We start from the raw sequence: 57,671 nt of genomic DNA, 5'->3' as shown, positions 1-57,671 counted from the left end.
GTGGCCGTGTCTACCATATCGGCAGTAACAGGTATTGATAAAGGGATTCAAATTATAAGTAATTTAAATGTTAGATTAGCAATTGTGTTAATGGCATTCATATTACTATTTGGGCCAGGTGGATTTATTATTGATTCGTTTGTTTCTTCGTTTGGATTTTATGTAAATGAGTTTATACCGATGAGCACATACCGTGGTGATACAAGTTGGTTAGGATCTTGGACAATCTTTTTCTGGGGATGGTTTATTGGATACGGACCAATGATGGCAATTTTAGTGAGTCGAATTTCAAGAGGGAGAACGATTCGAGAAATCATCGTTGCAATTGGAATTATCGCACCTATTATTACAACATTTTGGTTTACTATATTAGGTGGATCAGGCGTGTTTTATGAGTTGATGAATCCTGGGTCTATCTCGGACGCATTAAGTGAATCTGGTATGCCGGCAGCTATGATTGCAATTACAGGGCAATTGCCACTTTCTAATATTATTGGACCAGCATTTCTTTTATTAACAATTTTATTTGTAGTGACAACAGGAGATTCAATGGCGTATTCCATTTCAATGGCAGTGACTGGAGACGGAGATCCTAGAATTAGTTTGCGAATTTTTTGGTCGCTTATTATGGGCGCAGTTGCAGCAATTCTTTTATATATGGGTGAAGGAAGTATTAATGCGCTACAATCGTTTATCGTGGTGACGGCAGTTCCGGTATCAATTTTGTTATTCCCAATGCTATGGTTAGCGCCTAAAGTTGCGGGAGAATTAGCATTAAAACAAGGTATTGTAAAAGAAGAAGATAAAACTGCATTCTTATTTCAGAAGGCTAGTAAATCAAAATAAATAAAAACGTAAAAGAGGAAGCATCTTAAATGAGATGCTTCCTCTTTTACGTTTAATCTAATACTTTTCCCTTTGTTTCTGGTACACATAGTAGCATTGTAATTAACCCGATTGGGTAGATGATAAAAATCAAGGACAATGCTCCAAGTAGGTTGCCACCTGTAGCAAGTAAGCCAATAATAACAGGCCCAAATCCAGCTAACCCACGTCCTGTACCGAAAATAAAGTTTTCGGCGGTAGAGCGAGCTTCAGCAGGATAGTTTTCAGCTAAAATTGCTCCAAATCCTCCCATCATTCCATTTGCAAAGAATCCAAGCAATGCACTTCCCCATAATAATAATGTTGAATCTGTGAATAAGAAGAAGTAAATGAGACAGTATACTGTACCGCCAATATAATAGATTGCAAAAGTTTTACGGCGACCAATTTTATCAGCTAGAATACCAAAGATTGCAATTCCAATTAGCATACCGATGGTAGAAATGAACATCCAGCCACTTGCTTTTGCTAATGTATAGTTATATTTATTTGCTAAAATAGTGGGCATCCATGTGAAGATTCCGTAATATCCGAAGTTTTGGATGAACGACATAATAATAAGACCAATTGTTGTAATTGTTACTTTTTTATTGGCAAATAACTTTCGAAGTGGAAATTTTTTTATATGTTTTAGTTGTTCTGCTTCAGTAGTTGTTAATTTACCTGCAGCTTCTTTTTGCAATAGTTCCTTTTTGTAGCGTTGTTTTTGCTCCCATATTTTCGGTTCACTTAAACTTTTACGGACATAGACAGCTAGTAAAGCTGGAATTAATCCAAATAAGAAAACGGCTCTCCATCCAAAGTGTGGGACAATAAATGCTGGAAGGAGTGAAGCAATCAGTACACCAAATTGCCATCCAAGTGCAACAACAGATGTCGCTTTAGCGCGCATTTCTTTAGACCATGTTTCTGTTACGATGGCCATTCCGATTCCGAATTCACCACCAACTCCCATTCCAACTAAAAAGCGCAGAATTAATAATTGCCAGTAGTCTGTTGCGAAATAAATGAGTGCGGTTGCTAGTGAAAACAGTAAGATTGTGAAGGCCATTGTACGAATACGGCCAAATAAATCAGCAATAAATCCAAATAAATAAGAACCAATTAACATTCCTATTGTGGTAGCTAAAGTTAAGTTTCCACCTTCAACAGGACTTAAGTGAAACTCTTTTAAAATATAGACAAGTACGAAAGATAATAGCAACATATCTAAACCTTCTGCTGCATATCCTAGCGCAGAACCAAATAATGTTTTATATCTTTTCGCTTTTGTCTCCTCTGTTGTTTGTTGTACATCAGTAGTGACGTTCATTATTACTCCTCCTTATTTTCTACAGTCGCTATGGAAGAATAACAAAAGGCCTTCTCACCTGATATGATGAGAAGGCCAAAAAAGCATACGTATCCCCAAGAAAAGAACATACGTATATTGTATTCCGACTTCCTTCTCAACCTCACGGGGTTGGGTTAAAGGACTGTATTATATTACTTTATTTTTAGCACTCTTCTATATGTATTGTCAAATAAAGAGGAAGTTATTATGTGTAAAATATTTCAAAAAACATTTTGTTCTTCTTGACGCCGACTTCATTATTTTCCCATAATAAAACTAACTAAATAAAAAGGAATGAATCAAAGATGCTAAATTTAGTACTCATGATGATTGAACGAGTCGGACTTATAGTTATTTTAGGATTTTTACTCTCTCATATTAAAACTTTCAGACGCCTCCTTCATAAACAGGATGGCTATGTAGATAAGCTTAAGCTTATTTGTATTTTTTCGGTATTTACAATTGTAAGCAATTACACTGGGATTGAAATAGCAGGAAATACGATTATGAATGAAAATTGGTTACAAGGTGTTTCATCATCGAGTACCATTGCAAATACACGTATTATGGGTGTTGGAATTAGTGGATTGCTTGGTGGTCCTATCGTCGGAATTGGGGTAGGATCAATTGCTGGTATTCACCGTTATATGCTTGGAGGGACGACAGCTCTAAGTTGTGCAATCTCTTCAATTTTAGCAGGCGTTATAACTGGTTATATCGGATACATTTTTAAAAAATATAACCGTACAATTACCCCTAAGTTTTCAGCGATTTTAAGTGTTTTTATCGTTTCTTTAGAAATGATTATGATCCTATTAATTGTAGAGGATGGAATGAGCATTGTGAAAACAATTGCGATACCAATGATCCTTGTAAATAGTTTTGGAAGTTTTATTTTACTTTCTATGATACAAGCTATTTTGCGTCAGGAAGAGAACGCAAAGGCACTTCAGACTCATAAGGTATTACGTATTGCAGATAAAACGTTACCATATTTTCGCCAAGGCTTAACAGAAGAATCGTGTAAGCATGTGGCACAAATTATTCACCGCTTTACAGGAACAGATGCGGTATCCTTAACAGATACAGAGAAAATATTAGCTCATGTTGGATTAGCATCAGATCACCATATTCCGTCACATAGTTTAATAACTGGTTTGTCGAAAGAAGTGTTACACACAGGGAAAATAATGAAAGCAAAATCACGTGAGGTTATTAATTGTCAACATGAAGGCTGCCCTTTGCAAGCGGCGATTGTTATTCCACTAACTTCACATGGAAATACAATAGGGACATTAAAACTGTATTTCAAAAATCCTAACCAGTTAAGTCGTGTGGAAGAGGAATTAGCAGAAGGATTAGCAAAAATATTCTCTACACAACTTGAATTAGGTGAAGCTGAGTTGCAAAGTAAATTATTGCAAGATGCGGAAATAAAGGCATTACAAGCACAAATTAACCCGCATTTTTTATTTAATGCGATTAATACAGTATCAGCTTTATGCCGAACAGATGTAGAAAAAGCAAGGAAGTTATTATTACAGCTTAGCGTATATTTCCGATGTAATTTGCAAGGGGCACGTCAGTTATTGATTCCACTAGAACAAGAATTAAACCATGTACAGGCATATTTATCCTTAGAACAAGCAAGGTTCCCAAATAAGTATGAGGTAAAGATGTATATTGAGGACGAGCTAAAGACAACTTTAGTACCACCATTTGTTCTTCAGCTATTGGTTGAAAATGCATTGCGACACGCTTTTCCGAAGAAGCAACCAGTATGTGAAGTAGAAGTGCATGTTTTTGAAAAAGAGGGTATGGTTCATTTTGAAGTAAAAGATAATGGGCAGGGAATTGAGGAAGAACGTTTAGAACAATTAGGAAAGATGGTAGTTTCGTCAAAGAAAGGGACTGGAACAGCTTTATATAATATTAATGAACGTCTTATTGGATTATTTGGAAAAGAAACGATGCTTCATATCGAAAGTGAATTAAATGAGGGGACAGAGATTACTTTTGTTATTCCAAAAAAAGTAGGGGAGGAAGAGCAGATTGTTAAAAGTATTAGTAGTTGACGATGAAATGTTAGCACGTGATGAACTAAAGTATTTATTAGAGAGAACGAAAGAAGTTGAGATAATTGGTGAGGCTGATTGTGTGGAAGACGCATTAGAAGAACTAATGCAAAGTAGACCAGATATTGTGTTTTTAGATATTCAATTATCCGATGATAACGGATTTGAAATCGCCAATATATTAAAGAAGATGAAAAATCCACCTGCAATTGTATTTGCTACTGCCTATGATCAATATGCACTGCAAGCATTTGAAGTAGATGCGTTAGACTACATTTTAAAACCATTTGATGAAGAGCGTATTGTGCAGACATTAAAGAAGTATAAAAAACAAAAACAATCGCAAATAGAAACGAAGCACGAAATAAAGGGGACAGATGTAACAGTAGAGATGCATAAATTAGCATTACCAATTGAAGAATCAATCGTACTTGTTAATATTGAAGATATTGTATATGTAGGACTTGTGGACGGAAAAGTGACAGTAAAAACAATGAGGGAAACATATGTAACACACGATACACTTGTGATTTTGGAAAAGAAGTTGCCGCAAGTAAGTTTCATGCGCATCCATCGTAGTTTTATTGCGAATATTAATCATATTACTGAAATTCAGCCATGGTTCAATTCTACTTATAATTTAATCATGAAAGAAGGATCAAAAGTACCTGTTAGCCGTACATATGCAAAAGAACTCAAGAAGCTGCTTCGTATTTAAGGAGCAGCTTTTGTATTTCATCCTTTTATATTTGTAACTGATTCTGTATATTTGACGCTCTGTTATGTAAGCGCTTACTCGGGCGGTTATATCCTATACAATAAAGGTACCAAATCGAAAGAGGTGGCCAAAATGAGTACGAAAAAAGTATATAGTTTCTTATCACAAGCATTCATATTCTCAGCTATTATGTTAATTTCTAATATTATTGCAATACATTTACCAATTCCAATGCCTTCATCGGTAATCGGGTTAGTTATTTTATTTAGTCTATTATGTTTAAAAGTTATTAAATTGGAGCAAGTTGAATCACTCGGAACAGCTTTAACAGGTATTATTGGATTCTTATTCGTCCCATCAGGTATTTCAGTTATTAATTCTCTTGGTGTAATGGGACAATACTTTGTACAAATTTTAACTGTAATTGTTGTAGCAACAGTTATTTTACTCGCTGTAACAGGATTATTTGCACAATTTATTTTAGGAAAAGATGAAAAAGAAACAGAAGATACAAAAGAATTGAAAGTAGTAAATAAAGGACGCAAGCACGGAAAGGTTGCGTAACCATTGTATTTATATATTGTTGGGAGGTAATGAACATGGCAAGCACAATGACTCCATATTTCGGAATCGTCGTTTCATTAATCGCATACGGAATCGGAACATTATTATTCAAGCATTCAAAAGGGTTCTTCCTATTTACACCATTATTCGTGGCGATGGTATTAGGGATTGTATTTCTAAAGGTAGGTAACTTTACTTTTGAAGAATATAATACTGGCGGAAAAATGATTAGTTTCTTCTTAGAGCCAGCAACAATTGCATTCGCTATCCCACTATATAAACAAGTTGATAAGTTGAAAAAATATTGGTGGCAAATTTTATCAGCTATCGTGGTTGGATCTATTTGCTCAGTAATTGTCGTGTTCATTGTTGCAAAAGCAATCGGTTTAGATACAGCAGTAATGAATTCAATGCTACCACAAGCAGCAACAACAGCAATTGCGTTACCAATTTCAGAAAGTATTGGTGGTATTCCAGCAATTACATCGTTTGCAGTTATTTTCAACGCAGTTATCGTATACGCATTAGGAGCATTATTCTTAAAAACATTTAGAGTGAAAAATCCGATTGCAAAAGGTTTAGCACTTGGAACAGCGGGTCATGCATTAGGAGTTGCAGTAGGAATTGAAATGGGTGAGGTAGAGGCAGCGATGGCAAGTATTGCTGTAACGGTAGTTGGGGTTGTAACAGTAGTTGTCATCCCAATGTTCATGCCATTCATTGGATAGTAAAACTTACTTAAAAAATAAGAAAAGCAAGCTATTTGTAGGACAGATTTCTACTGATAGCTTGCTTTTTATGTTACAGTAGTGGTAAGACCTATTAAAAAATGTAAGTTTCCTTAAATCTTCATTAATACTATGTAGAATACGTTTTGAATTAGGTCATTGTATTGTAAAATAAGAAGTAGGCTACTATATACCTGGTAAGGTAGGCATATAATGAGTTTATAAAAATCTTAATATGAATGAATAATTAAAAGTAGAAAAGAGAGAGAAATCTACTTATTAACGTTTTAGTTTATAGGACAGGAGAGAGTATTCGTCGATTATGCAAATAAAAAACCTGTTTCAAAGCAAAGGATTCCAGAGGTTACTCGTATTAGTAATACTTGCTCTCGTGTTATACGGGCTGCAAAGTATGTTGAATTTAATATTAATTACGTTTATTCTCACGTATTTAATGGATCGATTCCAAAAGTTTATTTCACGCAAATTAGATCATTTCATGCCTATTAATCGAAAAATTATTATAGCGTTTCTATATGTAATGTTAATTGGTGGAATTGCTATTACGCTATTTAAATATTTACCAGTATTGACGATACAAATTTCACAACTGATTTACCAATTCAATGTATTTTTAAGAAACCCACCAGATAGTGAACTAATTAAGTATGCAGTTAATGCTGTCAATCATATGGAGCTTTCTAAATATGTAGGACAAGGCGTAGACATTTTGTATAAATCGATTACGAATGTTGGTAAATTTGGCCTTCAAGTTTTACTTTCTTTAATTTTGAGTTTGTTTTTCTTATTAGAAAAATCTCGTATTGTCGGTTTTACTGCAAAGTTTAAAGAAAGCAGGCTTGCAATTTTCTATACTGAAATTGAGTACTTCGGAAAGAAATTTGCACGTTCATTTGGAAAGGTAATCGAAGCGCAATTTTTAATTGCTGTTGTTAACTGTGTTCTTTCAGTTATCGCATTATGGATATTAGGATTCCCACAATTATTAGGTTTAGCGTTAATGATTTTCTTGCTTGGCTTAATTCCAGTAGCAGGGGTTATCATTTCGTTATTCCCACTTTGTATGATTGCTTACAATATTGGCGGTATCATGTACGTTGTTTATATTTTGGTTATCGTAACAGTGATTCATGCGCTTGAAAGTTACGTATTAAACCCGAAGTTTATGTCGCAAAAAACAAATTTACCGATTTTCTATACATTTATGGTATTAATCTTCTCAGAACACTTCTTAGGTGTATGGGGATTAATTATCGGTATTCCAATCTTCATCTTCTTATTAGATGTTTTAGACGTGACAAGTGATGAAATGGAGAAGGATGTTGGAAAAAATAAAGTGAAGTAAAGAAAAAGCATCGATGTTCGGTGCTTTTTCTTTTATAATATGATGTTTCTTATGCCATACTGTAAGCAGAACATAGAATAGGGGTGAAGTAATGGGTGTAAATGAAAAGGTAGAATTGGCTACATTTGCTGGAGGGTGCTTCTGGTGTATGGTTTCGCCATTTGAAGAGATGGAAGGGATTATAAAGGTTGTTTCTGGCTATACAGGTGGTCATAAAGAGAATCCAACGTATAAAGAAGTATGTTCAGAAACGACGGGACATTATGAGGCAGTACAAATTACATTTGATGCAAATAAAATGCCGTATGAGGAATTGTTAAATATATATTGGAGACAAATTGATCCGACCGATATTGGTGGACAATTCCACGACCGCGGACAGTCTTATGAAACGGTGATTTTTTATCATAATGAAGAACAACATAAAAAAGCAGAGACCTCAAAAGAAGAGCTTGAGCAGAGTGGACGCTTTTCAAAACCAATTGCGACAAAAATACTACCAGCAGCTACATTTTATCCAGCTGAAGAATATCACCAAGGATACCATAAGAAAAACACATTCCGCTATGAGTTATATCGTAAAGGCTCAGGACGAGATGCTTTTATTAAGCAACATTGGCCAAAGGATAATGCTCATTTAAAAGAAAAACTCAATGAGATGCAGTATTATGTAACACAGGAAAATGGTACAGAACCACCATTTCGAAATGAGTATTGGAACCATAAAGAGGAAGGTCTTTATGTAGACATCGTTTCAGGTGAGCCGTTGTTTACTTCTCTAGATAAATTTGATAGTGGATGTGGATGGCCTAGTTTTACAAAACCAGTGATGTCAGCAAGTGTGAAAGAAAAGATGGATGTGAGTCATAATATGACACGTACAGAAGTGAGAAGTAAAGAAGGAGATTCACATCTTGGGCACGTATTTCCAGATGGTCCAGGACCAAATGGCCTTCGTTACTGTATTAATTCCGCAGCTCTTCGATTTATTCCAAAAGAGGAATTAGAGAAAGAAGGCTATGGCGATTTCCTAATCTTGTTTGGAAATAAAAAATAACCTCGCAGTTAGCGAGGTTATTTTTTTGTTATTTTGTTTTTTTCTTTTTAAATTTGCTTAATACTTCATAAACGATTGGAACAATAAGAAGTGTTAATAACGTTGAACTTGTTAATCCACCAATTACCGTTACGCCAAGTCCTTTAGAAATTAAGCCACTACCTTCAAATCCTAATGCAAGCGGGATAAGAGCACCGATTGTTGCAATTGCAGTCATTAAAATTGGACGAAGGCGTGTTGCACCAGCTTCTAATAAAGCTTCACGTGTTGATAGTCCTTCATTTTCCTTATGAATAACGCGGTCGATAAGCACGATTGCGTTTGTTACAACGATACCGATTAACATAAGCGCACCAATCATTGCAGATACACTTAATGTTTCACCAGAGATTAATAAGGCAACAAGAGCCCCAATAATTGTAAATGGTAGCGAGAATAAAATTGCGAATGGTGCTAGGGCACCACCAAATGTAACGACAAGAACGAAGTATACAATGGCAATCGCAGCTAACATCGCTAGGCCAAGTTGCTTGAATGATTCTTGAATATCTTTAGTAACACCGCCCATAGAAACATCTACACCAGAAGGAAGATCCATTTTATCTACTTCTTTTTGTACTGCAGCAGATGCTTTTGAAACGTCATCAGATGTTAATTTGGCACTAACCTCTGCATAAACACGTCCATCTCGGTGTGTTACTGTATTCGATGTTTCACCTTCTTTTACAGTCATAACATCTTTCACAGCTACTTCATTACCAAGTGGTGTTGTAATTTTGCGATTTGTTAAGTCATCGATTGTTTCATAATTTTGTTTTTCAGCTTCTACATATACATTGATATCTTTACCGTCTTTTTTAATTGTTGTCAGAACAGGGCGATCATGTTGATTAGAAAGTCCCATTCCAATTTGAGCAGCCGTTAAGCCCATTTTACTCAGCTTTTCTTGATCTGCGACTAAAGTGTACTCTGCATATGTTTTTGCAATACTAGAATCTATATCTTTTAAGTCTTTATTTTTCTTCATGATATTTTGAATATCTTTTACGACAGGCTTAATGTCTTCTGAGCTATCTCCATAAACGTATAGTTTAATTTCGTTACTACCGCCACTTGCTCCGAAGTCTTGGTTTTTCCATTCGCCTTTGCCAGACATCTTCTGTAAATCTTTAACGACTTGTTCTTTCTCTTTTTCAAAGTTTTTCGTGTCGTTATCATATTGCACGAAGAACATTGCTTGGTTTGATTGACCAGGACTCATTGGATTCTCTCCACCTAATGAGAACTGAATTGTTTTGACGTCTTTATTATCTTGGAAGTGCTTCTCAGCTTTTGTTGCAATTTTTTCAACGTCTTCTAACGTTTGACCTGGTTCAGGATTATATGTTGCAATAATCATTTTTTCTTCTTCAGAAGGTAAGAAACTTACACCGATAACTGGTACAAGTGCAAGACTACCAACTAATAGAAGGACAGCGATACTTGATGTAATAATTTTGTGATTTAAAGCCCATGCCAGTATGCGTTTATACCCATTTGCTAATTTACTTGGTTTTTCTTCATGATGTACTTCTTTTTCCCTCATGCTCTCTTTCTTAAATAAGGAATGAGCTAGCATCGGTACGATTGTAACTGCTACTAGTAATGATGCTAATAAAGCGAAGACGATAGTTAAGGCGAATGGTAAGAACATTTCACCAATCATACCTTTTACTAGTCCAAGCGGTAAAAATACAGCAATTGTTACAATGGTGGAAGACATAATCGGGATAAACATTTCTTTCGTAGCTTCACGAATTAAATCTTTTCCACGTAATTTCTCTTCTGATAACGACATACGTCGGTAAATATTTTCAATAACAACAATTGAGTCATCGACAACGCGGCCTATAGCAACGGTCATTGCTCCAAGTGTCATAATGTTAAGCGTAATATCCATTTGCTTTATGACTAAAACAGCAATTAATAAAGAAAGTGGTATTGAAACGACAGAAATTAACGTTGTTCGAATATTTCGTAGGAACAGCATAATAATAACAATCGCAAAGATAGCACCGAAAATTGCTTTGCTCAGCATTGTTTCAACTGATTTTTCAATAGGTGCACCTTGGTCGAATGTTGAAATGATCTCTAAATCTTTATATTTTTTCTCAAGATCTTTTACTTTATCTTTTACTGCATTTACAACATCAACTGTATTTGTATCAGAGGCCTTCACAATTTGAATTCCAATTGCTTCTTTTCCATTTGTTCGAGAAATAGATTCTGCTTTCCCAACTTCTTTAATGTCAGCAATTTCGTCTAATGTAACTGTTGGAATCCCGTTCATAGCAGCTGGATTCATTTGCGGCGTTTGTGCACCAGCGCCAGCATTTTGACTACCTTGACCGTTAGGTGAGGAAGGTATAGCTGGGATTTTAAGTTCTTTTAACGCTTTAATCGTTGTAATATTGCCATCTACAACAACTGATTTTTCCGTGTCTTTAAATGTGTATAAGCCAAGTGGTAAAGATACATCCGATCCCTTAATCACATTTTTTACGGTATCTTCACTTAGTCCTAGTTCTTTCATTTTATCTTTCTTGAAGACAAGCTGTACTTCATCTACTTGTTGGCCAGCAATTTGAACAGATGCAACACCATCAAGTCCTTTTAATCCTGGTACAACATTTTTTTCTACATTTTCAGTTAAGGTAGCTAAAGATTCATTCTTACTTGCCACGCTTAACGAAATAACTGGAAAGGCATTGAAGTTTACTCGTGAAACTTTAGGATCTTTAACACCTTCTGGGAGTTTTACATGTGTGAGAGCTTCTTTAATTTCTGTTTCTGCTTTTTCCATATTTTTATCAAAATCGTATTCTACTTGAATAGAAGATGCGTTTTGAAAAGATGATGAACTCACAACGTTAACACCGCTTAAATTTTGTAGTTGTTCTTCCATCGGCTTTGAAACTTTATCAGCTACTTCTTCTGGTGTAGCACCAGGATAGACCGTAGTTACTGTCACAATCGGTGTTGTAATATCAGGGATTGTTTCCAGCTTCATATTGAGTCCAGAGTAGATCCCCGCAATAGTAACAATAATGGTTAGTAGCCAAACTGCGAACTTATTTTTTAACGAGAAATTGATGATTTTGTTCATGTTTGCGCTCCCTTTTTATTATATTGACCAACTGGTCAGTCTAATACATAATATAACTGACCGTTCGGTCAATCGTCAATAAAAAGAGATGGTATAATACATTTATAATAAGATGCGAGATTAAATTTAGGAGAGAAGATATGAAAGAAAAAGAGCGTTTAATTATAGAATCGGCTATGAAGTTATTTGCTACTAAGGGTGTAAATGCGACATCAGTGCAGGAAATTGTGACAGCTAGTGGTATATCTAAGGGAGCTTTTTACTTATATTTTAAATCGAAAGATGAGCTTTTATTAGCGACACTTCGATATTATTATGACAAAATCCAAAAGAAAATGCTGGATATTGAACAAGAGTCTTTATTACCACGTGAAAAATTTGCAAAACAATTACATTGTCAGTTTAATGATATACAAAAGCATAAAGAATTTATTATTATGCATGCGAGAGAAAATGCGATTCCGTTTAATAAAGAAGTAGAAGAATTTATGATGCGGATGAAGTTAGAGTCTCATGCATTTTATCGGAATAGTTTATTGTCCATTTATGGTGAAAAGGTTATGCCATATTTATTGGATTTAGTAATTATGGTAGAAGGCATATGCCGTGGGTATTTAGAATTAATTATTTTACAAGCACCAGAAATTGATTTATCGTATGTAGCTGCTTTTATTTTAAAAAGAGTAGATAATTTAGTAGATGGCTTAGTAGAATCTTCGGAAGAACCTATTTTACATGAAGAAAAGCTTGGAGAATTCCTTTGTAAATCAGAGCTTATTAAGGAACAAGTTAAAGAACATTTTTTAAAAGAGATTATTGTATTTAAGCGCACTTTAGCTGATCAATTAGAGGATGATGAGCTGTTGGTTACATTAGATGTTTTAGAGGCGGAAATACGATTGCTTAATCCAAGAATTCCGGTAATTAGAGGTATGTTAGCAAATTTAGAGGCGTATCCGGAATTAAAAGAATTTCGATTACGCCTTATAGGATACTACAATATAAAAAATTCTTAATAAAAATAAGTAAAAAACTCCTTGTCTACACAAGGAGTTTTTTCTTAAAGACTACTTACTATTTTGAGACCATTCTTCAACATCCCAAACTTTTGTGATCCAATCTTCATAGAAGTCCGGTTCGTGACATACAAGGAGAATTGTTCCTTTATATGCTTTCATAGCCTTCTTAAGTTCCGCTTTTGCTGTAACATCAAGATGGTTTGTCGGCTCATCAAATAATAGCCAGTTACTTTCCTCACCCATTAGCTTACATAAACGAACTTTTGCTTGTTCTCCACCACTTAATTGACTTAATGGGCGAGAAATATGTTCATTTTTTAATCCGCATTTTGCTAACATCGCACGAATTTGATGCTGGTCTAGGCCAGGGAATGTATTCCATACATCATCAATTGGTGTTATATTATCAGCTTTAACTTCTTGTTCAAAGTATGCAGGCTCTAAGAAGTCACCAAGACTTGTTTTACCGCTTAAAGGTTTAATTTTACCTAAGATTGTTTTTAGCAACGTTGATTTACCAACACCGTTACATCCAACAATAGCAATTTTTTCACCACGTTCAATCGTCATTGATAGCTTTGGTAGTAGCGGATGTGTATATCCGATTTCTACATTTTCACCTTCAAAGACGAAGCGACTACTTGCACGACTTTCTTTAAATGAGAATTCCGGTTTAATTGCTGTTTCCGGACGATCAATAAGCTCCATGCGATCAAGTTGTTTTTGACGACTCTTTGCACGACCTGTCGTTGAATAACGAGCTTTGTTCTTTGCAATGAAGTCTTCTTGCTTTTTGATAAACTCGCGCTGTTTTTCATAAGCGTTTATATGTTGATTTTTATTGATTTCTGCTAGTTCTAGGAATTTTTCATATGTCGCTGTATAGCGTGTCATTTTTGTGAATTCTAGATGGAAAATAACATCAACACATTTGTTCATAAATTCCGTATCATGAGAAATTAATAAGAATGCATGTGGATATTCTTTCAAATAATTTGTTAACCAATGAATATGTTCAACGTCTAAATAGTTAGTAGGTTCATCAAGCAATAACACTTCTGGCTGTTCAAGTAATAGCTTTGCAAGCAATACCTTTGTACGTTGTCCACCACTTAATGCTGAAACATCACGATCTAAACCAATTGCATCAATTCCAAGACCACGTGCAGCCTCTTCAATTTTCATATCTAGTAAGTAGAAACCACCTGCTTCAAGTGCATCTTGTATTTCTGCCATTTGCTCAAGAAGTTCTTCTAGTTCTTCTGGTGTAGCAGTTCCCATTTTTTCTGTAACTTCATTTAAAGCTTTTTCCTTTTCGAATAACGGTAAAAATGCATCCGCTAGTACGTCACGGATTGTACGCCCAGGTGTTAAAACAGTATGCTGATCTAAGTAGCCGTAATGTGTGCCCGGTGTCCATTCTACGCGACCTTGGTCATGAATAAGCTGACCAGTAATGATATTCATGAATGTTGATTTACCAACACCGTTTGCACCAACTAATCCAACGTGCTCACCTGCTAATAATCGCATAGATACATCTTTAAATAATGTACGATCGCCAAATGTATGTCCTAATTTTTCAACTGTTAATAAGCTCATAGTATCCTCCGTCCAACTTGAAATAGTACCTTGAATCATGATACTAAATTCTTTCATATAATGCTATCATTTCAAAATGTATATTTTTTCAAAAGAAGTGTTTGTAAATGTTAGTATATAAAAAAGTTACTTCTCCTACAGAAGTAACTTTTTGGTTATGCCTTTTGTTTAACTTCACTAACTTTCTTTTCAGCTACAATAAAATGCGGTCTACGTTTTGTTTCATAATAAATACGACCGATATATTCACCAATAACACCTAGGAATATGAGTTGAATACCGCCAATAAATAGTATAGCGGAAATGAGAGTAAAGTAACCAGGAACTTCCACACCACCGAGGATGATTTGAACGAACGTAGTGATTACGTATAAAAGTCCTAAAATGGTTGTTAGTAATCCAAGATATATAGATAGACGTAACGGTTTATTATTGAATGAAATTACACCATCAATTCCATAATTTAATAATTTCGAGAAGGTCCATTTACTCTCTCCATCAGAACGTAATACATTTTCATATTCAATGATTAATTCGTTATAACCGATCCAAGAAAATAAGCCCTTTGAAAATCGGTTGTATTCACTTAAAGATAATAAAGAATCTACTGCTCTTCGACTTAAAAGTCTAAAGTCACCAATACCGTCTACTAATTCAATATCTACAAATTTATTCATCACTTTATAGTAAAGACGAGAGACGAAAGAGCGAACGGGTGAATCACCAGTTCTTGTTCTTTTTGCAATGACTTGGTCGTAGCCGTCGTTATATCCTTCTAACAGTTCTTTTATTAACGTAGGAGGGTGTTGTAAGTCAGCATCCATAATAACAATTGCATCGCCTGTAGCATATTTTAAACCAGCTAACATTGCAGCTTCTTTTCCGAAGTTTCGACTAAATGATATGTAGTGTACCGATGAATCTGCACTAGCTAAATCACGTAAAATATTTAAAGTATCATCTTTACTACCATCATTAACAAAAACAAATTCATAATCGGTAGTTAATTTATGAATTTCAAGGGAAGTCTCTGAATAAAAGGCTCGAAGCACCTTTTCTTCATTGTAGCATGGTACAACTATTGAAAGGGTCATGTTTGACACTCCTTGTTTGTAGTGGATTAAAATAATATTTAGATATTATTTTAGGAAGCTATCTAAATAGATAGCTTCATGATTCATTAAGTGCTCATTATTGCTTTTTAAAAGAAAATTTTCGTCGTGCTTTTGGATTTTTGAAAATTAGTAAAGCTATACAGATAATTAGTGAGATGATTGATATAGTCATACCTAATTTGAAGTAAGGTGTAACGTAAGTCATTTCGATTACATGTGAACCTTTTGTAATTGGAACACCGATAAAGGCAGAATTCGCTTTCGTAAATTCTGTTTCTTTCCCATCAATTTTTATAGTCCAGCCTTTACTATATGGGACAGATAGATATAAGAGCCCGTCTTTATTTGATTTGATATCCCCTTTTAAATAATTGTTCTTATAATAAATATTTTCAAGCCTATTTTCAGTTAGTTTTTTTGTTTCTTTTTGTATACTTTCATAGTTTACAATATTTGCTTGCAAGTCACCTAATTCATACTCACCTGCCATATCAATAGAGATAGTTAGGTTTTCTGGACGCTCATTGCCCAAATTGTAAACAAACCTTTCTAACGGATAAGAGTATGCACCAGCATCGTCCCCTTTTCCTATCGTTTTTCCATTAACAGTTGCATTGAATGTGCCTGCATTTTTTAATTTTAATTCTATCAGCAGATCACCAGGTGTATCAGGATAATTGATAGGTACAATCATATTTCCAAAGCCATGAACAATTAGTTTATTTTCTTGTTTTTTCATGTTTTCGAATTTTGCTTTTTCCGTTTTAATAGATACTGCCTTTGATTTAAGGTCTTGTTTATTAAAATGGTTTAATGAAAATTCTTTTGTATTATTAACGACAACAGCATGTAATAATAATTGATCACGCTGAGCGAAGTTTAATTTAGAAAATTCTTCTTCACTTATAGCCGAATCATATACATATCCTAACGGTAAAGCATAGTCATTTTTGTAAATATTATATGGTCCTACTTGCTGTAATAGTTTATATCCATAAGGTACATTCTTTGAATCTGTATCAGCACTTAATACGCGATATTTTATACCTAGCATATTTTCGAGTAGTAGTCGACTATCAGCTTGATAAAACATTGAAGGTGTATCGTACATTTGGAATACGCCATATTTATTTTTCATAAAGTCATGGACATAATAATTAACCAAGCTTTGATACGTACTTACGCCATGATATCCTTGTAGCATTGGTGTGTTATATTCGCTATATGGATTAAGAATACGATAAAAGTCTTTATCATTTTCTTGTATGTAGCGAATTGCAGCAATTTCTTCTTGATTATCATAGCCTGGTTCGTGTAACTTTTCAGTTGAAATCTGGCTCTGTCCGTAAACTGTGCTAAGTATATTATTCGCATACATATAATTCATAGAAATTGTGCTAACGAGTACGTTCAATACAACTAAAAATTGTATGAAAGGTTTAGAAATATAACGCCATAAACATACTGTAATAACAGAAAGAACGACAGTTCCGAGTAAAATGTTATCAACGTCTTGTAAAGGTTTATCAGTTACATTTATATTTGCCTTTCTATAAAATGCATAAATGAATAATCCAATAGACACTAATAAACTTATTAAATAAGGTAATTTGTAGTCTTTCTTATGAATAATCATCCAATCTAGAATGTATGCAATTGTTTGGGCAATTACAAATACAAATAAATAAAACCATCTAGATTGCATTGCTGAAAAACCATTAAACATAGAATATGTATATGGAAGCATAAACAGAATGAACATGAATAACGTAAAGAATACTTTATTCTTAACGAGTTTATCACGTATAAACATTCCAAATACGATTAAGAATAAAATTAAAGCTGGTAAAGCTAATTGATGATTTTCAGCATTATACATGAAGAAAATATTTTCCATTAAATCTTTATAAAATTTATCTTCAAATAATAATGGTATCTCAAACTTTTTTGATAGTCGATCAGCGCTAAATACGGCATTAACTGATGGGAGGAAGCAAACGGCGGCTAAACCGAGTGATAATCCGTACAATAAACCGATTCTAATATAATAAGTTAGAAAAGAGACAATCGTTTTATTTTGTTGTGTCGCAAAGTATTGGAATAATGCATAAATAAATATGAAAATACTTGTGATAAAAGCAAAATAAAAGTTTGATGCTAACATTAAAGTAGCAGCGATTAGGAAAAGGCCGTGCTTCTTTTCAATAATATATTTATCAAGTCCCCATATTACTAATGGTAAAAATACAATGGCATCAGCCATGAAATCCCATAGTAAAGAGTGGCGGATGAAAGTAATACAGCCACCATATATAATAGCAGCAACAAAAGATGAGAATGCTGTTTTATTATGGTAACGTAAAGAACCATACATGAATACCATAGCTAAAAAGTTTTTTAAAATACTCATGTATAATTTCACGTCATACACTTGCTCAAGACTTAGTTTAGGTAGTAACAGTGTAATCCAGAAAAACGGTGATGTGCTGTAATAATAACTAAACTCTCCAAATAAATCTCCACCTAATCCATAATCAAAAGACCAAAAAAGGTTGCCATCTTTAAAGGCATGTTGTAGAAGAAACGTAAAAAAGCCAAATTGACGTAACGCATCCCCTGTACCAGAAAAGGCTTGATTAGATGTTAAAAAGAAATAATGAAAAGCAAAAGCGCACAATAATAATATTGGTATAATTATCATTGTTTTCTTGGAAAAGAATTTATTATTCGGCTTTATGCTCATAAAAATTGATAATCCTCCTTTGAAAGTCGTTACATGTAGCAACTAGTTTTTAGGTAGCATATAAAAACACACCAATTTTTAAAGGTGTGTTCTTTAGTTTTAACATGAGAAAATATATATTTTTGTTGAAGCATATATATTTTTACAAGCGTTGAATTTCATAGTTTATATATAATTTAGTATAAGGCATTTTCAGAAAGTAAGTCAATTTGAGCTGGAATATATAGCATTTTTTTACTGAAGAAAAATGATGGTATATAAAAAAAGCAAAAAGCTTTTCCATTTTTAAATAGGAAAAGCTTTTTGCTTTTAAGCATGTTTGCGAATGAGCTTTTGTTTTATAAACCCTAAAACAAATCCACGTATTTGAGGATCAATTCCAATTCCAATTATACCGTATAGTATACCAGTAAGAGTTAAAGCAATTAGTGGCGGTAAGTTGATTAATGCAATTCGGTATATACCGTAACTAATAATAAAGGCTAAGGAATTAAATATAATTCCTTTAACTAATAATTGCATGCCTTTACGAATAAAGAGGGTAAATCCGATTAATAGTGTAATTTCGGTAAGGATAGCTGCGGCAGCTGCCCCCATCATTCCATATTTACTACCTAATACAATATAACCTATGATGGCAACAACTAATCCAATAGTCATTGTTGTTGCACGTTTCCATTGCTGGCCAATCGTTGTTAAATTATCGGCTAGTGGATAGTTAATTGATTGTAAAATAACCATAAACGCTAGAATAGCAAGAGCGTCACCGGCGGGAGCGTATTCTTCTCCTAATAAACTAACAATCCAGAAACTTGGATCCGCAATAAAGGGGATAGAAATTCCCATTCCTAAAAAAGACATAAGTTTTAATTCAAAACTTGATAATTTTCTATGTTCTTCAATATTTTTCTCATTACCAAAAGCAAAAAGCCTTGGATAAAAGGCCGCTGCAATTACCCCAGGTATTTGATATAGTACAGCAGGTATTTTAGATGCAGCACCAAAGAATCCAACTTGATTATACGTTGAAACCTTTTCTAATATAATAGGGCCCAATTGTGGTAAGAGCATAATGATGATGCCATTGATTGTAAAAATAAGTAGTTGATCTAAAATGCCTTTATCCCAACCCTTATGGACCTTCGTATAACGTATTGTCATTATAAAGGCGATAACACCTGTTACAAGACTAGATACCCCGTACATGGCAGCAACCATCATAAGTGACCATTGGAAAGACATCCCTAGTAATAGGGCAGCAGCAGCAGTTACACCTTGTAGTACAGAAATAATAGCTGTAAATTGCATGCGTTCTGTTACTTGGAAGTAAGCCATTCCAACACCTTGTAAGGTTGCTCCGAACATTGTTGGTAGAACAACCCAATATACCATCGCGCGTAAGTAAGCATCGGGATAGAAGAACTGGGCAAAAATAGCGAAAAGTACAGAAATTACGATAGCTAATATTAAACGAATACGTAAGTAACTACTTATTAGCACGCTAATATTAGCATCGCTTCTCGTTCCTTCACGCATAAACGTATGTGTTAAACCTGCATCTGTAAAGTAACAAATAACAGCTGAAACTGCTAACGCAGTTGTAAACATACCGTAATCACTTGGAGAAACATACCTTGCAAAGAAAATTGTTGCAATAGCCAGTACAAAACGGACAGTAATGTTTCCTACAAACAGGTAGGATGCGTTTTTTAGAATTTTATTTGTTTTCATGAGAAAAGACCTTTCTATTCTTTAGGACCCGGTTAGCTTGTCCTATTTGTAAATTTGATTTGTTCACAGAAAGAGAGAGTATCGTTATATTTTCAGTTTAAGAAAACAGAAATTTAATTCGTACAAACCAAAGCATTGCATATAGTTTTTTACTACGTTTTCCATTCTTTGAATAGATTTTACGGCAATATTTCTTTATATCTTTTTTGATTAATTGAACTTGTGATTTATCTAATTGAGAGTTTTCTTTAATATATATACAAGCGTTATTGATGACTGTATAAGGGAATAAATAAGTCTCAAGAATTTCAATAAGTAACTGAGAATCTTTTGTAATGAAATCTTGAGATTTATTATGTACCCATTCCTTCATACGATTGAATACTTCCAGCTCTTTTGTCGTTTTTAATTCATAATCTTTATACTTAGAAGAAAGATTTCCTTCTGATAAGATTCTATAATAAGTTAAGTATTCATGGACATAACATACATTTGTCACACTCATAAGTTTAAATAAAAACTCTAAATCTTCGCCCCAACTACATTCTGGTGTAAAACGAATGTTATGATCCATTACGATGGATCGTTTGAAAATCCAAGTACTTGTTTGAGCAACAACTTGATGCGTTAGGAATGCTTTTGCCATATCACCTTTAATAAAGTTTGTTGTATGTTCAACCTTCTCGCCTGTTTCTTCGTAGAAATTCATATAACCACAATAGCAAGCGTCCATGTTGTTTTTATGCATACTTTCGACTTGCTTCTCAATTTTAGTTGGATGCCATAAGTCATCGCTATCAAGAAAAGCGACATATTCTCCGCTAGCATTTTCAATACCCGTATTACGAGCTACTGAAACACCTTGGTTTTTTTGATGAACGTATTTTACTTGCCCTGGATATTTTTCAGCAAGATTTTTCACAATAGAAGGTGATTGATCTTTACTTCCATCATCTACAATTACAATTTCGATATTTTTATATGTTTGATCTAGTATTGACTGCATCGTTTCTTCAATATATTTTTCCGTGTTATACAGGGGTATGACAACAGAAACAAGTTGCTTTTGTTCCATCATAGAATTTTTATCTCCTCAAGTTTTTTATGTCTTGCATCATATATACAAGCCTTTTGAAAGGAAGAAGATTACAAGAACATCTGTATAAGTTTAACGCATATAAACTTTGTAAATCAACTTTCTATTAAAAAGGTGGCGGGAAGTTAGATTCTTATGGTTAATTCTCGTATTTCAAACAGCTTTATCATGTCTATTGCATATAACTTCTTATTCATGTCATTTTAACTTATTAGTTAAGTAGGATGTATCTATCGTAACGATTGTGAAGGCGAATAAATTATTATTAATAATAAAAAACCTCTTAATTTTTGCAATAAATTAAGAGGTTTTTTATATTAGCTATGAAATATTAGGTTAGTCTTTGTCTGGCTCAGTTGCATTTAATTTTTGCTTTAGTAACGCATAATCTTGTGTTAATGTTACAAGTTGATGATGTTGTTTAGAAATTTTTCTTGTTAGGTCAAAAATTAAGATGAAACAGAATAATAGTCCAAATAAGAATAAAATGGAAGGGGGATATTCTACTTTTAATAGTTTTCCAATCCAGTTTATAATTTTATCGGTAGAACTTAAAATAGCCATTGCAATACAAACGAAAATCCATAAAACAGCATATTTCGTTTCTAAAGTTCCACGGCGAATGGAATTAATAATTAATAATAATAATAATAAAATAAAGATGAATGAAAAGGTAATTATAGGCATTTATTATCAACCTTTCACGATTTTTTGCATCAATATAGCAAGACTTACTTTAATCATGTAATATGCAGATTTAAAAGGTGTGATAGAAGATTGTCCACCTTGTCGCTCTTGCATATTTACAGATATTTCATTAATACGAAGTTTTTTCTTTTTTAAATGAATAAGAACTTCTGGTTCTGGATAATCTTTTGGATAGTTGTGTGCAAAAATTTTAATTACTTCTCGATTGATAGCACGATATCCAGAAGTTGGATCCATAAATGTTTGTTTTGTTAGTACTTTCAATAGGGCAGTAAAATAAAAAATACCGATCCTTCTGGAAATACTACCTTTATATGCTGTTTTTTCTGTAAAACGTGACCCTAGCACCATATCGCATTCATCTTCAGCGATTGGCTTTATAATTTTATATAAATCATCTGGATTATGTTGTCCATCAGCATCGAACTGAATCGCAATATCATATCCGTTCTCATATGCGTATTTATATCCAGTTTGTACAGCTGAGCCAATACCTAGGTTATATGGTAAATTCACAAGGTGAACAGGAAAATCTTGTACGATTTGAGCTGTTTTATCGTGTGATCCATCATTAATAACACAAATGCTTAATCCTGTAAAATGCTGTTTTAGTTTTAATAATCTTGTTAATGTATCTGCAATTGCTTCTTCCTCGTTATACGCTGGAATAATAATTAACGTTTTTGGTATTGAAATTGGTACTTCAATAGTCATTACCGCACCATCCCTTATATACTTAATCATATTATGGTTATTTTTAAACGAACTTTATTTAATATACCATTAACAGTATAACAAAATAAAGGAAAAGCTGGTGCATGATTTAGGAGAACAGATTGAGAATAAAATGGTAAGAGGTGATATTTTGTATAAAAAAATACATGCAAGGAAGAAAAAATCTGTGCATGTATATGGAAGAGTATTGTATTAAATATTCCAAGGTTTATTTAAAGTTAAAACCTCAGCCATTTCTTTGCTTTTTAAACGTCCTTTTTTTCTATTTTCCGCACGTTCTGAACCGGTTGTGTATAACCAATGTTCTTCCTCAGTTTCAGGTAGTACTTGTGGTACGGACGAAGGTTTTCCATCTTTTATTGCTACAAATGTAATGAAGCAAGTAGCAGCAATTCTACGCTCGCCTGCTAATAAATTTTCTGCGATTACTTTTACGAAAACTTCCATTGAAGATTTCCCTGTATAACATACGAATGCTTCATAACAAACAGAATCAGCTTGGTGAATTGGAGTTAAAAAATCAACTGAATCAATAGATGCTGTTACGCAATGTTTACGACTATGTCTTGCAGCCGCAATTGAAGCAATACTATCAATTTCTGCTAATAATTTCCCCCCAAAAAGTGTTTGGTGATTATTTAAATCGTTAGGAAAAACACGTGTTGTCTTAATTGCTTTAGATTCTCGCATGAATTTCTTTTCCATATATTCAGCCCCTATAGTCTGTTTTCAATCAGAATAATATGTGTAAGCTTAGTACTCATATTAGATATTTAATGAAGTAAAGTGTAGTCCAAAAGAGTATTATTTAAACTTCTGTATTTGTATTCATGTAACTGAAAGAAAATTTATTTTATCTAAAATGTAGTGTAAAAGAGGATTCGCTTACATTGCAAGTAAAAAGTAATGACTATGTATTTGTCATAGAAATTCTCTATCAGCCGTGTACCCATTCATGATAGAATCGTTTTGTTATGAATGGAAATAGAGGTGCAATGGACATATGAATCATATACAAACAAATTTTTCATCTTTCTTCAATAAAATTACGATCGGTGCGATGTTCGCATTTTTTGTTTATAGTTGTTGGGCAGCATTTGAGACAAGTAAGCAATTCTTTGGAGGAAGTACAACAAGTGTAACAATCATATTGGCAATTTTCGTCATACTTATTTTGTTAGTGGCATCAATTCTACAATATCGTTTTACAGATAAACAATTTCTTATTTTTCTTATAAGTATATCTATAGTTGTGAGGCTTAGTATGCTGTTATTTGTAGATGCTCCAATAATTGGTGATATGAAAGTGATGTATGAGTCTGCAAAGCAGATTGCAATTGGTAATAATATAGAGACTGTAACTCATTTGCCTTTTATTATATATGAGTCAGTAATTATTCGTATATTTGGTGATACATTATTCGCTTTACAACTATTTAATGTGTTATTTTGCGCAGGAACCGCATTTTTTATTTATCGTATTGCAGCAATGGTTTTTGGAGAAGAATGCGGTCGTATTGCTTCTATCTTTTATGCTCTGTATATTCCAAATATATTCATGAGTTCCGTATTAACTCCTGAGTCACTTGCAATATTTTTATTTTATTTTGCTTGTTACATACTTTTATATAAAGGATTAGATCATCCTTATATGTGGGTGTTTTCAGCGATTTTATTTGCATTTAGTAATATGATTTTCCCAATGGGATTATTTCTTCCTATTTTTATCACGTTATATGTATTATTAATCGAAGTATTTCAATCAGCAACGAAACAAAAGGTGTTACTAAAGATGATGGGGATACTTATTCTATTTTATAGTGCCCATTTTGGTGTGAATTATGGAATTAAGACAATGGGAATGTCACAATATACGATTGCGAATGAGACGTATGTTCAATCTGTTTTAATTGGAAAAACGCAACATGAAGAAAAAATATCGAAAAATCAAAGTGTAACAGAGCATATTGATCAAAAGTTAAAAGAGATTGAGGGAGAAAGATTTAAACTTTTAGAACCGATGATAAATCAGTTTTCAGATGAGGGGATAAATTCTATTCTTTTCAAATATGAAAAACTGATATATATAGCCGTAACATTGTTTATGACTATAGCTCTATTACACTTCCTTATTAAGAAACAACAAAATGAGGGATATATGTTGTTCTTATTTTTAATTAGTGGATACGTATTGTTAAAGCTCTTCCAAGTAGATATGGCATATTACAATGTAATTATGCCAGCATTGTTTATTTTGCAGAGCTTTGGTGTTTATATGAGTTATGTGTATTGTCAAAAAAAATTTTTCAGAAAATAAAAAGAATCCATTCTGGATTCTTTTTTTGATGGAAGATGAAATTTAGTAGTTAGTACAGATGAAAAGTATGCTTGACTACTAAATTTCATCTTATCGATTTAGTTCTAGTTGCAAATTATCGGCTGTTAGAGCCATTTGTGAGGAATCATCTTGAATTCCTTTCATTACTTGTGAAATAGCTTGTAGTTCGTGTTCAATTTTCTTATTCTGTTCTTTTGAGTTAGACATATCTTTTACGATTTCTTGGAAGTATCGATCTGTTGCCGACATACTATCTGTTCCTTCCGATACGAGAGAGCTAATTTGTTTCACAGAAGACGAGACACGAGTAATTTGTTCATTTGTTTTTTCGACGAGCTTTGTAACGTTAAATATAGATTCTTTCGTTTGCTCTGATAATTTTCGGATTTCGCCAGCAACAACAGAAAACCCTTTCCCAAATTCTCCAGCACGTGCCGACTCAATAGCAGCATTTAGTGCGAGTAAATTTGTTTGCTCCGCAATCGATTTAACAATATCTATGATTTCATTAATTTTGTTAGAAATATTGAGAAGTTCATGAGTATCTGTAATAATCGTTTCCATATTCATTTGAATAGATCCCATTCGTTTGTTTTGCTGGTTTAATTGTTCTTTCCCTTTATTCGCTTTTTCTTCAGATGTTGTAGCTAATGATGTACCTGTTTTAGCAATCTCTACAATAGTTTCAGATTTGGCGGTTAGTTTTTGAATAGAAGAGCTTGTTTTTTCAGATACAGCAGCTAGTTCTGTTGCGATATGCGTAATTGTCATAGCAGTTAATTCTTTTTCTTTCTCATGCTCTTTTTGCATTCTTTCATATTCAGATTCATAAGCTGCAAGAACAAGTTCTTGTTCAAGAGTGAATAATTTATTTATAACATTTATAGAATATGAAAAATCATCGATTGTCGTTATTTTTGTTTGCAAAATCTTCATGATAGAGCGGAATAATTCTTGATAAGCAGCAGTATACCATTTTCGATGTAAACCAATTTGTACATGCCTTTTGGCAATCCTAACACGCTGTTCAATAAAATCTTCATGCATATTACCGCTGAATAATTTTTTAATATGTGTTTTTAAAGTTTGTTTTAGTTTTGGAATAGAGCTGTAACGCTCAATAATAGTAATTAAATTAGGTTGTTTTGTAATGTTGGCATAGAATTTTTCAGTAATCCAATCAATTTCTGCATAAATAAAAGGCTGTAGTACTTTTACAACTTGTAAATCTTCTTTTGAAATATGTAGCATATCCATTTGAATTTTTAATTCAGAATTAGTAGGTACATTAAAAGTTATTTGTTGGTTCTTACTTAATTCGATTATACTGGCATTTGTTTTATTAATATTTTTTTTGAAAACCCCAAGCATCATTCTTCCCCCTGTATATAAAACGTTTTCAATTTTAAAACTAATATAGAGTAATTATATATGCTTATATATAATTACTCTATATTAGTTCGTTGAATAGTATATAAATTAAGAGAATTCTATCTAGAATTCTCTTAATGGCCTTTATTAATTTTAGCATGTGTTTTAAAGAAAACAGGGAAATGCACATTATATATTACAGTGACGACACGAATAACGAATGTTACTAATAAACAAACATAGAAAGCTAATACGTGCGCCCCCATAGCGTGTGTGATTAGGAAGCTAATTGCTCCTAAGATAGAAGCGATTGCGTAAATCTCTTTTCGGAATACGTAAGGGATATCTTGAGCACAAATGTCACGCAAAATACCGCCTCCAATACCTGTAATGACTCCCATTGAAACAACTAGAAATGAGGCGTCAACATGATGTGACATTGCCGCATTTGCACCAATAGCTGTAAAAACGCCTAAGCCAACAGCATCAGAAAGCATAATAACGACTTGAAGTTTATTGATACGCTCAAAAAACATACAAGTAAATAATGCTGATAATACACTTACGAAAAAGTAAATGGGTTTTACAAATGCGACAGGGGGCAGGTTACCAATCATGATATCACGAATAATACCGCCGCCGAGCGCAGTGGCTACAGCTAAACAAAGGACACCAAATAAATCTAAATCTTTTTTTAAACCAACTAATGTACCAGAAATGGCAGCGGCGATAATGCCAAGAAACGTAAATATATCGATTAATAACATGGCCTTAATCCCTTCCTCTTAAAGATGTTCCAGAGAAAAAATATACACTAAAGTATTGGAAATAACAATTACTTTTCGCTACATGTAGAAAAACGGATAAAATTCATAAAGAAAGCGTTTGAAAATGTTTGGAAAATAACCATAAAGTAATCTGAAAAAGATATGAAAAGATTAATTTTACATTTTTTGATGTTGTTCATTTGGTAAAATATTACAATTAGAGGTGGGATGTTTATATTTGTATAAAATGATAAAAAAATATGTATATACTGACAAAAATAAGGGGATGGTTGTTAGATAGATTTTGTAAAAATAGGGGAGTATAGCTAAAGGACGATGATTTCTATTACTTATTAATACTTGTCCTGGCTAGTTTTAGCTGGAAAAATAGTTCTCGATTTGAATATGAGTTATGTTATAATTGCTAGGTGTGTTTGAATGATAAAAAATTATGATTAAAAGATAATGTTAAGATTTTGTATGGAGGTCTTGGAATGTTAGCAAATCAAGCTAGGGTTAGATTTGAGCATTTTTTGCTCTTTTTTATTATTTTACAGCCTGTTTTAGATTTATTAACGTCTCTTAGCATCACTTTATTAAAGTCAAATGCTACCGTTGGAATTTTAGTAAGATTCCTTATTATGGCTGTTGGTGGTATTTACATTTTAATTCAGGCAAAAGAGAAGGAAAATAGAAAGTTTTTAATTTATCTTATATTATTAGCCGGAGTTTTAGGGATAGGGTTTATTAATAACAAACTAGTTAAAAATCCTATTGTACTTGGTGAAGAGGTTAAATTTGTTGCGAAAGCATTATATATATATATCATGCTGGGATCATACATTTTAGCTTTAAAATCATTGAAAAAGACAGTTAATATTAGTGATAAGGTTCGAAATAGTATTGTATATTCTACATTAATCATTAACGCAATTATGGTTATTTCTATTTCAACATTTACTGACTTTGGTAGTTATGAATGGATGAAGGTTGGTTCTCGAGGTTGGTTCTATGCAGGGAATGAACTAGGTTCAATCTTAGCTATTATTTTCCCTATTGTGGTACTATATTCTATTCAAAAAACAAAGAGCTGGAAACACATTTTATATTGGATTCCATCACTTTTAATGATTTATTCGCTAATTCAAGTCGGTACAAAAGTTGGAATGGGCTCAATTGGTGCTACGTTAGGGGCAGCAATCGGAATCATTGTACTACAATTATTATTTGATAGAAAAAATCCGAACAAAAAATCCCTTGCGCTTAATGCAGTAATTGCTATGGTCCTATTAGCTGGTGTAGTTGGGACGTTTAAACAAACACCATTAGCACAAAATATGGGTATTCACAATAATTATTTATCAGAGCAAAATGTGGCACAGCAAGGTCAAAAAGAAAAAGAAATTAAAGAGAAGCTGAAAAAAGAGCAAGAACTTAAAGCAAAAGAAGAAAATCATCATAAAGTTGAAAAGCCAGAAGAAAAGGCGAAGATAGAAGAGGAAGTTAAGAAAGAGCTTGAGAAAGAGCAAAAGAAAGAAAATCAAGAAAATCTTATTTTCAGTGGACGTCAAGTATATGAAGAAAGACATAAGCAGTTCTTTAAAGAAGCGCCAATGTCACAAAAGTTATTAGGAATGGGTTATGCAGGTAACTTTAAATACAATGAACAAAAGCAGCCAGATCCAAAACTAATTGAAATGGACTTCCATGATTGGTTTTATGATTTCGGGATTATTGGCTTTGTATTACTAATGATTCCATTTATTTATTACGGGCTAAGAATTTTACTAGCATTTGCTACGAGATTTAAGGACATATTCAATATAAAATATGGAATGATTTCAGCAAGCTTATTGTTAGCGTTAGGTATTGCTTATATTGCAGGACATATTTTAACAGCACCAGGAGTTGGGATTTACTTTGTAGTGGTGTTAGCTTATCTAATAGTAGACCTAGAAATTGAATGATAAAAATAAAAGCTAACTTTTGTTAGCTTTTATTTTTTAGTACAGTAAAATAAAAATAGATGGAAACGTAGCGAGGATTTAAAGGAGGAAAAAATATGAGAATATTGCATATGAATGCAGGAGCAGAAGATGGGGGAGGGAAAACACATATTATTTCACTTCTCGATCAGTTTCCAACTGGTGAAGTAGAATTAGCAGTATTTGAAGATGGAATTGTTGCGAAGGAAGCAAGGGAGTTAGGGATAAAAGTCCATGTGTTTTCACAAAAATCGCGCTATGATTTATCCATTTTAAAGAATATAAGTGAATTTATTAATAAAGAAAAATTTGATGTAGTTCATACACATGGCCCTAGGGCTAATTTCTATGTTTCTTTAATGAAAAAGAGAATAAAGGCAAAATGGGTAACGACTATTCATAGTGATCCATTTCAAGACTTTACTAAACAGGGCTTAAAAGGTTGGATTTTTACGAAATTAAATTTGAAAGCCTTAAAAAATATAGACTTATTTTTCGTTGTAACAAATAGATTGAAAAAAAGCCTGGCAGCATTAGGTATTTCAAATGAAAAGATGCATGTTATTTATAATGGAATTGAATACGATAAGGAAAAAGCAGAAGGCTATAATAAAAAAGAAATGTTCAATATTGATGAAGATGTATTTACGGCAATCCAAGTAGCACGATTACATCCTGTCAAAGGACATGAAGTTTTATTCGATGCGTTACAACAAACAAAATTAGAGAAAATTAAAGTATTATTAGTTGGCGATGGCCCATTAGAAGAAAATCTAAAGTCATTAGCTACTGAAAAAGGGATTAACGATAAAGTAGAGTTTTTAGGACATCGTCAAGATGTAAAACAATTATTTGCGTCGTCACATGTAAATTTATTAACTTCCCATAGTGAAGGGTTCCCACTAGTTTTATTAGAAGCGGCAAATCAACGCGTACCATCAATTGTGACTAGGGCTGGAGAAATTGAACCATTAATCGTAGATGAAACTTACGGATGGATTGTGCCAACAGGTGATGGAAAGGCATTAGCATTAGCTTTAGAAGAAGCGTATGATAAGTGGAAAACTGGAGAGTTAGCAGCAATGGGTAAACATATTTATGAGCATGCTACTATGAACTTCTCACTTCAAAAACTATATGAAGATACAAGGGAAACATATAAGCAATTAATAGCGAAAAACTTGTAATGATAGAGAGGATAGTTAACTATGGCAGTACAAACAGTTGATATTCTAGGCGTTCCTTTTTCTACAATGACAATGGATGAAACGGTCCAATATTTAAAAGAACAACTAGAAGCGGAGCGAATTCATACGTTTCAGGTAGTAACAGCAAACCCTGAAATTGTTATGTGCGCAAAAAAGGATGAAAAGTTCTATCAAACATTATTGAATACAGATTTAATTACACCTGATGGTATTGGGGTTGTAAAGGCAAGCGGGATGCTTGGTACACCTTTAAAAGAACGTGTAGCAGGTTTTGATTTAATGTGTAATTTACTTGCGAAGTTATCAGAAGATAGTAAGCCGGTATCTGTTTTCTTATTAGGTGCAAAGCCGCATGTTGTACAAGCGGCAGCAGATCATTTAACAAAGACATATTCAGCTGTATCCATCGCCGGTATACAAGATGGTTATTTTAAACAAGAAGACGAAGAGAATATTATTTCTCGCATTCAAGAAGCAAAACCAGATTTATTACTTGTTGCACTTGGTTTCCCGAGACAAGAGAACTTTATCCAAAACAATAAGCATCGTTTAGAAACGAAAATGGCTGTTGGAGTGGGTGGAAGTTTAGACGTATGGGCTGGAGAGGTAAAACGTGCACCAAAATGGATTCAAGCGATTCATTTAGAGTGGTTTTATAGATTATGCAGTAATCCAACACGCTGGCGTCGTCAGTTAGTATTAGCGGAATTTTTAAAAGAAGTAATGCGTTCGAAAAAGTAGCGAAATATCGCTGCTTTTTTTATTTGTTCATTTTTAATAAATTGAAACTTTAATCAGTGAGGCATCCCAACTGATTATTAGCTCTCACCAATCGGGATAGACGTTTTACTTTTTGGGAATGATGAAGGAGAATTTTTTACACAAAAGTATTTTACTTATACAATTCACACATGTAAAATTATGTGTAAAGACACCTGTGTGAGGAGGACTTCTAGTGGGCAAGGTAAAAGAAATTTCGAAGCGCAAACTACTTGGTATAGCTGGGCTTGGATGGCTATTTGATGCAATGGATGTTGGAATGCTTTCATTTGTAATGGTAGCCTTGCAAAAGGATTGGGGATTAAGTACGCAAGAAATGGGCTGGATAGGCAGTATTAACTCAATCGGTATGGCAGTAGGAGCGCTTATTTTTGGGATACTATCAGATAAAATAGGGCGAAAATCAGTCTTTATTATTACATTATTATTATTTTCTATCGGTAGTGGTTTAACTGCATTAACAACAACACTTGCGATGTTTCTCGTTTTACGCTTTTTAATTGGTATGGGGCTTGGCGGAGAGCTTCCGGTTGCCTCTACACTAGTATCAGAGAGTGTTGAAGCGCATGAGCGTGGGAAAATTGTTGTTTTATTAGAAAGTTTTTGGGCAGGTGGATGGCTAATTGCAGCTCTTATCTCGTATTTTGTTATTCCTAAATATGGTTGGGAAGTTGCGATGGTATTGAGTGCAGTTCCAGCATTATATGCTTTATATTTAAGATGGAATTTACCGGATTCCCCAAGGTTCCAAAAAGTTGAAAAAAGGCCATCTGTTATTGAAAATATAAAATCAGTTTGGTCTGGGGAATATCGTAAAGCAACAATTATGCTATGGATTCTATGGTTTTGTGTTGTTTTTTCCTATTATGGAATGTTCCTTTGGTTACCGAGTGTAATGGTGCTAAAAGGATTTAGTTTAATAAAAAGTTTCCAATACGTACTTATTATGACATTAGCTCAACTTCCAGGATATTTCACAGCTGCTTGGTTTATTGAACGTCTCGGTCGTAAATTTGTTTTGGTTACGTATTTAATCGGGACAGCTTGCAGTGCTTATTTGTTTGGGGTTGCGGATTCATTAACAGTATTAATCGTGGCAGGTATGTTACTATCCTTCTTTAACTTAGGTGCTTGGGGAGCATTATACGCCTATACACCTGAGCAGTATCCAACGGTTATTCGTGGTACAGGTGCAGGAATGGCAGCAGCATTTGGTCGTATTGGTGGTATTCTTGGGCCACTATTAGTGGGATATTTAGTTGCCTCAGAAGCTTCACTATCATTAATATTTACGATTTTCTGTGGATCAATTTTAATTGGTGTATTCGCTGTAATAATACTTGGACAGGAAACGAAGCAACGAGAATTAGTATAAAGTGAAAATTTAAACGTATCCTGGATCGTTTATCATCCTACACTACTCGGCTCTTTATAGGCAGTTAGTACGGGATAAAGGGGGAGAGGAAACCGAAGTGGTTTCCTTTTTTCTGTTTTTTTAGATAAATAATGGTATAGTAAGAAAAAGGGATTATTTCTTATAAAAGCGAATGTATACAACAGGACATATGGACAAAGAATTAGGTGGTTGAAGAAATGAAAATTTTACTGATTATGGAAGAGGCAGAAGAGAGAAGAGAGTTAGCTGAAAATTTCACTGAAAATATGAGAAATGTAGAATGTTTTGAAGCAAAGACAGGAACAGAATCTTTATTTATGATGAAAAAACATATACCAGACTTTGTTTTTTTAAGTTCCAAATTACTAGATGGTACTGGTTTTGAATATGCAAGTTTATTACGAGAAATAAATTGCTATACAAAATTTATTTTTGTAGGTGAAAACATAGAAGAATCTATTACAGCTTTTCGTTTCCAAGCATTTTATTATTTATTGCGACCATTTCGTGAAGAAGATTTACAATTTCTTTTATATAAAATAGGTAAAGAACAAGGTGAGAAAGCAAAGAGTTATTTGCGAAAACTACCGATAGAAAGTCAAGAGGGCATACGATATATTCTTCCAGAAGATATCGTATATGTAAGTAAAAATAAAGAAAATAAAACTGTTTCAATTTACACAACGAATAATCAGTATATTTCAACATATACACTTCAGGAATTAGAAAATAAGCTAAATGCATATGATTTTTTACGTGTACATAAAAGCTATTTAATTAATATGTCATATGTAAAAGAACTGAAACCTTATTATAATGGCACGTATAATTTGTATTTAGATAGGTATGATGAGCAACCGATTCCAGTCAGTCGTAATTATGTAAAACGCCTTCGAAATAACATTGAATTATAGTAGATAATGAGAGTATTTTAACATGATAAACTGAAAATCCTTCATGATAGGGAGGATTCAAGTTAAATATTCAGAAAATTTAGTACAATCTCCACTAAGAAATAGTATTGGGGGAATTGTATGTGAAGACATTGAAATCGATCTTACTTTGGGGCGTTATTACAGCAGTAGGAGCAGGTGCTTTTGGGGTAATAGCTTTATCACAAGGTGAAACCATTAATGCTGTATGGCTCTTAGTAGCTGCCGTATGTGTATATGCAGTTGCTTATCGCTTTTATAGTAGATTTATAGCGAGAAAGGTTTTTAATTTAGATGATAATCGGCAAACACCAGCCCATACATTAAATGATGGGAAAGACTATGTTCCAACAAATAAGTGGGTATTGTTTGGACATCACTTTGCAGCGATTGCTGGAGCGGGACCTTTAGTAGGACCGATTTTAGCGGCACAAATGGGGTATTTACCAGGGACCATTTGGATTATTGTTGGGGTAGTTGTTGCGGGGGCTGTCCAAGATTTTGTTATTTTATTTGCTTCAATGAGACGTAATGGTAAATCGTTAGGAGAAATGATTAAAGATGAGATTGGACCTGTTACAGGACTAATTGCAATGATAGGTATTTTAGGAATTATGATTATTTTATTAGCAGTATTAGCGTTGGTCGTAGTAAAGGCACTAATCGGAAGTCCTTGGGGAATGTTTACGATAGCAGCAACGATTCCTATCGCTATTTTAATGGGAGTTTATATGCGCTATATTAGGCCTGGTCGTGTTGGAGAAGGATCAGTAATCGGTATTATCCTACTTATTTTATCTCTTGTTGGAGGACAGTATGTAGCAGAAAATCCAACACTTGCAAGTATGTTCACATTTAGTGGTGAAACAATTGCTATTATGCTTATTGTATATGGATTTATTGCATCTGCATTACCAGTTTGGATGCTTTTAGCACCACGTGATTATTTAAGTACATTTTTAAAAGTTGGAACAATTGTAGGGTTAGCAATCGGTATCTTAATTGTAGCACCAGATTTACAAATGCCAGCAGTTTCGAAATTTATTGATGGAACTGGTCCTGTGTTCTCTGGAAACTTATTCCCATTCTTATTTATTACTATTGCTTGCGGTGCAGTGTCTGGATTCCATGCTCTTGTTTCATCAGGTACGACGCCGAAGATGATTGAGCAAGAGGGACACGCACAGCCAATCGGTTATGGAGCAATGTTAATGGAGTCGTTTGTAGCAGCGATGGCGATGATTGCAGCTTGTGTATTAACACCGGGAACGTATTTTGCAATTAATAGTCCCGCAGCACTTATCGGTACAGATGTCTCGCAGGCAGCTCAAGTTATTTCCTCATGGGGATTTGCTATTACACCAAATGAACTAAAAGATCTCGCTGTAAATGTTGGAGAGCAAACGATTTTATCACGTACAGGTGGTGCGCCAACATTAGCGATAGGTATGGCATATATTTTCTCACAAGTAATAGGTGGAACGGCCATGATGGCATTTTGGTATCATTTTGCGATTCTCTTTGAAGCCCTATTTATTTTAACAACGATTGATGCCGGAACGCGTGTCGGCCGATTTATGATTCAAGATATTTTAGGGCATGTATATAAGCCATTTGGGAAAACGGATTCTACATTAGCGAATGTAATCGCTACAACATTATGTGTATTAGGGTGGGGATATTTCTTATACCAAGGGGTAATAGATCCGCTCGGTGGAATTAATACATTATGGCCACTTTTCGGTATTGCAAATCAAATGCTAGCAGGTATTGCATTATTACTTGGAACGACAATTTTGTTCAAAATGGGAAAAAAGGCGTACGTTTGGGTAACACTTATTCCAACTGTCGGGTTGCTGATTGTAACAATGACGGCCGGGTATCAAAAGCTATTTCATGAAAATCCTAAAATTGGATTTCTATCGCATGCAAAGGTATTTCAGAGAGCATTAGATGAGGGAAAAGTGTTAGCGCCAGCTAAAAATGTCGCTCAAATGAAGCAAATTATTTTCAATGATTATATTGATGCAGCGATTTGTGGGATTTTTATGATAGTTGTAATCGCTGTGTTAATTTCAGCACTTCGAATTTGGATACAAGTATTAAGAAATAAGCCAATGCCGTTAAAGGAGGCACCATATATTCCGAGAGATGAAAGTGAGTCGAGGAACTATGCTTAAAAAGCTGTGGCAAGTATGGAGGGAAAGAAAACGCTTTATTAGTTTGCTCGTTGGGGTACCAAGTTATGAAGTATATGTGGAGCATATGAAAAAGCATCATCCTGAAGAAGAGGTTTTATGTCAAAAGCAATTTTTTGCTGAGGCACAAGAAGCAAGATTTAACGCAAAGGGTGGAAAAATATCACGCTGTTGTTAATGAAAAAGGGCGAGTTTTCGCCCTTTTTATTTTTTTGCTGTTTCACGTGGAACAGCAAAAAATAAATAAAAACTTTGGGAATTATAGGGATTTCGTATACAATAAAGTAAGGAAAGGGATAGATAGAAAAGTAAGGAGATCATTTTATGTTAAAGGACTTATTTGTAAATACAACAATTATTCTTTCCTTTATTTTTGTTGGAGGTCAGCTTTTAAGAGATAAGCCGTTAAAAGAAGGATTCTCTTTTGAGCAGAAATGTGTAGTAGGCATTTTTACTGGGATACTAGGTATATTACTAATGTATTTCGGTGTTCGTGTTGGTACCATCCTATTGGATTTACGCTACTTAGCTGTTATTCTAGCTGTTATTATTGGAGGGCCGATAGCGAGTACCATAACAATTATTATGATTTTAGTAACTAGACTGTTGTTTATGGATTATTCATTAGCTTCTCAAGTGGCCTTTTATACAATCATTGCGATAGGAATAGGGAGTATCTTTATTTCGCGTATGAAGCTTTCTTTAGGGGAAAAGTGGGTATGGTTACACGCATATATTTTATCTATTCTAATCCCAGCGTTATATATATGGTTAATTAAAGAGATCCACATAGTGGGATTATATTTAATTTCTAGTATTATTACAGGTTACATAACATTCATAAGTGCAAATTATGTTTTACAATCCAATGAGCTATTTCAAACGATGAAGCAATACGCAACGATAGATGCATTGACAGGTCTAGGAAACGTAAGACAGTTTGATTTAGAGATGAATCGTCATATTAGTAATAAACACTTGAAAAATGATTCACTTTGTTTACTACTTATAGATATTGACCATTTTAAGCATGTAAATGATACGTATGGGCACCCAGCGGGAGACGAAGTGTTAAAACAAGTAGGGCATATTTTGCGAGAAATGTCAGCATTTCCGGATTTGGTTTTTCGAAAGGGTGGAGAGGAGTTTGCGCTTTTGATACCAAGGAAAGGAATAGCTTATGGAATTCATGTTGGGGAACAAACTCGTATAGCTGTTGAAAAACATTCATTTGAATTGTTAGATGGAACAAAAATAAAAATTACAGTTTCGGTAGGGGTTTCAGAGTATGAAGGGGCATCAGAGCAATTTATTCAAGCGGCGGATGATGCGTTATACTACTCGAAACGAAATGGTAGAAATAAGGTCAGCTCTGCATCTTAAAGATAAGATGACCGGAAGACATAAAGCTTATAAAAAACACTCACAGAGGCAATGTATGAACCTTGTGAGTGTTTTTATTTATATATTAGACAAGTTCTTTTGATACAACGAATTTACGATATGCACCATGGTGAGTTGGACCTACGTATTCGTTAATTTTGAATGAGTAACGAATAGCAGCTGTGATGAATTCTTTAGCAGTTTTTACTGCTTCTTTCACAGGTTTTCCTTTTGCAAGTTCTGCTGTAATTGCAGCAGAATATGTGCAACCTGCGCCGTGTGTATTTGTAGTATCAATTTTTTCTGATTCTAAAAGATCGAATGTTTCTCCATCATATAGGACGTCGATTGCAGTTTCCGTACCAAGTTTGCTTCCGCCTTTAATTAGTACGTATTTGGCACCTAAAGCGTGGATTTTCTTCGCTGCTTCTTTCATGTCCTCAAGAGAATTAATTTTCACACCGCTTAATTGGTAAGCTTCAAATAAGTTTGGCGTTACAACTAATGCCTTTGGCACAAGAACGTCACGTAAGCAATCGTTCGTTTCAGGGTGTAATGCTTCATCTGCACCTTTACATACCATAACAGGGTCAACTACTACATTTTTGAAATTGTGCTTTTCGATTGTTTCTGCAACCATTTCAATAATTTCTACTGATCCAAGCATACCTGTTTTTAAAGCGTCTACGCCAACACCTTCAATTGTTGTTTCTAATTGTGGTTTTAATGTAGAAGCTGGGATTGGAAATACGTTATGTGCCCAACCGTTATGTGGATCCATCGTTACGATTGTTGTAAGAGATGTCATTCCGTATACGCCCAGTTCTTGGAATGTTTTTAAATCTGCTTGTATACCAGCACCGCCACTTGTGTCAGAACCAGCGATAGTAAGTGCTTTATTTAATGTCATTATGAAAGCCCCCTCGAGTGATATAATGAAAACTATGTTTTCACCATTATATCAATGTTACGAATAAGTACAAAGTGAAAAGTAGATGATTTATTTTAAGAGCTATTTAAAATCTTGTATGCAGGAGAATGAGTATGTTTCGAGATAATCGTACGAATGAATTAGTTATATTAAAGGAAATTGCAGAAACATTAAATACATCAAATGATACATATCATGTATTGCAAGCTGTCCTCGAGAAATTGCTAAGTGTAACAGGTTTAACGACAGGATGGATTTTTCTTGCGGATGAAAATGGGAAGTATACGAAGTTAATTGATTATCAATTACCAGAGGCACTTACATATAAAAATAAACGCCCGATGTGCGAAGGTGAATGTTGGTGTTTACGAGGTTTTGTAGATGGAAAATTAGAGAGAGCCGTTAATATTATTGAATGTAAAAGAATTAATAATGCAATTGAATATAATTGGGGGGATACGGAGGGCATTCTTCATCATGCTACGGTTCCTTTAAAAGCTGGGGGAGAAAAATTTGGGGTGTTAAATGTTGCAAGTCCGGGTAAAACACATTTTTCAGAAGAAGAATTAGTATTACTCCAATCGGTTGCCTTCCAAATTGGTACGGCTTTAAAGCGAACAAAATTATATGAAAATGAAAAGAGAAGAGCACATTATTATGTGAAATTAGAGCGTTTCATTCAAGATTTAAAAATGATTCATAAGTTTAATGTACTACCTGAAAAGGTGGTAAATCACGTAGGTGAAGTATTTCAATGGAATCAAGTAGCGCTTTTTATTAGGGAGGAAAAAGAATTATCTCTGCGAGCGTCTTACGTTCAGGAAGAGTTACAAGAGGATGTAAAAGAGGCGGCCAAGAAGGCGTTAGAACAAGATGAACCAGTTCTAATAAAACATCAAATAGAACATAATGTACATCTAAATCGAGCTGTTATTGCTACACCAATACATATTCAAAGCCATATATTTGGTGTTTTATGTGTTAGTTTGAATAATGGAGAGTTTGATGCTAATACAATAGATGTAATTCAAGCATTATCGAACCATGTTTCGTTAATAATAGAGAATTTGAGGTTAAACGAGCAGCGCCGTGAACTTGTACGAATGGAAGAAAGAAATCGGTTAGCAAGAGATTTACATGATTCTGTTTCGCAAAAATTATTTTCATTAACCTTCATGACAAAAGGCGCCGAGGCAGTTTTAAAAGGTAAAAATGAAAAGGTAGATCAATCTTTGCATGAGATGCGTGAACTTGCGCAAGGAGCTTTGAAAGAAATGAGGACATTAATTTGGCAGCTTCGTCCGGCAGGATTAGAAAAAGGATTATTGCCAGCTCTAAAGCAGTACGGTGAAAATTTGGGACTGAAAATTAGGGAGCAAGTTACGGGTGTTCGTGATTTACCTCGTGTAGTAGAAGAAGCTTTGTGGCGCATAGGCCAAGAAGCACTGAACAATGTAAGTAAGCATGCAGGTGTAAAAGAAGCGACGATTTATTTTACAGTGAATGAGAAAAATGTATCATTAGAAATAGTTGATCAAGGAAAGGGCTTTGTGGAAAAGAATATAAAAGAAAAGAAATCACTAGGTATGACTACGATGCGTGAAAGAGTAGAATTAGTTGGTGGAACAATTAAAATTGTAAGTAGTAATAAACGAACGAGCGTAAAAGTAAATGTACCATTATGATGTGAAAATGAGGGAAGTTTGTGAAAATAAAAGTATTGTTAGTTGATGATCATACAGTCGTTTTAAAAGGATTAGCATTTTTCTTAAGTACACAGGAAGATTTAGAGTTAGTTGGAGAAGCGAATAATGGGAAAGAAGCGTTAGTGAAAGTAGGAGAAACAAATCCCGATGTTATATTAATGGATTTATATATGCCTGAAATGGATGGTGTTGAGGCGACGGCATATATAAAAAAAGAGTATCCAAATGTGAAAGTAATTGTATTAACTAGCTTTTCTGATCAGGCGCATGTGTTACCTGCATTAAGGGCTGGAGCAAGTGGGTATATTTTAAAAGATGTAGAACCAGATCAGCTTGTTGAGGCTATTCGAAGTGCATATAAAGGTAATATTCAATTACATCCGGATATAGCAAATGCTCTTCTCTCTCAAACATTACCTGTAGAAGAAAAGGAAGAAGAACCTTCTATTCAAGTGGATGTGCTAACAGCGAGAGAAAATGAAGTATTGCAGCTATTAGCGAAAGGGATGAGCAATAAGGAAATTGCATCTGTTTTAGTTATTACAGAAAAGACGGTTAAGGCGCATGTAAGTAGCATTTTGAGTAAGTTGAATTTATCTGATCGTACGCAAGCGGCATTATATGCAGTTAAAAATGGAATTGTATAAGACGAAAGTCGTAAGACCAAGTTCGCCTTTAGAAGGTGGACTTTTTTTATGGAAAAATACGTCTATGTGAGGACGAAATTGTCTTTATATAAAGATAAAATATGTTTGTAAGCAACAAAACAACAATTACAAGGGATACCTTTTTTGAAAGCATATAACAACATAAGAGTGAGTACTAGGAGGAATAAATAATGGCAACAGTTTTATTCGTTAAAGCAAATAACCGTCCAGCGGAACAAGCAGTTAGTGTAAAATTATATGAGGCATTTTTAGTGAACTATAAAGAAGCACACCCAAATGATACAGTAGTAGAACTTGATTTATATAAAGAAGAATTACCATACGTAGGCGTAGACATGATCAATGGTACATTCAAGGTAGGTAAAGGATTTGATTTAACAGAAGAAGAAGCAAAAGCAGTAGCAGTTGCTGATAAGTATTTAAATCAATTCCTAGAAGCTGATAAAGTTGTTTTCGGCTTCCCATTATGGAACTTAACGATTCCAGCAGTATTGCACACATATATTGATTATTTAAACCGTGCTGGTAAAACGTTCAAATATACGCCAGAGGGTCCAGTTGGCCTAATCGGAGATAAGAAGATTGCATTATTAAATGCACGAGGCGGCGTATATTCAGAAGGGCCAGCAGCTGAGGTAGAAATGGCTGTTAAATATGTAGCAAGTATGATGGGCTTCTTCGGCGCAACAAACATGGAAACAGTAGTTATTGAAGGGCATAACCAATTCCCAGATAAAGCAGAAGAAATTATTGCTGCAGGTCTTGAAGAAGCAGCTAAAGTAGCAAGTAAATTTTAATTAAAATTATACTCGTCACTCGAAAAAACAGCATTAACGTTTATATGTTAATGCTGTTTTTTTATATTTTTAGTTCATCAGCAAGTTTTTCTAATGTATTTCGATCTTTTATATAATATGTTCGGCCTTCTTTTCTTAAATAATTTTGTTGGCAAAACTGATTTAATACATATAAAAGATGACGGTAGCTGACATTTAAATATTCCGAGGCCTCGGTATGCTTTTCTATATAACAATTATTTTGCTCTGTTAATAAAATAAAAGCAGCTAATCGATTTTCAAAAGGATAACTATAGTTTTTTGCGTAATTTTCAGTGCGAGTAATTGTCTTTTCTCCAATAAATTTACATAAGTGCTGTAAAAACGTTGCATCTTGTAATAAAAGTTGCTGACAATCTTTAAGAGGAAGTGCCAAACACACACAATCTTCTAGTACTTCAACGGACTTAGTAATATTTTCTACTCCTATTAATCCTAATTCCCCGATAAAAGATGGTGCTTGAATAAAATTAATTAATGAAACCTTCCCGTTTTTATGACTCATATATATTTTGGCTCTCCCAGAAATTAAGTAATAGAGATAAGGGAGAGCATTTCCTTCACTACATATCATCTCTTTCGTTTGAAAAGAATGCAGCTCTACATATGGCAAGACATGAAATGAAAATAGGGTATGGAATTGATGGATTCGCATGTATTGATAAATTTCTTCCTCATTTTTGCTGATTTTCATATTTTCACCCCTATGTATAGTATGAGATATCTCCTATTATCTTTACAAGAAGGAATGATACGATTTATGTAAATTTGTTTTTGTAGAAAAGAGAGTGTGATGAATTTATGAAAAAATATAAAACATTGTTATTTGATGTAGATGATACATTACTAGACTTCCAAAAGGCTGAAAAAGTGGCTTTACGGGTACTTTTTGAAGAGAAGGGAATCCCTTTAACAGATGAGATAGAGGCTCGTTATAAAAAAATAAATAAAGGTCTTTGGGATGCTTTTGAAAAAGGTGAACTATCACGCAATGAAGTTGTAAATACACGATTCTCTCTGTTGTTTAAAGAGTATGGAGAAGAAGTAAATGGAATATTATTCGAAAATAATTATCGTAACTACTTAGAAGAAGGAAATCAACTCATGCAAGGTGCATTTGAATTTATAAATCAAATTCAAGGGGAGTATGAGTTGTATATAGTGACAAATGGTGTTTCTAAGACGCAAGATAAACGTTTGCGTAATGCAGGGTTACATTCATTGTTTAAAGATGTTTTTGTTTCGGAAGATACAGGTTTTCAAAAGCCGATGAAAGAGTATTTTGATTATGTTTTTGAACGGATTCCTAACTTTGCACCTGAAGAAGGGCTGATTATTGGGGATTCATTAAGCGCAGATATTAAAGGTGGATATGTAGCGGGAATTGATACTTGTTGGTTTAATCCAGAAAGGAAGTTAAATGATAGTGGGATTATACCGACATATGAAGTGCATAATTTTGAGGAGTTAGAAGCGTTATTAAAGCAGCATGTGTAATAAAAAAATAGACAGTGGAGCTTTCGTCTACACTGTCTATTTTTGTTAATTTGTATTTTCGTTATGTTTTGGGAGTGGAAAGGCATTCCCAATAGCAGCTGCACCAAGCATTGGCAATAGTAAATTAAGCGGGAAAAACATAAGTAATAGCAATGTAATAGCTATTGGCTTTCGTAACGCATAGCTCGAAATTGCTGTCGTTACGATAGCAACGGATGCTACTGGATCTATAGGAAGAATAGATGCTATAGCGTATCCAATACTTGATCCGGAAAATATAATTGGGAATATATGTCCACCCCGCCACCCTGTGTTCAAACAAACGGCAGTAATGCACAACTTTAAAATCCCTGAAAGAAGTAGTATCCAAAAAGATAAATGGCTCCATTCAACAACTAATTCTTTTAATTGATGTTCCCCTGAAAATAATGTGTACGGAAGAAAAGTTCCCCCAATTCCTAATAAAATACCACCGATAATTCCGAGTGTCAGCTTGTATTCTCTAAAAGGGTGAATGAACTTTTCTAATGTGAATTCTAACTTGAAATAAAAGAAACCAACTATAGCGCCGATACTAGCAAGTGGAAGAAATGCAATCCATTCATTGAAAGAAAGTGCACCTTCCCCGAAATCAACAATAAAGGATCCACGATTATCAAGTTTACTCAGTAGTAAATAAACAGAAAAACCTGCGAAAGTAGTAGCTAAGTATACAATTGCCTTTTTTCCTTTAGAAAAAGCAGCAATTTGTTCCCCCTCATTTTCATTCGGTGCTAAATAACCGAATAATGGTGCGTTAAAAATGACACTTAAAGTAGCGCCAATTCCGATCTCGGTTAGCTCATTCATACCCTTTAAGGCAAATTTAAAGCGATCCCCTACCCATGTGCACAGTCCGCCTATAATTCCAACTAGTGCGGCTTCTGGACCAAGACTAGCTCCGAAAATTAAAACAATAATCGCTGTTAAAGTAGCCTGATGGACAAAGCGATATTCGATTCGACCAGTTTTTTTATATTCAGCCATTACTTCAGGCATAAGGCGTGGATATATACCGAAATATTTTTGTGATAGACCAACGAGGACCCCGCCAATTATTGTTACGCAAAGGGTGTAATAAGAGGGATAAGAGAGAACTTCAGGCAAGTATCCCCAAATAAAGTGGATTCCAATATTTATTGTGACTAAAAATAACCAGACTGTAGCTCCTACTATAGATCCTAGAAGAATGCCATATAGAGCAAGTATGTAATGCATATCTTTTTTATTTGTCATGTTATACCTCCGTTATGTAAATCTTAGTAGGGAAAAAAGTGAAATATACTAGTGAAAAATGGATTGAATATATATAGTATCTTTTTGAGAAGATGGCCTATTCAATATATAGGCTAACTTTTGGGGAATTTGAATTTATAGGTTAAATTACTTATTTAATTTTATAGACTGATTTGAGGTTTTTAAAGGTCTTTTTTGAAATAGACTAGAATATATTTCTTTTGTTGCTTTATATGAAACTGTTAACATTTATTTTAGAACATTCAGAAAAACTGTTTGACATTAGGAAATTATTGCTATAAAATCAACGGTAATTGCATAGTCTTATCAAGAAAAGGTGGAGGGACAGGCCCGATGAAACCTTGGCAACAGCCGTATAACGGAATTGTGCCAAATCCTGCAGGTAGTAATCCTGAGAGATAAGAAAGAGCCTTTAGAGCGTGTTTTCAAACTGCTCCTTTCTTGTTTTCAGGAAAGGGGCAGTTTTTTATTTTGTATAAAAGAAAGGAGAATGAGAGATGGGAGAATCATGGGGAAAAGGAACAATTTGTGTGCAAGGTGGCTATACGCCAAAGAATGGTGAACCACGTGTTTTACCACTTTATCAAAGCACAACGTATAAATACGATACTTCGGATGATTTAGCAGCTTTATTTAACTTAGAGGCAGAAGGATATATTTATACACGTATTGGAAACCCTACTCTAGCAGCATTTGAGCAGAAGTTATCAGATTTAGAAGGCGGTGTAGGAGCTGTTGCAACGGCTTCTGGGCAAGCAGCTATTATGCTCGCAGTTTTAAATATTTGTAGTAGTGGAGACCATTTACTTTGCTCTTCAACTGTTTACGGGGGAACGTTTAATTTATTTGGGGTGAGTTTACGTAAGCTTGGCATTGATGTTACGTTCTTTAATCCAAATTTAACGGCAGATGAAATCACGGCGCTTGCTAATGACAAGACGAAACTTATCTATGCAGAATCGTTAGGAAATCCAGCGATGAATGTTTTAAATTTTAAAGAATTTTCAGCTGCCGCTAAAGAATTAGAGGTACCTTTTATCGTTGATAATACATTAGCAACTCCTTATTTATGCCAGGCGTTTGAACATGGGGCAAATATTATTGTTCATTCTACGACGAAGTATATCGATGGGCATGCGAGCTCCTTAGGTGGTATTGTAATTGACGGTGGAAACTTTGATTGGACAAATGGAAAGTATCCTGAACTTGTTGAACCAGATCCAAGTTATCACGGTGTAAGTTACGTTCAAAACTTTGGTGCAGCAGCGTATATCGTGAAAGCACGTGTTCAGCTATTAAGAGATTATGGAAATTGTATGAGCCCATTCAATGCATATATTAGCAATATTGGCTTAGAAACATTGCATTTACGAATGGAACGTCATAGTGAAAATGCTCTTGCAGTTGCTAAGTGGCTTGCTAATCATGAACGTATTGAATGGGTGAATTATCCAGGCTTAGATAGTAATGAAAATTACTCATTAGCACAACAGTACTTGAAAAAAGGTGCTAGTGGTGTTTTAACTTTCGGTATTAAAGGCGGATTAGAAGCAGCAAAAGAATTGATCGCAAATGTAAAACTAGCAACTCTTGTAACGCACGTAGCTGATGCACGAACTTGCGTTATACATCCTGCTAGTACGACGCATAGACAATTAAATGCTGAAGATCAGCGTTTAGCGGGTGTTACATCTGATTTAATTCGTTTATCGGTTGGTATAGAAGATGTTTCTGATATTATTGCAGATTTGGAAGCAGCTCTAGTTGGAGGCAAAACACATGCCGATCATAATTGATAAAGATTTACCGGCTCGCAAAGTGTTGCAAAAAGAAAATATTTTTGTAATGACGAAGGAGCGGGCAGAAACACAAGATATACGTGCTTTAAAAATTGCTATATTAAATTTAATGCCAACGAAACAAGATACAGAGGCGCAATTACTTCGCTTAATTGGAAACACACCGTTACAATTAGATGTTCATTTGCTTCATATGGAATCACATCTATCGCGTAATGTAACGCAAGAACATTTAACAAGCTTTTATAAAACGTTTCGTGATATTGAAAATGAAAAGTTTGATGGGCTCATTATTACAGGAGCGCCAGTGGAGACCCTTGCTTTTGAAGAGGTAGATTATTGGGAAGAGCTTAAACATATTATGGAGTATTCAAAAACGAATGTAACATCTACGCTCCATATTTGCTGGGGAGCACAGGCTGGCTTGTACTATCATTATGGTGTTCCAAAGTATCCCCTTAAGGAAAAAGTGTTCGGTGTATTTGAACATGAAGTTTGCGAGCAACATGTGAAATTATTACAAGGATTTGATGAATTGTTTTTTGCTCCGCATTCTCGTCATACAGAAGTACGAGAGAATGATATTAGAGGAGTGAAAGAATTAACATTGTTAGCAAACTCTGAAGAAGCAGGTGTTCACCTTGTTATTGGGTTAGAAGGAAGGCAAGTGTTTGCCCTTGGACATAGCGAATATAGTTGTGAGACGTTAAAACAAGAATACGAACGAGATCGTGACAAGGGATTAAATATTGATGTGCCAAAAAACTATTTTAAACATAATAATCCAGATGAAAAGCCGCTTGTTAGGTGGAGGAGTCATGGTAATTTATTGTTTTCTAATTGGTTGAATTATTACGTGTATCAAGAAACCCCTTATATATTGTAAAGAAAGATTGTGTAACACGTGGCAACGTTTTCCTTGTAAAGATTAACCTTTATTTTTCCGAATGTTCAAAATACATTGTTTTTCAGATTTTTTACTCATATAATTTCATCTAAACACAATTTTTGAGGGGTGGACAGTACTATGAAAGAAATTCAAGTTGGGTTATTAGGTCTTGGGACAGTTGGCAGTGGTGTGGTTCGTATTATTACGGATCATCAAGAACGACTCATACACCAAGTAGGTTGTCCAGTGAAGGTAACGAAAGTATTAGTGCAAAACATTGAGAAAGAGAGAGAGGTAGAGGTACCTTCTACTCTATTAACACAAGATGCAAATGAAATTTTAGATAATCCAAATATTGATGTTGTTATTGAAGTGATGGGTGGCATTGATGATGCAAAATCATATATTTTACAAGCTTTAAAAAGCGGAAAGCATGTTGTAACTGCAAATAAAGACTTAATGGCATTACATGGAGCTGAATTATTAGCGACAGCAAAAGATAATAAGGCTGATTTATTCTATGAGGCGAGTGTGGCAGGGGGAATTCCAATTTTACGCAGTATCGTAGAAGGACATTCTTCAGATCTTATTACGAAAGTAATGGGAATTGTAAATGGAACAACAAATTTTATTTTGACGAAAATGTCAGACGAAGGGAGAGCATATAACGACGTGTTAAAAGAAGCCCAACAACTTGGATTTGCAGAAGCAGATCCAACATCAGATGTAGAAGGTTTAGATGCAGCAAGAAAAATGACGATTTTAGCTACCCTCGGTTTCTCTACAAATGTAGAGCTTGGAGATGTGAAAGTAAAAGGTATTACCTCTATTACAGAGGAAGATATTGAATACAGTAAGAGCTTAGGTTATACAATTAAATTAATTGGTCTTGCAAAACGAGATGGTGAAAAATTGGAGGTTACAGTTGAACCAACTTTACTTCCAAATACACATCCTCTTGCAGCAGTACAAAATGAATATAACGCTGTGTATGTGTACGGTGAAGCAGTTGGGGAAACGATGTTTTATGGACCAGGCGCAGGAAGTTTACCGACAGCTACAGCTGTTGTTTCGGATTTAGTTGCTGTAATGCAAAATATTAGATTAGGGGTAACAGGAAATAGTGCTGTAGTCCCACAATATCAAAAAGTATTAAAAGAGCCAGACGAAATTGTCGTGAAAAAGTTTTTAAGACTGCATGTAAAAGACGAAATTGGTGTATTTGCAAAAATTACTTCATTGTTCTCTGAGCGCGGAGTTAGCTTTGAGAAAATTATTCAAATGCCGCTTGAAGAGAAAGGAAAGGCTGAAATTGTAATTGTAACGCATCGTGCGTCTCTTGCTGATTATGATTATATTCTACATACGTTGCAAGGGTATGAAGAAATAGATTGTTTGAAAGCGAACTATCGAATTGAAGGGGATGCTAAGTAGTATCTCTTACCATAAAACAGAAAGAGCCTATTAAGCAGCTTGCTTAATAGGCTCTTTTCTATTTAAAATCTGCGTACCAACTTGAATAAATGCTTGGATAATCCAGCCTGTTGTAAAGGATAAGATGATTGTTCCAAAATAGATAGGTCCATCTAATAAAAAGCTTAACGTTAAAAATAAAAAGGCTAATGAAATCTCTGTTCTTCTAAACGTCCATTTTTTCTTCTCGGCAACCGTTAAAACGAAAGCTTCTTGAGGCGCTGCACAAAGGTTTGTAGAGACGTAAAGACCAATTCCAGCTCCAACGAATAGATTTCCGCAAATAAGTGTTATATATTTTGGAAGAGAGCGGATAGCGTCCATAATAGTTGTAATGGAACCAATCCAATCAACAAAAAGAGAAATAAGAACCATCGTTACAATTGTACCGATTGTAATTTGTTTTTTATTCCAAAAGAGTACGATAAGTGTAAAGGCAAAGTTAATCATGAAAATCCAAAAACCAATGCTTATCCCAAAATTTTGATATAGTGCAATAAAGAAGGAATCATAAGGGCTAAGTCCAAAGGAAGTAATTGTCGTCATCATATTAATACCGATGGCAAGAATGAGTAAACCGCCAATGAAAAATATATATTCTAATTTGAATCGAAGCATAGTTGTATATCCTTTCTAAATGTATTTGCTAGGAAAGGATATATTGTGGAAAGCCTACCAGGTCAAGGGAGAATTTTTGTGAGAAGGGGAAAATGAGATGACAAATATAAGAAAGATTGCTGAACTTGCTGGAGTATCTGTTTCAACTGTTTCACGTGTACTAAATAATCATCCGTACGTAAATGAACAGAAACGAAAAGAAATTTTAGCGATTATAGAAGAATTAAATTACACGCAAAACGTGAATGCAATTCATTTAGTGAAAGGAAAAACGAATGTAATTGGCGTTTTATTGCCACACGTAAATGATCAATATTATAGCGCTATTATCGAGGGGATATCAAAAGAGACAGCAAAGAATAATTATAATATGATGCTTTGTCAGACGAATTATAGTGAAGAAAGAGAACTAGAAATTTTGAATATGTTAAAAATGAAAAAGCTTGATGGGGTTATTATTTGTTCTCGGACAAATAGTAAGGAGAAGCTTGAAGAATATACGAAATTCGGCCCGATTGTTATGTGTGAAGAAATAGATTCAAAATGCATTTCAAGTGTACATATCGATTACTACAAAGTATTTTCACGTGGGATGAAAAGCTTAATAGATGCCGGTCATACACGTATTGGATATTGTATTGGAAGAAGTAATAGTGTTAATAGCCAAAGACGAAAGAAGGCGTATGAAGATTCGCTTCAACAGAGTATCGTAACACCGTTAGAGACCTGGAAATTTGAAGGTTGTTTTACAGTGGAAGATGGACGCAATGTAATTAGAGAATGGGCTCATATGTCAGTAAAACCGACAGCGTTCCTTGTATCTTGTACCATATTGCAGCGGGGATGGTTACAGAAGCAAAAAAACAAGGAATTCGTATTCCAGAGGATATTACGATTATCGGGTGTGATGATCAAGAGGTGGCAGATATATTGGGTATAACGACGATTTCGCATTCTAGTAAAAACGTTGGAGTAAAAGCGTTTGAATTATTATATGAAAAGATTAATGAAGAGAAATTAGATGTGAAGCATATAGAGTTATTACCAGAGTTAATAGATAGAGAAACGACATAATTGAGAAGGTGTGAAAATCGCTTTTCAAAATTTCGTTTGGTATAATTATGGACAATCTATGAGGGCTAAAAGGGGTTTTGATATGAGATCAAAAGTAGTAAAAGTAATTCTACTCATTACAATTGCATCTTTCTGTTTATTTGCATATGGCTTTGTTTCAGGTGTAAATGATGTATTAAATCCGAAAGCTTCAAATTTAATTAAAAAGACCGATGTAGTGGCAAAAGAGAAAAAGAAAACGGGAACGTTACAAATCGTTAGTTTAGGTGATTCATTAACGCGTGGCGTTGGTGATAAAGAAGGAATTGGCTATGTTGGGCGAATGAAAGAGGATTTACAAAAAGATTATAAGCAAAAAATTGCATTAACAAATTTAGCAGTTAGTGGTGCAAAAATGCCCGATTTATTAAAACAAATTGAAAGTAATGGCGCTCAATATTCAATTAAGCAAGCAGATGTAATTGTGTTAACGATTGGTGGAAATGATTTGTTCCCAGGCTGGGAATCACTTGGGAAAATAGATTTAGAGACGTATCGTCCTGACACAGAGACGTTTCAAAATGAAGCAAAGAAAATTATAGAAGAAATTCGTAAATTAAATACAGATAGTCCGATTTTTTGGCTTGGTTTATACAATCCTTTTGAAGATGTAGAAGATTTAAAAGGGTCTTCAAACATTGTTGTGGACTGGAATGCATCTTTAGAGAAATTGGCGCTAAACGATAAAAATGTGTATATTACACCGACATTTGATTTATTCCAAAACCGCGGGAAAGATTTATTATACTCTGATCATTTTCATCCGAACGAAGTAGGTTATACGTATATGGCAGAACGTTTAGTTCAAAATGTTGTAAGTAAATTAAAACTAGAACAAGGAGGGGTAAAATGACGACGATACTTTCCGTACGAGACTTGAAGAAGGTAATTGGAAAGAAGACTCTTGTAGAGAATATTTCCTTTGATGTAAAGCAAGGAGAAGTGTTCGGGTTCTTAGGACCAAATGGTGCTGGAAAGACGACTACCATTCGAATGTTAGTCGGATTGATTAAGGCGACAGAAGGTACGATTTCTATCGGTGGTTATTCGATTAAGGAAAATTTCAGAGAAGCGATGCGTCAAATTGGGAGTATCGTTGAAAACCCAGAGTTGTATACATATTTAACGGGATGGGAAAATTTAAAGCAATTTGCTCGTATGTTAGGTGATATATCAGATGAACGTATTATTGAAATTGCTGAAATGGTTCATTTAGATGAAAGAATTCATGACAAGGTAAAAACGTACTCACTTGGTATGAAACAACGTCTTGGAATTGCGCAGGCGCTCCTTGGAAATCCGAAATTGCTCATATTAGATGAACCAACGAATGGTTTAGATCCAGCAGGGATTAGAGAACTTAGGGAATTTATACATAAGCTTGTAAAAGAAGAAAATATGAGCGTGTTTATTTCAAGCCACTTGCTAAGTGAAGTGCAAATGATATGCGATCGCGTTGCTATTATTCATAAAGGAAAGATGATAACAGTTGCCAAGGTTGAAGAATTAATTAAAACAGCAAGTGATCGTGTAGAATGGATTGTTACACCGATTTCTAAGGCGAAAGATATGCTAGAAGCGGCCGAAGAAGTAAGGGAAGTGAGTGTAGAAGGCGATCGATTACTATGCCGCATGGATATTGCATCTATAAGTAGTTGGAATAAACACTTTGTCGCAAATGAAATAGATGTACATAGCGTTAAGGAGCTTGTATTTACGCTAGAAGATTTATTTATTGAACTCACAAGGGGTGAGCAGCATGCGTGAATTTGCGAATCTAGTTTTAAATGAATCAGAAAAGATTTACCGCAAGAAACGTATTTTTGTTGTCATGCTTATTTTAGCAATCTTGATCCCGCTTTTTGTGTATGCGCAGTATCGTGAAATAGAAACGACACAAAAAAGACTCGGTACAACTGATTGGAAGGTTTCATTGCAACAGCAAATTGTTGATTCTCAGAACCGGTTGAACAATTCTAGGTTGCCAGAAGAATGGCGTGATTGGTTAAAGGTAAGAGTTGAGCAACAACAATATTATTTAGATCATGATATTAATCCGATGGCACCGGGTGCACCGACTTTTGTCAGAGCATTTATTGAACAAGGAATTACATTATTTATTCCGCTTCTCGTAATGATTGTCGCCATTGATATCGTTTCAGGAGAACGAAGTGATGGGACGATGAAGATGTTACTTACGCGGCCGATTCGGCGCTGGAAAATACTCCTTAGTAAATACGTGACGATGTTATTTTTCATTTCGCTCATACTGTTTCTTGTAGGTTTGTTTGCTTACATATTATCAGGGCTTGTATTTGGGTACTCGGGATGGAATTTACCTGTTTTAACAGGATTCGTCATTGATAAGGAAACGTTAAATACGAACTTTGTACATCTTATTCCGCAGTGGCAATACATCTTAATGGCGTATGGACTAGCCTGGTTTGTTGCTATCGTTGTCGGAACTATATCATTTATGGTCTCTGTTTTAATTCGTAATACACCAGCTGGTATGGGCGTTATGCTAGCTGCATTAATTGCAGGCGGTATTTTAAGCTCGTTCGCAACATCTTGGGAAGGCGCCAAATATATTTTTAGTGTGAATTTATCATTAACGGATTATTTATCAGGAAAATTACCTGCATTACAAGGTTTATCGATGGGATTTTCTTTGATGAATTTAACTGTTTGGGCAGTTGTTTCTCTTGTTATTTCGTTCGTAGTATTTACAAGACAGGATATGGTGAATTAATTAGACAGGAAGTGACAGTATGGAAAATGTTTTAAAGAATGATTGGGAGCCACTATTGGCACCAGAATTCGAGAAAGAGTATTATCTTACTCTATCCAGTTTTTTGACAGAAGAATACAGCACGCATGTTGTTTATCCGAAGGTAGAAGATATTTTTAACGCTCTTCAGTATACAAGTTATGAAAATACAAAGGTTGTCATTTTAGGGCAAGATCCATATCATGGACCGAATCAAGCGCATGGTTTAAGCTTTTCTGTGCAACCTGGTGTTAAAACACCACCGTCATTGTTAAATATGTATAAAGAACTTCGAGATGAATATGGTTATGAAATCCCGAATAACGGTTATTTAGTAAAATGGGCGGAACAAGGAGTATTATTACTAAATACCGTATTAACAGTTCGTCAAGGCGAAGCAAATTCTCATAAGGGAAAAGGATGGGAGCACTTCACAGATCGTGTAATTGAACTGTTGAACGAACGTGAAAAGCCAGTTATTTTCATATTGTGGGGGCGCCATGCGCAGGCGAAGAAGAAATTAATTACGAATCCGAATCATCATATTATCGAATCTGTACATCCAAGCCCATTATCGGCAAGACGTGGTTTCTTTGGTAGTAAGCCATATTCTAAAATAAATACGATTTTAGCTAATATGGGCGAAAGAGAAATTGATTGGGAAATTCCAAATTTATAAATAGAAAAGGTAGTTAACAGTTGTTAACTACCTTTTTATTATCATTGTTGCTCGTTCTTTAATTTTGCATCTAGTACAAAAGTACCAAATGGGATAACTGATGAAACGAATGCTCCAAGTGCCCATAAAATTGATTTACGGTGTACGATTGTTACTTGAATTACTGCAAAGATGAATAGAATAAATAGAACACCATGAGCCATGCCTGTAATTTTAACAGCTGTTGCAAATCCTGCGAAATATTTCAATGGCATTGCTACAAATAATAGTAATAGGAAAGAAATACCTTCAACTAGTCCAATTGCTCTTAATCGTCCGATTGGTGTAGATAACATAAAGTAGCCTCCTTTAACGTATGCTTGTATATAGTAAATTTGTATTCTTTTTCAAAATAAAATAGTCTATTTTGTTTCATTATATACAAAAAGAAAGTTTACACTACGAGAATAGTGCAAAGTTCAAAATATAGTCACAAAAGCATGAGAATTTAAATAAAAACCTATTTGAAGTATTTGACTTCAAATAGGTTTTGTGAATGAAAATATTAAACAAGTACATCCGTTTTTAAAACGAATTTCTCTACAACTTTTGCAACACCATCGTTCATATTTGTATCTGTTACGTAGTTTGCAATTTCTTTAATATCATCAGGTGCATTTCCCATTGCAACGCCAAGACCAGCAAATTCAATCATTGCTTGGTCGTTATAGCTATCGCCCATTGCGATAACTTCTTCACGCTTAATGCCAAGCTTTTGAATCAGTTTGTTTAAGCTCGTTCCTTTTGTAACACCGGCTTCTGTAAATTCTAAGAAGAATGGTTTCGAACGCATCACGCTTAATTGGCCTTCTAGTTGTTTTTGTAGTTTTGATTCTACTATTTGTAAGTGTTCCGGATTTTCTACCATTAATACTTTTACAACTGGTTGTTGTACAGCTTCTTTCAGATTATGTACTTCTACAATTGGCATACCTGTAATTTGACCTTCAATTTCTGTATAAGAGTTGTTTTTTTCAGTAATAATATCGTCACCAATGTATGTGTGGATCCAGACGTTTTCTTCTTTACTAATATCGTATAGACTGTGAACGATTTCAGGAGATAACGTACTACTGAATAATTCTTCATCTGTTTTACAGTTAATAATTTTTGCACCGTTAAATGAAAGAATGAAGCTACCATACTCTTCTAAATGTAGTTCTTTTGCGATTGTACGCATTGCGAATGTTGGACGTCCAGAAGCAAGTACAACCTTTACACCTTGCTCTTGTGCAGTCATTAACGCTTCTTTCGTACGAGGTGAAATAGTATGGTCATCACGTAATAAAGTATCATCTAAATCTAAAACAATCATTTTATAAGTCATATAGAAAATTCCTTTCTTTAATTGAAATCAAAATACATGTTCATGAAGATGTTGAGGAATAATAGTAAGACATCAAACCTCTTTGAAAAGAAGTAGATAAATTATTATGAGTTGTTGCTCATAATATTGGTTAATAATCATTGGGGAAGAATAAAACCCCAATGATTAAAGTTTGATTTTATCGTAACAACTCTAAAGATAGAGTGCAATAATGGAAGTTTTCCAATTTAAGATATTTGTTTTGCAGCGGAACGAGAAAATAGTATTTCTAGCAAGATTGCCATTACAGATCCAAGAACGAGACCATTACTTAAAAACGATGCTAGAAATGGTGGAAGTGTGGAATATGCTCCTGCTGGAACAAACATAACTCCGACTCCTGTAAAGATTGAAAGACCAGCTACTTTAAATAATCGTTCTTTATCCTGGACAGTTTCGTATTCTCGAAAGGCGAGACCAATCATGCTTGCGAATACAGGATAAATAGCGGCATAACCAACTGCAACAGGGATTGCTGCAAAGAATGAAGTAATCTTTGGAAATATACTAACGACAATAATAAAGCTTGACCCTAATATAAACGGGAGACGTTTATAAATATTAGTCGTTGCAATAAAACCTGCTGATCCAGAAATAGCGACAGGCCCAATAGCTGAAAATAGGCCGCCTAGCAATTGGTTGATTCCTGTTATAATGCCAGCTTGTTTAAAACGATCTGATGCAGCGTTTTCTTCATATTTAGAGACAACCTTTTGTACAACGCGAATACTTGCTAACATATTTGTTAGAAGTAAGAGTGTAACGAAAATGACCGTAATTACCATGTTCCATTCAACACGAGGCATTCCGAAAACAAATAAGGATGGAAAACGGATTATGTCTGTCACTGGTGTTATTGGATTAGATAATCCGAAACATGCGAATAATATCCAGCCGCATACGATACTGAAAAGAACGGAATATTGTCCAATAATAGGTAGCTTCATGATGAAAAAGGATAGTAAAATAACAATGAGTGAAAGAATAAATACGTTAGGTTGTACTTCTGTATGTTTTCCATCAAGGCCAAACATTCCCTTTAAGAAGGAGCCACTAAGCTGCGCGACAAGAAGAAATAAATACGTTCCAATGACTGTCGGTGTAAAATAGCGAACAAGTTTATCAATAAGTCCAAAAACGCTAAGAATAATACAAATAATACCGCTTAATAAGAAAGCATATTGAAGAACTTTAAGTGTCTCATTGCTTGATCCAAATAGCACGACGCCTAAACTTGCGTAAAGGGAGAAAATTCCCCACCAAAGGCCAGCAGGACCTTCTTGAATAGGAAGTTTATGCCCAAATATAGCTTGCAAGAGACCAGCAAAACCTAGAACAAATAACGTTCTTTGTACGAATGCGATAGCTTCAGCACCATCAAGACCATAACTAGTTGCGACACTAATTGGTACAATAAGGCTTCCAGCTAAAATAAATAGTGCCCATTGTAAGGCGGAAAGAAATGTCTTCATTATATCAACCTCTTTCATAGATTCCGTATCTAGTATATACGTATTTTATTTCCACTGGCAAAGATTGTAGATAGAGAAAAGAGTTGAAACACGGTATGAATGCACGTAAGCAATTATGGATAGCAGTTATATGTATGACTTTTGTTGTAATTCTAGGAACGATAGGATTTATGACGATTGAAGAGATTAGTTTGTTTCAAGCATTTTGGATGACAATGATTACTGTATTGACTGTTGGATACGGAGATGCTGTTCCTGTAACGCAAGCGGGGAAAGTATTTGCGCTTCTTATTATTCCTGTTGGCGTAGGTATTGTTACGTATGCAATTGGGGTAGTGGCCGCTATGATTATTGAAGGGAATTTATTTCATGCAGTACGGAGGAAGAAGATGGATAAACAAATAGCGCAGTTGAAAAATCATATTATAGTATGTGGTTGCGGTAGAGTGGGGCTTCAAGTTGTACATGAATTGCAAGAAAAGAATATTCCATTTGTCGTTGTTGATAAAGATGAAAGTATATTGGAGCAGGAAAAGCTTTTATTTGTACATGGAGATGCAACGGAAGATCAAGTATTACATAATGCCGGAATTTTAAAAGCAGCTGGTTTAGTTGCTATTGTTGCAAATGATGCCGAAAATGTATTTATTACATTAACAGCAAGAGGGTTAAACGATACGATTAAAATTGTGGCGAGATCTGAAAAGCCAGAAACTGAAGAGAAATTAAGGCGTGCCGGTGCAAATAAGGTTATTAATCCATCTAGTATGGCGGGTATTCATATCGCAAAAGGTATTGCAAATCCATTAACCGTTCATTATATTGATACAGTGTTGTATGGAATAGAACAGTCATTTGTCATTGAAGAAATTCTAGTTGGAAAAGATTCAATATTAGTTGGTAAATCGTTACTAGAGAGTAATGTAAGGAATCAGTTTGATGTAACAATATTAGCGATTTCAAGAAATGGGGATATTATACATAATCCAGCAGGGCAGGAAAAATTGAAAGAACGTGATATGATAATAGTATTTGGTTCAGTAGAGAAATTGGGGCAATTCGAGAAAGAATTACAAAGTACGAGGTGAGAAGGAATGCAAATATCTAGCGACAAGGTTTTAAATAAAATGGCGAATGAAATTGCGAAGGCAAAAAGTAGTGAAGGACAAAAGTCAAAAGAACATTTATTAGTTGTGCGTGCTTTATGTGATTTATTATTAGATGAACAAGTTGAAACATCTACATATAGAGAACCGCAAATTCCATCGCAAGTAATTGGATCACAACCAGTAACAACTATGCAACCAATTGCACCTGTTTCTGGGGAGCCGGTATATATAAAAGAAAGTGATGCAAACGGTAATTCTTTATTTGATTTTTAGAAGATAAATCGTTTGGCTTATATGCAAAAATTGCTTATGATAAAGGTAAAAAAGACCTGCGGTAGTATGTCAACTGAAAAATAATATCTTTTGAAGTTATCAAAGGACAAATTGCTTAAAAAAGACATCACGAAACTAGACCAGTATTTTATGTAAAAT

49 protein-coding genes, 3 pseudogenes and 1 riboswitch (1 of these 53 running past the window's edge) are annotated in these 57,671 nt (G+C 34.4%); of the genes and pseudogenes, 32 read left to right on the top strand and 20 right to left on the bottom strand.

Annotated features, from left to right (window positions below; genetic code table 11):
• Positions 1 to 846, top strand: the 3' portion of a protein-coding gene (locus MR168_RS08620; RefSeq protein WP_016123913.1) for a BCCT family transporter. It extends 723 nt beyond the left edge of the window; only the last 846 of its 1,569 coding nucleotides appear in the window; the start codon falls outside the window, past its left edge; its stop codon occupies positions 844 to 846.
• Between the two features lie 52 nt (positions 847 to 898).
• On the opposite strand, the gene MR168_RS08615 is transcribed toward MR168_RS08620, so the two are convergent.
• Positions 899 to 2,197 carry an MFS transporter gene (locus tag MR168_RS08615; protein WP_001103412.1) on the bottom strand — a complete coding sequence of 433 codons (1,299 nt, stop codon included), beginning with the start codon at positions 2,195 to 2,197 and terminating at the stop codon, positions 899 to 901.
• Positions 2,198 to 2,523: 326 nt separating this feature from the next.
• Between MR168_RS08615 and lytS the strand changes: the two genes are divergently transcribed.
• The 7 genes and pseudogenes from lytS (at position 2,524) to msrB (ending at position 8,726) form a co-directional block, all read left to right on the top strand.
• A complete protein-coding gene (lytS, locus tag MR168_RS08610; protein ID WP_000933561.1) occupies positions 2,524 to 4,293 on the top strand; it encodes a two-component system sensor histidine kinase LytS in 1,770 nt (589 codons plus the stop codon).
• Entirely contained in the window at positions 4,271 to 5,011 is a 741-nt protein-coding gene (locus MR168_RS08605; protein ID WP_000921842.1) for a LytR/AlgR family response regulator transcription factor, read from the top strand. The genes lytS and MR168_RS08605 overlap by 23 nt, the downstream gene beginning before the upstream one ends.
• A gap of 132 nt (positions 5,012 to 5,143) precedes the next feature.
• Positions 5,144 to 5,575: an antiholin-like murein hydrolase modulator LrgA gene (lrgA, locus tag MR168_RS08600; RefSeq protein ID WP_086412009.1), complete on the top strand. Its 432-nt coding sequence runs from the start codon at positions 5,144 to 5,146 to the stop codon at positions 5,573 to 5,575.
• A gap of 35 nt (positions 5,576 to 5,610) precedes the next feature.
• The gene (gene lrgB, locus MR168_RS08595) at positions 5,611 to 6,303 is read left to right on the top strand and encodes an antiholin-like protein LrgB (protein WP_016123911.1); all 693 of its coding nucleotides are present in this window, start codon (positions 5,611 to 5,613) and stop codon (positions 6,301 to 6,303) included.
• A 322-nt stretch (positions 6,304 to 6,625) separates the two neighbouring features.
• The gene (locus MR168_RS08590; protein ID WP_001166010.1) at positions 6,626 to 7,669 is read left to right on the top strand and encodes an AI-2E family transporter; all 1,044 of its coding nucleotides are present in this window, start codon (positions 6,626 to 6,628) and stop codon (positions 7,667 to 7,669) included.
• A gap of 91 nt (positions 7,670 to 7,760) precedes the next feature.
• Positions 7,761 to 8,228: pseudogene (gene msrA, locus MR168_RS33630) on the top strand (peptide-methionine (S)-S-oxide reductase MsrA); the annotation flags it as partial.
• A 45-nt stretch (positions 8,229 to 8,273) separates the two neighbouring features.
• The gene (gene msrB, locus MR168_RS33625) at positions 8,274 to 8,726 is read left to right on the top strand and encodes a peptide-methionine (R)-S-oxide reductase MsrB (RefSeq protein ID WP_224201069.1); all 453 of its coding nucleotides are present in this window, start codon (positions 8,274 to 8,276) and stop codon (positions 8,724 to 8,726) included.
• A 28-nt stretch (positions 8,727 to 8,754) separates the two neighbouring features.
• Here msrB and MR168_RS08575 read toward each other — a convergent pair whose 3' ends face one another.
• Positions 8,755 to 11,871, bottom strand: coding sequence for an efflux RND transporter permease subunit (locus tag MR168_RS08575; protein ID WP_086412011.1), 3,117 nt, complete (start codon positions 11,869 to 11,871; stop codon positions 8,755 to 8,757).
• Positions 11,872 to 12,011: 140 nt separating this feature from the next.
• On the opposite strand from MR168_RS08575, the gene MR168_RS08570 reads away from it, so the two are divergent.
• A complete protein-coding gene (locus MR168_RS08570) occupies positions 12,012 to 12,887 on the top strand; it encodes a TetR/AcrR family transcriptional regulator (RefSeq protein WP_000659648.1) in 876 nt (291 codons plus the stop codon).
• 51 nt (positions 12,888 to 12,938) lie between these two features.
• On the opposite strand, the gene MR168_RS08565 is transcribed toward MR168_RS08570, so the two are convergent.
• From MR168_RS08565 to MR168_RS08530, 8 genes are all read right to left on the bottom strand, one after another.
• Positions 12,939 to 14,492, bottom strand: coding sequence for an ABC-F family ATP-binding cassette domain-containing protein (locus tag MR168_RS08565; protein WP_000055410.1), 1,554 nt, complete (start codon positions 14,490 to 14,492; stop codon positions 12,939 to 12,941).
• A gap of 155 nt (positions 14,493 to 14,647) precedes the next feature.
• On the bottom strand, positions 14,648 to 15,586 hold the full coding sequence (locus MR168_RS08560) for a glycosyltransferase family 2 protein (protein ID WP_000175825.1): 939 nt from the start codon (positions 15,584 to 15,586) through the stop codon (positions 14,648 to 14,650).
• A gap of 97 nt (positions 15,587 to 15,683) precedes the next feature.
• Positions 15,684 to 18,350 (bottom strand): YfhO family protein, encoded by a 2,667-nt coding sequence (locus MR168_RS08555; RefSeq protein WP_016123909.1) that lies wholly within the window; start codon positions 18,348 to 18,350, stop codon positions 15,684 to 15,686.
• A 309-nt stretch (positions 18,351 to 18,659) separates the two neighbouring features.
• A complete protein-coding gene (locus MR168_RS08550) occupies positions 18,660 to 20,081 on the bottom strand; it encodes an oligosaccharide flippase family protein (protein ID WP_000856131.1) in 1,422 nt (473 codons plus the stop codon).
• 97 nt (positions 20,082 to 20,178) lie between these two features.
• Positions 20,179 to 21,159 carry a glycosyltransferase family 2 protein gene (locus MR168_RS08545; RefSeq protein ID WP_000970530.1) on the bottom strand — a complete coding sequence of 327 codons (981 nt, stop codon included), beginning with the start codon at positions 21,157 to 21,159 and terminating at the stop codon, positions 20,179 to 20,181.
• A 354-nt stretch (positions 21,160 to 21,513) separates the two neighbouring features.
• Positions 21,514 to 21,864: a DUF2304 domain-containing protein gene (locus MR168_RS08540; protein WP_001121774.1), complete on the bottom strand. Its 351-nt coding sequence runs from the start codon at positions 21,862 to 21,864 to the stop codon at positions 21,514 to 21,516.
• A 6-nt stretch (positions 21,865 to 21,870) separates the two neighbouring features.
• Positions 21,871 to 22,599: a glycosyltransferase family 2 protein gene (locus MR168_RS08535; protein WP_000151539.1), complete on the bottom strand. Its 729-nt coding sequence runs from the start codon at positions 22,597 to 22,599 to the stop codon at positions 21,871 to 21,873.
• Between the two features lie 213 nt (positions 22,600 to 22,812).
• Complete coding sequence (locus tag MR168_RS08530; RefSeq protein WP_000412123.1) at positions 22,813 to 23,325, bottom strand: acyl-CoA thioesterase; 513 nt, start codon at positions 23,323 to 23,325, stop codon at positions 22,813 to 22,815.
• A gap of 298 nt (positions 23,326 to 23,623) precedes the next feature.
• On the opposite strand from MR168_RS08530, the gene MR168_RS08525 reads away from it, so the two are divergent.
• Positions 23,624 to 24,937 (top strand): ArnT family glycosyltransferase, encoded by a 1,314-nt coding sequence (locus MR168_RS08525; protein ID WP_086411428.1) that lies wholly within the window; start codon positions 23,624 to 23,626, stop codon positions 24,935 to 24,937.
• A gap of 90 nt (positions 24,938 to 25,027) precedes the next feature.
• Here the strand turns inward: MR168_RS08525 and MR168_RS33895 are convergent, their stop codons facing one another.
• From MR168_RS33895 to MR168_RS08515, 3 genes and pseudogenes are all read right to left on the bottom strand, one after another.
• Positions 25,028 to 25,729: a methyl-accepting chemotaxis protein gene (locus MR168_RS33895; RefSeq protein WP_370658441.1), complete on the bottom strand. Its 702-nt coding sequence runs from the start codon at positions 25,727 to 25,729 to the stop codon at positions 25,028 to 25,030.
• Between the two features lie 54 nt (positions 25,730 to 25,783).
• Positions 25,784 to 26,329 (bottom strand): annotated as a pseudogene (locus tag MR168_RS33890) (protoglobin family protein); the annotation flags it as partial.
• 134 nt (positions 26,330 to 26,463) lie between these two features.
• Positions 26,464 to 27,096 (bottom strand): trimeric intracellular cation channel family protein, encoded by a 633-nt coding sequence (locus MR168_RS08515; protein ID WP_000924371.1) that lies wholly within the window; start codon positions 27,094 to 27,096, stop codon positions 26,464 to 26,466.
• Positions 27,097 to 27,590: 494 nt separating this feature from the next.
• Between MR168_RS08515 and MR168_RS08510 the strand changes: the two genes are divergently transcribed.
• The 8 genes from MR168_RS08510 to MR168_RS08475 all read left to right on the top strand — a co-directional run bounded on the left by MR168_RS08510 (position 27,591) and on the right by MR168_RS08475 (position 36,978).
• Positions 27,591 to 29,063 carry an O-antigen ligase family protein gene (locus tag MR168_RS08510; RefSeq protein ID WP_086411427.1) on the top strand — a complete coding sequence of 491 codons (1,473 nt, stop codon included), beginning with the start codon at positions 27,591 to 27,593 and terminating at the stop codon, positions 29,061 to 29,063.
• 95 nt (positions 29,064 to 29,158) lie between these two features.
• Positions 29,159 to 30,268 carry a glycosyltransferase family 4 protein gene (locus MR168_RS08505; RefSeq protein ID WP_086411426.1) on the top strand — a complete coding sequence of 370 codons (1,110 nt, stop codon included), beginning with the start codon at positions 29,159 to 29,161 and terminating at the stop codon, positions 30,266 to 30,268.
• A 21-nt stretch (positions 30,269 to 30,289) separates the two neighbouring features.
• Complete coding sequence (locus MR168_RS08500; protein WP_000290745.1) at positions 30,290 to 31,030, top strand: WecB/TagA/CpsF family glycosyltransferase; 741 nt, start codon at positions 30,290 to 30,292, stop codon at positions 31,028 to 31,030.
• A gap of 214 nt (positions 31,031 to 31,244) precedes the next feature.
• Positions 31,245 to 32,444: an MFS transporter gene (locus tag MR168_RS08495; protein WP_000521077.1), complete on the top strand. Its 1,200-nt coding sequence runs from the start codon at positions 31,245 to 31,247 to the stop codon at positions 32,442 to 32,444.
• A gap of 218 nt (positions 32,445 to 32,662) precedes the next feature.
• Positions 32,663 to 33,379, top strand: coding sequence for a LytR/AlgR family response regulator transcription factor (locus MR168_RS08490; protein WP_000698256.1), 717 nt, complete (start codon positions 32,663 to 32,665; stop codon positions 33,377 to 33,379).
• Positions 33,380 to 33,501: 122 nt separating this feature from the next.
• Positions 33,502 to 35,577 carry a carbon starvation protein CstA gene (gene cstA / locus MR168_RS08485; protein WP_086411425.1) on the top strand — a complete coding sequence of 692 codons (2,076 nt, stop codon included), beginning with the start codon at positions 33,502 to 33,504 and terminating at the stop codon, positions 35,575 to 35,577.
• Positions 35,570 to 35,773 (top strand): YbdD/YjiX family protein, encoded by a 204-nt coding sequence (locus tag MR168_RS08480; protein ID WP_000914505.1) that lies wholly within the window; start codon positions 35,570 to 35,572, stop codon positions 35,771 to 35,773. The genes cstA and MR168_RS08480 overlap by 8 nt, the downstream gene beginning before the upstream one ends.
• A 146-nt stretch (positions 35,774 to 35,919) precedes the next feature.
• On the top strand, positions 35,920 to 36,978 hold the full coding sequence (locus tag MR168_RS08475; RefSeq protein ID WP_086411424.1) for a GGDEF domain-containing protein: 1,059 nt from the start codon (positions 35,920 to 35,922) through the stop codon (positions 36,976 to 36,978).
• An 85-nt stretch (positions 36,979 to 37,063) separates the two neighbouring features.
• Here MR168_RS08475 and pdxK read toward each other — a convergent pair whose 3' ends face one another.
• Positions 37,064 to 37,888 (bottom strand): pyridoxine/pyridoxal/pyridoxamine kinase, encoded by an 825-nt coding sequence (gene pdxK / locus MR168_RS08470; RefSeq protein ID WP_000174252.1) that lies wholly within the window; start codon positions 37,886 to 37,888, stop codon positions 37,064 to 37,066.
• Between the two features lie 134 nt (positions 37,889 to 38,022).
• On the opposite strand from pdxK, the gene MR168_RS08465 reads away from it, so the two are divergent.
• From MR168_RS08465 to MR168_RS08455, 3 genes are all read left to right on the top strand, one after another.
• Positions 38,023 to 39,594 carry a GAF domain-containing sensor histidine kinase gene (locus MR168_RS08465; RefSeq protein WP_242291234.1) on the top strand — a complete coding sequence of 524 codons (1,572 nt, stop codon included), beginning with the start codon at positions 38,023 to 38,025 and terminating at the stop codon, positions 39,592 to 39,594.
• 20 nt (positions 39,595 to 39,614) lie between these two features.
• The gene (locus MR168_RS08460) at positions 39,615 to 40,262 is read left to right on the top strand and encodes a response regulator (RefSeq protein ID WP_000695799.1); all 648 of its coding nucleotides are present in this window, start codon (positions 39,615 to 39,617) and stop codon (positions 40,260 to 40,262) included.
• Between the two features lie 191 nt (positions 40,263 to 40,453).
• The gene (locus MR168_RS08455) at positions 40,454 to 41,080 is read left to right on the top strand and encodes an FMN-dependent NADH-azoreductase (RefSeq protein WP_000246744.1); all 627 of its coding nucleotides are present in this window, start codon (positions 40,454 to 40,456) and stop codon (positions 41,078 to 41,080) included.
• 61 nt (positions 41,081 to 41,141) lie between these two features.
• Here the strand turns inward: MR168_RS08455 and MR168_RS08450 are convergent, their stop codons facing one another.
• Positions 41,142 to 41,813 (bottom strand): transcriptional regulator YeiL, encoded by a 672-nt coding sequence (locus MR168_RS08450; protein WP_006921968.1) that lies wholly within the window; start codon positions 41,811 to 41,813, stop codon positions 41,142 to 41,144.
• 107 nt (positions 41,814 to 41,920) lie between these two features.
• Here MR168_RS08450 and MR168_RS08445 point away from each other — a divergent pair, with 107 nt between their 5' ends.
• Positions 41,921 to 42,616 carry a YjjG family noncanonical pyrimidine nucleotidase gene (locus MR168_RS08445; protein ID WP_000760196.1) on the top strand — a complete coding sequence of 232 codons (696 nt, stop codon included), beginning with the start codon at positions 41,921 to 41,923 and terminating at the stop codon, positions 42,614 to 42,616.
• 45 nt (positions 42,617 to 42,661) lie between these two features.
• Here MR168_RS08445 and MR168_RS08440 read toward each other — a convergent pair whose 3' ends face one another.
• The gene (locus tag MR168_RS08440; RefSeq protein ID WP_086388876.1) at positions 42,662 to 43,891 is read right to left on the bottom strand and encodes a chloride channel protein; all 1,230 of its coding nucleotides are present in this window, start codon (positions 43,889 to 43,891) and stop codon (positions 42,662 to 42,664) included.
• 321 nt (positions 43,892 to 44,212) lie between these two features.
• Positions 44,213 to 44,317: riboswitch (SAM riboswitch) on the top strand.
• A 92-nt stretch (positions 44,318 to 44,409) separates the two neighbouring features.
• Between MR168_RS08440 and MR168_RS08435 the strand changes: the two genes are divergently transcribed.
• The 3 genes from MR168_RS08435 to MR168_RS08425 all read left to right on the top strand — a co-directional run bounded on the left by MR168_RS08435 (position 44,410) and on the right by MR168_RS08425 (position 48,034).
• A complete protein-coding gene (locus MR168_RS08435) occupies positions 44,410 to 45,708 on the top strand; it encodes a bifunctional O-acetylhomoserine aminocarboxypropyltransferase/cysteine synthase (protein ID WP_006921972.1) in 1,299 nt (432 codons plus the stop codon).
• Positions 45,692 to 46,597 (top strand): homoserine O-acetyltransferase MetA, encoded by a 906-nt coding sequence (metA, locus tag MR168_RS08430; RefSeq protein ID WP_086411422.1) that lies wholly within the window; start codon positions 45,692 to 45,694, stop codon positions 46,595 to 46,597. Before MR168_RS08435 ends, metA begins: the two co-directional genes overlap by 17 nt.
• A 141-nt stretch (positions 46,598 to 46,738) precedes the next feature.
• Positions 46,739 to 48,034, top strand: a complete 1,296-nt coding sequence (locus MR168_RS08425; protein ID WP_242291233.1) for a homoserine dehydrogenase — start codon at positions 46,739 to 46,741, stop codon at positions 48,032 to 48,034.
• A 30-nt stretch (positions 48,035 to 48,064) separates the two neighbouring features.
• Here MR168_RS08425 and MR168_RS08420 read toward each other — a convergent pair whose 3' ends face one another.
• The gene (locus MR168_RS08420; RefSeq protein WP_000943411.1) at positions 48,065 to 48,691 is read right to left on the bottom strand and encodes a YczE/YyaS/YitT family protein; all 627 of its coding nucleotides are present in this window, start codon (positions 48,689 to 48,691) and stop codon (positions 48,065 to 48,067) included.
• Positions 48,692 to 48,788: 97 nt separating this feature from the next.
• On the opposite strand from MR168_RS08420, the pseudogene MR168_RS08415 reads away from it, so the two are divergent.
• From MR168_RS08415 to MR168_RS08395, 5 genes and pseudogenes are all read left to right on the top strand, one after another.
• A pseudogene (locus MR168_RS08415) lies at positions 48,789 to 49,765 on the top strand (LacI family DNA-binding transcriptional regulator).
• A 10-nt stretch (positions 49,766 to 49,775) separates the two neighbouring features.
• A complete protein-coding gene (locus tag MR168_RS08410) occupies positions 49,776 to 50,657 on the top strand; it encodes an SGNH/GDSL hydrolase family protein (protein WP_002022849.1) in 882 nt (293 codons plus the stop codon).
• Positions 50,654 to 51,571: an ABC transporter ATP-binding protein gene (locus MR168_RS08405; RefSeq protein WP_000207717.1), complete on the top strand. Its 918-nt coding sequence runs from the start codon at positions 50,654 to 50,656 to the stop codon at positions 51,569 to 51,571. Before MR168_RS08410 ends, MR168_RS08405 begins: the two co-directional genes overlap by 4 nt.
• Positions 51,564 to 52,556 carry an ABC transporter permease subunit gene (locus tag MR168_RS08400; protein ID WP_001206477.1) on the top strand — a complete coding sequence of 331 codons (993 nt, stop codon included), beginning with the start codon at positions 51,564 to 51,566 and terminating at the stop codon, positions 52,554 to 52,556. The genes MR168_RS08405 and MR168_RS08400 overlap by 8 nt, the downstream gene beginning before the upstream one ends.
• A gap of 19 nt (positions 52,557 to 52,575) precedes the next feature.
• Complete coding sequence (locus MR168_RS08395) at positions 52,576 to 53,253, top strand: uracil-DNA glycosylase (RefSeq protein ID WP_000432519.1); 678 nt, start codon at positions 52,576 to 52,578, stop codon at positions 53,251 to 53,253.
• Between the two features lie 41 nt (positions 53,254 to 53,294).
• Here MR168_RS08395 and MR168_RS08390 read toward each other — a convergent pair whose 3' ends face one another.
• The 3 genes from MR168_RS08390 to MR168_RS08380 all read right to left on the bottom strand — a co-directional run bounded on the left by MR168_RS08390 (position 53,295) and on the right by MR168_RS08380 (position 56,130).
• Positions 53,295 to 53,588, bottom strand: a complete 294-nt coding sequence (locus tag MR168_RS08390; protein WP_000953396.1) for a DUF3817 domain-containing protein — start codon at positions 53,586 to 53,588, stop codon at positions 53,295 to 53,297.
• Positions 53,589 to 53,797: 209 nt separating this feature from the next.
• Positions 53,798 to 54,619 (bottom strand): Cof-type HAD-IIB family hydrolase, encoded by an 822-nt coding sequence (locus MR168_RS08385; RefSeq protein WP_086411421.1) that lies wholly within the window; start codon positions 54,617 to 54,619, stop codon positions 53,798 to 53,800.
• A gap of 227 nt (positions 54,620 to 54,846) precedes the next feature.
• Entirely contained in the window at positions 54,847 to 56,130 is a 1,284-nt protein-coding gene (locus MR168_RS08380; RefSeq protein ID WP_000847034.1) for a purine/pyrimidine permease, read from the bottom strand.
• Between the two features lie 95 nt (positions 56,131 to 56,225).
• On the opposite strand from MR168_RS08380, the gene MR168_RS08375 reads away from it, so the two are divergent.
• Positions 56,226 to 57,218 (top strand): potassium channel family protein, encoded by a 993-nt coding sequence (locus MR168_RS08375; protein ID WP_000993980.1) that lies wholly within the window; start codon positions 56,226 to 56,228, stop codon positions 57,216 to 57,218.
• Between the two features lie 6 nt (positions 57,219 to 57,224).
• A complete protein-coding gene (locus MR168_RS08370) occupies positions 57,225 to 57,512 on the top strand; it encodes a YwdI family protein (protein WP_001167364.1) in 288 nt (95 codons plus the stop codon).
• The last annotated feature ends 159 nt before the right edge of the window (positions 57,513 to 57,671 follow it).

Origin of the sequence: Bacillus cereus group sp. BfR-BA-01356 (assembly GCF_022663635.1) — a bacterium.
Lineage (GTDB): Bacteria > Bacillota > Bacilli > Bacillales > Bacillaceae_G > Bacillus_A > Bacillus_A cereus.
Note: the sequence above shows the minus strand (reverse complement) of the source record. Positions and strands in the feature narration are given on the sequence as shown.

Coding starts and splice junctions, on each gene's coding strand:
- MR168_RS08615 (WP_001103412.1), bottom strand. CDS start 2,197: ATGAACGTCACTACTGATGTACAACAAACAACAGAGGAGACAAAAGCG.
- lytS (WP_000933561.1), top strand. CDS start 2,524: ATGCTAAATTTAGTACTCATGATGATTGAACGAGTCGGACTTATAGTT.
- lrgA (WP_086412009.1), top strand. CDS start 5,144: ATGAGTACGAAAAAAGTATATAGTTTCTTATCACAAGCATTCATATTC.
- lrgB (WP_016123911.1), top strand. CDS start 5,611: ATGGCAAGCACAATGACTCCATATTTCGGAATCGTCGTTTCATTAATC.
- MR168_RS08590 (WP_001166010.1), top strand. CDS start 6,626: ATGCAAATAAAAAACCTGTTTCAAAGCAAAGGATTCCAGAGGTTACTC.
- MR168_RS08575 (WP_086412011.1), bottom strand. CDS start 11,871: ATGAACAAAATCATCAATTTCTCGTTAAAAAATAAGTTCGCAGTTTGG.
- MR168_RS08570 (WP_000659648.1), top strand. CDS start 12,012: ATGAAAGAAAAAGAGCGTTTAATTATAGAATCGGCTATGAAGTTATTT.
- MR168_RS08565 (WP_000055410.1), bottom strand. CDS start 14,492: ATGAGCTTATTAACAGTTGAAAAATTAGGACATACATTTGGCGATCGT.
- MR168_RS08560 (WP_000175825.1), bottom strand. CDS start 15,586: ATGACCCTTTCAATAGTTGTACCATGCTACAATGAAGAAAAGGTGCTT.
- MR168_RS08555 (WP_016123909.1), bottom strand. CDS start 18,350: ATGAGCATAAAGCCGAATAATAAATTCTTTTCCAAGAAAACAATGATA.
- MR168_RS08550 (WP_000856131.1), bottom strand. CDS start 20,081: ATGAAAACAAATAAAATTCTAAAAAACGCATCCTACCTGTTTGTAGGA.
- MR168_RS08545 (WP_000970530.1), bottom strand. CDS start 21,159: ATGATGGAACAAAAGCAACTTGTTTCTGTTGTCATACCCCTGTATAAC.
- MR168_RS08540 (WP_001121774.1), bottom strand. CDS start 21,864: ATGCCTATAATTACCTTTTCATTCATCTTTATTTTATTATTATTATTA.
- MR168_RS08535 (WP_000151539.1), bottom strand. CDS start 22,599: ATGACTATTGAAGTACCAATTTCAATACCAAAAACGTTAATTATTATT.
- MR168_RS08530 (WP_000412123.1), bottom strand. CDS start 23,325: ATGGAAAAGAAATTCATGCGAGAATCTAAAGCAATTAAGACAACACGT.
- MR168_RS08525 (WP_086411428.1), top strand. CDS start 23,624: ATGAATCATATACAAACAAATTTTTCATCTTTCTTCAATAAAATTACG.
- MR168_RS33895 (WP_370658441.1), bottom strand. CDS start 25,729: ATGACAATTACGCATATCGCAACAGAACTAGCTGCTGTATCTGAAAAA.
- MR168_RS08515 (WP_000924371.1), bottom strand. CDS start 27,096: ATGTTATTAATCGATATATTTACGTTTCTTGGCATTATCGCCGCTGCC.
- MR168_RS08510 (WP_086411427.1), top strand. CDS start 27,591: ATGTTAGCAAATCAAGCTAGGGTTAGATTTGAGCATTTTTTGCTCTTT.
- MR168_RS08505 (WP_086411426.1), top strand. CDS start 29,159: ATGAGAATATTGCATATGAATGCAGGAGCAGAAGATGGGGGAGGGAAA.
- MR168_RS08500 (WP_000290745.1), top strand. CDS start 30,290: ATGGCAGTACAAACAGTTGATATTCTAGGCGTTCCTTTTTCTACAATG.
- MR168_RS08490 (WP_000698256.1), top strand. CDS start 32,663: ATGAAAATTTTACTGATTATGGAAGAGGCAGAAGAGAGAAGAGAGTTA.
- MR168_RS08480 (WP_000914505.1), top strand. CDS start 35,570: ATGCTTAAAAAGCTGTGGCAAGTATGGAGGGAAAGAAAACGCTTTATT.
- MR168_RS08475 (WP_086411424.1), top strand. CDS start 35,920: ATGTTAAAGGACTTATTTGTAAATACAACAATTATTCTTTCCTTTATT.
- pdxK (WP_000174252.1), bottom strand. CDS start 37,888: ATGACATTAAATAAAGCACTTACTATCGCTGGTTCTGACACAAGTGGC.
- MR168_RS08465 (WP_242291234.1), top strand. CDS start 38,023: ATGTTTCGAGATAATCGTACGAATGAATTAGTTATATTAAAGGAAATT.
- MR168_RS08455 (WP_000246744.1), top strand. CDS start 40,454: ATGGCAACAGTTTTATTCGTTAAAGCAAATAACCGTCCAGCGGAACAA.
- MR168_RS08450 (WP_006921968.1), bottom strand. CDS start 41,813: ATGAAAATCAGCAAAAATGAGGAAGAAATTTATCAATACATGCGAATC.
- MR168_RS08445 (WP_000760196.1), top strand. CDS start 41,921: ATGAAAAAATATAAAACATTGTTATTTGATGTAGATGATACATTACTA.
- MR168_RS08440 (WP_086388876.1), bottom strand. CDS start 43,891: ATGACAAATAAAAAAGATATGCATTACATACTTGCTCTATATGGCATT.
- MR168_RS08435 (WP_006921972.1), top strand. CDS start 44,410: ATGGGAGAATCATGGGGAAAAGGAACAATTTGTGTGCAAGGTGGCTAT.
- metA (WP_086411422.1), top strand. CDS start 45,692: ATGCCGATCATAATTGATAAAGATTTACCGGCTCGCAAAGTGTTGCAA.
- MR168_RS08425 (WP_242291233.1), top strand. CDS start 46,739: ATGAAAGAAATTCAAGTTGGGTTATTAGGTCTTGGGACAGTTGGCAGT.
- MR168_RS08420 (WP_000943411.1), bottom strand. CDS start 48,691: ATGCTTCGATTCAAATTAGAATATATATTTTTCATTGGCGGTTTACTC.
- MR168_RS08405 (WP_000207717.1), top strand. CDS start 50,654: ATGACGACGATACTTTCCGTACGAGACTTGAAGAAGGTAATTGGAAAG.
- MR168_RS08400 (WP_001206477.1), top strand. CDS start 51,564: ATGCGTGAATTTGCGAATCTAGTTTTAAATGAATCAGAAAAGATTTAC.
- MR168_RS08395 (WP_000432519.1), top strand. CDS start 52,576: ATGGAAAATGTTTTAAAGAATGATTGGGAGCCACTATTGGCACCAGAA.
- MR168_RS08390 (WP_000953396.1), bottom strand. CDS start 53,588: ATGTTATCTACACCAATCGGACGATTAAGAGCAATTGGACTAGTTGAA.
- MR168_RS08385 (WP_086411421.1), bottom strand. CDS start 54,619: ATGACTTATAAAATGATTGTTTTAGATTTAGATGATACTTTATTACGT.
- MR168_RS08380 (WP_000847034.1), bottom strand. CDS start 56,130: ATGAAGACATTTCTTTCCGCCTTACAATGGGCACTATTTATTTTAGCT.
- MR168_RS08375 (WP_000993980.1), top strand. CDS start 56,226: ATGAATGCACGTAAGCAATTATGGATAGCAGTTATATGTATGACTTTT.
- MR168_RS08370 (WP_001167364.1), top strand. CDS start 57,225: ATGCAAATATCTAGCGACAAGGTTTTAAATAAAATGGCGAATGAAATT.